Below are 57,671 nucleotides of genomic sequence, written 5' to 3'. Positions count from 1 at the left end.
CTCTGGATGCCGCCTCGCGCGGCCTGAGCGTCACCCTGGTGGAAGCCAGGGACTTCGCGGCGGGCACGTCGAGCCGCTCCAGCAAGCTCATCCACGGCGGGCTGCGGTATCTCGAACAGCTCGACTTCTGGCTGGTGCGCGAGGCTTTGAAGGAACGCGGCCTGCTGCTGAACAAGCTGGCGCCGCATCTGGTGCGCCCGGTGTCGTTCCTGCTGCCGCTGCAACACCGGGTCTGGGAGCGCGCGTACATCGGTGCGGGCGTCGCCCTGTACGACACCATCGGTGGTGCACGAGCCCTGCCGATGCACCGGCACCTGACCCGCACGCGCGCACTGGAATTGGCGCCCGCGCTGCGCGAGGACTCGATGACCGGTGCCATCCGCTACTTCGACGCACAGGTCGACGATGCGCGCCACACCATGACGATCGCCCGCACCGCGGCCCAGCACGGCGCGACCGTGCTCACCCGCACCAAGGTCACCGGGCTGCTGCGCGACGGTGAGCGGGTGATCGGCGCGCAGGTCACCGATCTGGAGACCGGGCGCGAGCACACCGTGCGGGCCCGCAGGGTGATCAGCGCGACCGGCGTCTGGACCGACGAGATGAACCGGATGACCGGCGTCGAGTTCCCGTTCCACGTGCGCACTTCCAAGGGCGTGCACATCCTGGTACCGCGCGAGCGCCTCGATCTGGACACCGGGCTGATCATGCGCACCGAGAAGAGCGTGCTGTTCGTGATCCCGTGGCACCAGCACTGGATCATCGGCACCACCGACACGGACTGGTCGCTGGACAAGGATCATCCGGCCGCGAGCAACGCCGACGTGCAGTACATCCTCGATCACGTCAACGCGGTGCTGCGGGATCCGCTGACCCGCGACGACATCGTCGGCACCTACGCCGGGTTGCGTCCGCTGGTCTCCGGCGCGTCCAGCGACACCGCGAAGCTGTCGCGCGAACACGCGGTGGCGGAACCGGTTCCGGGGCTGTTCGTGATCGCGGGCGGCAAGTACACCACCTACCGGGTGATGGCGGCCGACGTGGTGGACGCCGCGGTGCAGGGCCTCGGTCGTGCGGTCGCCCCGTCGGTGACCGAGAAGCTGCCGCTGCTCGGCGCGGTCGGCTACCAGGAGATGGCCGCCGACCTCGACAGCCTCGCGCAGCGCACCGGGCTGTCGAAGGCCACCGTGGAGCATCTGCTCGGGCGCTACGGTTCTGCCGTGCACGACCTGTTCGAGCTGATCGCCGAGGATCCGGCGCTCGGCGAGCCGCTGGCGGGCGCCGAGGAGTACCTCGCCGCCGAGGTCGTCTACGCGGTAACTCACGAGGGCGCACTGCATCTCGACGATGTGCTCACCCGGCGTACCCGGATCTCCATCGAGGCGTCGGACCGCGGTCTGCTCGCCGCGCCGGAGGTGGCCTTCCTGATCGGCGCCCGGCTCGGCTGGGATGCCGCCGACGCCGAGCGTGAGCTCAGCCGCTACCGGGACCGGGTCGAAGCCGAGTTGGCCGCCAACCAGGCGGCCGACGACGAGGCCGCGAACGCCGCGCGTTTGGTGGCCGTAGCCTGACACCGCGACGCCCGGTGAGCTCGATCCTGTTTCAGGCCTGCTGTTTCGGCTGCGGATCGAGTTCGCCGGGTGCCCTCCGGTTCTGGGCATCGAACCGTTGACCTCAACCCCTGTTCAGGATGGATCATCGAGGTATGACTCGTCCTGCCGATATCTGGAATGCCGCCTACGACAACGACATCGCCCCCTGGGTGATCGGTGAACCGCAGCCTGCGATCGTCGCGCTGGAGCGCGACGGTTGTATCTGGGGGCGGGTGCTCGACGCCGGTTGCGGGACAGGCGAACACACGATCATGCTGACGAAGCTCGGCTACGACGTGCTCGGTATCGACCTGTCCCCCAGCGCGATCGAGTTCGCCCGCGCCAACGCTGCCGCGCAGGATGTTCCGGCTGCCGAGTTCGAGGTGGCCGACGCCATCGCGCTCGGCACTGCCGAGGCCCCACCGATTTTCGACACGATCGTGGACAGCGCCCTGTTCCACATCTTCGGTACCGAGCCCGACGCACGCGCGGCCTACGTACGCAGCCTGCACGCGCTGTGCAAGCCGGGCGGACTGGTCAATATCCTCGCGCTGTCCGACACCGACCCCGGCTTCGGACCGCAGATCAGCGACACGGTGATTCGTGAATCATTCACCGACGGTTGGGAACTGGAAGACCTCCAGCCGTCGCAGTACCGCGGCCGGGTCACCCAGCCCGCACTGGAACAGCGGCCCGACCTCGGCCTGCAGGAGGGCAGCATCATCGACCTGGTGGCGTGGCAGGCTCGAATCCGTCGCGTTTAGCCATCCATCCCGGCGTGCCCGTCGGGGGTCGACTCATCGGTCTCCAACTCGGCCCCCTTCGGATGCTCCTCCGCATGCGTCGGCTTCGAATGCTCGCCGGCGAAGTCCGCGTCCTCCTGCTGCGCCTCGGCCGTCGTCCGATCCTTCTCTGCTCCACTCATGCCGGCCGGATACCCGTCATTGATCCGAGCATGCAGGTGCATGTCGTGCCAGCCATCCGCGTGCAACCCCGCGCTTCGCTTCGTGCCCTCCAGGGCATAGCCGAGCTTGGCCGCCACGCGACACGACCGTTGGTTCGCTACCGAGTGAGTCAGCTCCAAGCGATGAAAGCCGGTCTCGAAAGCCCATGCGGTGAGCGCGGATATCGCGCGCGGCGTAACAGCCCGGCCGCGGGCGGCGGGCGCCGTCCAGTAGGCGACCTCAGCCTGCCCGCCCGCCAGCTCCAAGTTCTTCAAGGAGGCTCGTCCGACGAGCCGACCGGTGCCGATATCGGCGACCGCCCAATTGGCGGCAACACAGGCGCTCCATGTCCCGACCCACGCGTCGATCCATTCGCGAACCTCGGCGAGTGAGTCGGCGCTGCGGACATGCCAGCGTTGGATCAGCGGATCGGTGAACGCCTCCAGGACTTCCTGCGCGTCATCGACCGTCCACGGCCGAAGGGCCAGACCGTCACCCGTGGTGAGCACGGGCTGCGTTGCCCGGGTGAATCTTTCGGCGTCGACCAAACTTTCCGTCAGCAGCGGCATGCCGCGAATTGTCCGCCTCGGCGGCATTCGCGGCACGTCTTGTTCCGGGGTCAGCCCAGCCGCTTGGCCAGCAGCGCCTTGCCCTGCTCGCCGCCCTTCACGCTTTCGCGCTGGGCGCGGCGGAAGAATTCGCCGAGCTCGGTGTCGCCGTCGCGTTCGGCGTCCTGCGCGTAGAGCTCCATGCGCAGGGCGTTGCTCAGGCACTGTTCGGTGAACCAGATGAGGTTGTAGTTCTTGTCTTTGGTGCCGGTGATCGCACCGGTCTCCTGATCGATGGCCATGTGCCATACCTCCTTTGTCGCCCCGCTATCGCCGTACCCGGCGAATCCGCACGGAAACCGGTGGTGACCAGATGATCTAGGGTCGAGTTATGGAGACGGATGTGGCGGAGGCCGAGCGGGTTTCCGCGCTGCTGGCGGCGGAGGCCAAGGCGGTCGCGCTGTTCGACGAGGTGGTCCGCCGGGGCATCATCGCGCCGGGGATGCGCGAATCAGCAGTGAGCGACGCGGTGCGCGATCTCGCCGATGAGATGTTCGGCACGCGACGGTACTGGCACAAGCGGATCGTGCGATCCGGGAGCAACACCCTCGAGCCGTACAGCGCGAACCCGCCGGACCGGGAGATCGGCGCGGACGACATCTGTTTCCTGGACTTCGGACCGATCTTCGCCGACTGGGAAGCCGACTTCGGGCGCACCTTCGTACTCGGTGACGATCCGGCCAAGCTGGCCTTGCGGGACGCGCTGGAACCGCTCTGGGAGCAGGGCCGCGCCTACTTCGAGGCCCATCCCGACATCACCGGCGACCAGCTCTACACCTATGTTTCCCACCAGGCCGCCGAGCAAGGGTGGGAACTGACCGCGGAAATCGCAGGCCATCTGGTAGGCGAGTTCCCGCACAAGCAGATCTCCGGCACCGAGCTCACCTCATACGTGGCGGCGGGCTCGACCGTGCCGATGCGGCGACTCGATCCGAAAGGCCGGATCTGCCACTGGATTCTGGAGATCCACCTGGTGGATCGCGCGCACAACATCGGTGGCTTCTTCGAGCAACTGCTGGATCTGCGCCCCGCGGTGAGTCAGGCGACGGCCTCGTCCTGGCCCCGGTTCGAGCCGAGGCCGTAGCCGGGCACATTGATACCCGGCACGTCGGCGCCCAACGCGATGATCTGGTTGAGCGTGTTGTGGTATTGACGCACCTCGGCGATCGCGCCGCCTTCGAAACGGACCTCGCTGAGCACCATCGCGTGATAGAGGCGTTCGCTCTCCAGCGCGGTGAATTCACCCTCGACCTCGGCGAGCCAGGCGTGCGCGGTGGCGAACGGGCGGACAGCGATGCGGGACAGGCTGCCCGGGCTCCACAGTTCGGTGCTCCACCACAGCATGCTTTCGTGTAGCTCGGCGCGCCCCTCGATCATGGTCGGCATGCCGGGCGGCTGCCAGGGCGCATGGAACCGCACATCGTCGGTGACCAGGTCCAGCACTTGTTCGTGGTCCTGCAGGAAGAGCAGTTCGTAGAAGCGTTCGAGCGCGGCGCGTTCGACAGCCGCGTCGGGGAGTCCGGCGGAGCCGGTGCTCCGGTTGCCGACACGTCTCCGGTCCCGCGGAGCGGTTGTCATGCTGATCATCACAAGCCTTCCTGTCGTGCCGGTTGATCGCTCAATGATGAGCCAGCAAATCATGAGCAAACAAGCGTCGTCAATGACGGCTTCCGTAAATATCGCGCCACGTGACCTGCCGATAAGCGCATATGGGACGACCTCGACACCCTCGCCCGACTCGGATGCGGCCAGAAGTGCGCCGCACGCGGGCCGGTAAACTTCTGAACGGGACAAAAGTCGAGAGAGGTGCGCAGCGGGAAGCGCACGGCGAACACAGGAGAAATCATGTCGAGTCGCCGCTTCCGATCCAGCGTGGCCGGGATTGTCATCCTGGTCATCGCACTGGTGGTTGCCGGTTGTTCAGGGTCGGAGTCGAAGCAGCCGGGAGCGGCCGACCCCGCGCCGCCCGCCATCTCCTTCACCCCGGCACCGGGTGCGAAGGACATCGACCCGACCGCACCGGTCCAGGTCAGCGGGGGTGAGGGCATGTTGACCTCGGTCAGCATGACCAACGAGCAGGGCAAACAGATCGAGGGCATCCTGACGCCGGACAAGACGGCGTGGAAACCCACCGAACCGCTCGGCTACGGCCACACCTACACCATCACCGCCGAGAGTCTCACGATCACCGGCCGCAGCGGCCCGCAGACCTCGACGTTCGCCACGCTGACGCCGAACAACCAGACCAAGGTCTACTTCGAGAACACCGGCGGCGGGCTGCTCGACGGTGGCACCTACGGCGTCGGCGCCGTCATCGTGGCCCACTTCGACGAGGACGTCCCGGACCGGGCGCTGGCCGAGAAACGGCTGTCGGTGACCACGACCCCGCAGCTGGAGGGCTCGTGGTACTGGCTCGACAACCGCCGCGCGCACTGGCGCCCGCGCGAGTACTACCCGCCGGGCACGAAGGTGAACGTCGCGGCCAACATCTACGCGGTGGACCTCGGCAACGGCCTGTACGGCCAGGAGGACAGCAAGGCGTCGTTCACCATCGGCGCCTCGCACGTGTCCATCGCCGACGACAACACCAAGCAGGTCCAGGTCTACGAGAACGGCAAACTCGTCCGCTCCATGCCGACCTCGATGGGCATGGGTGGCAGCGAGACCGTGGGCGGCAAGACGATCACCTTCTGGACCCAGCCCGGCGTCTACACGGTGATGAGCAAGGCCAACCCGGTGATCATGGACTCCTCCACCTTCGGGCTGCCGGTCAACTCGCGGCTCGGCTACAAGGAGACCATCAACTGGGCGACCAGGATCAGCACCGACGGCATCTACCTGCACGAACTCGCCTCGACCATGTGGGCGCAGGGCAACACCAACACCTCGCACGGCTGCCTGAACCTCAGTCCGGAGAACGCGCGCTGGTTCTACGAGTTCTCGCTCCCCGGCGATGTGGTCGAGGTGCGCAATACCGGCGGCGCGCCGCTCGAGGTCTGGCAGAACGGCGACTGGGGCGTGCCATGGGATCAGTGGTTGCAGGGCAGCGCGCTGAAGTAGCGGCAAGGCCAGCACCTTCGGACTGGCTCCCGACAAGACGGGTGCCCGGCTCGTAGCGTCGGCAGGGTGGACGAAAACCTTGCCAACGACCTGGCCGAGCTACCCGCACTGCTGGACGCGGTGCGCGCGTCGGCGACGGACCTGTTGACCGGCATCGACACCCGGCCGGTCGCGCGGGCACCGAAAGAGGTAGGGCTCGAAGAACTTCCGGAGCACGGTGTCGGCCTGCGCCGGGCGCTCGCGCTGTTCCGCGAGCGGTGGGAGCCCGGGTTCTCCGGCAGCGCGGGACCGCGCTACCTCGGCTTCGTCACCGGCGGCGCCACCCCGGCCTCGGTCGCGGGCGACTGGCTCACCGGGGTGCTCGATCAGAACGCGATGTCGGGCGAGGACTCCGCGGCCGTCGAGCTCGAACAGCAGACGGTCGATTGGATCGGGCGGCTGTTCGGCCTGGATCAGCACACCGGGGCTTTCGTCAGCGGGGCGACCATGTCGAACTTCGTCGGGTTGGCGATCGCGCGGGAGTGGCTAGGCGAGCAGCGCGGAATCTCGGTGGCACAGGCCGGACTCGGCGCGCTCGGGCCGGTGCGCGTGCTGTCGGGGACGCCGCACTCCAGCATCGTCAAATCGTTGTCGATGCTCGGGATCGGCCGCGACAGTGTGCAATTGGTGCCGACCCTGCCGGGCCGGGAAGCCGTCGACGTGGCCGAGCTCGGCTCGGCGCTCGCGGCGCTGGATGGTCAGCCGGCCATCGTGGTGGCCAATGCGGGCACGGTGAACACCGTCGACTTCGACGACCTGCGCGCGATTGCCGCACTGCGCCAGCGTTATCCGTTCTGGCTGCATGTGGATGGTGCGTTCGGTGCGTTTGCGGCGCTCTCACCAGAGCACGCCGCGCTGGTCGACGGTCTGGGCGAGGCGGATTCGGTCTGCGTCGACCTGCACAAGTGGCTCAATGTGCCGTATGACGCGGCGGTCCAGTTCACCCGGCACCGCGATCTGCAACTGCGCGTCTTCCTGAATTCCGCCGCGTATCTGACCGCGCCCACCACCGACACCCCGGATTTCGGGCACCTGGTCCCGGAGAACTCGCGGCGGCTGCGCGCGCTTACCGCCTGGTTCTCCCTGACCGCGTACGGCCGCGATGGCCACCAGGACATCGTCCGGCGCAATATCTCCTGCGCGAACAACCTCGCCGAGCAGCTCACTGCCACCGGACTACTCCGGCTCGTCGCGCCGGTCCGCCTCAATGTCGTCTGCTTCACGCTAACCGACCGGGCCACCGCCGAGCGGGTCGACGCACTGGCCGAAGCCATTGCCGAGACCGGCGAAACCTTCGTGACGCCAACCATTTACGAAGGGCAACCGGCGCTGCGTGCCGCATTCAGCAACTGGCGCACGACCGACACCGACGTGGACCGGGCGGCCAAGGCTATTACCGCAGCAACGCTGGCCCTGTCCTGATCATTCGGCCGCTGCCATGGCGCGAGCCGGTCGCCTGGGCGCATGCTGAACACTGTTCCTCGACCCGCCCGACCACACCCGGCTGCGGCGGCTGGTGTCGAAGGCCTTCACCCCGCGGGTGGTGCAGCAGCTCGCGCCCCGGATCACCGAGATCGTCGACGACATCCTCGACAAACACTCGGCGGCAGGCGCATTCGACGCCGTCACCGCGTTCGCCTATCCGCTGCAGGTGACCGTCATCTGTGAACTGCTCGGCGTGCCGCTGGAAGACGAAGCGCGGCTGAGCCATTGGTCGGCCCTGCTGGCCCGCACGTTGGACCCGACCTCGAAGCAGGCCACCGAATTCCGCGCCGATCCGGCCGAGATACAGCGCGCCGGAACCGAACTCAGCGGCTACTTCGAGCAGCTGATCGAGCGCCGTCGCGCCACCCCCGGACCGTGGTCTTCGGCACAGCGGCTGGTCAGCCGTTGTAGGACGTGTGCGGCGTCCATGCGTCGAGCGGGCGGACCGCGGCGGCGTGCAGTGCCTCGGCGACTCGGTCCCTGGTGAACGCTCCCTCGCCGAGCACACCGTTGATCTGCACCGCGACGGCCCGAATACCCTTGGGCGCCAACGTGGTATCCAAGCTGGTGACGAGGTTGCGGACCGCCGCCTTCTGCACGCCGAGCGACGCGGCCTGGTTCCACGGCTTGTCCGCCGCGGCGCTTCCGGTGACCAGCACTCGCGCGCCCTCGGCGAAGAACGGCAGCGCCGCCTGGACGGCTGGCAGCAGCGCGGCGGCACCGATGGTGAAGTCCTCGATCAGCTCCGGCACCGACAGCTGCAACGGGTCCGCCTGCCGGAACATGCTCGGGTTGAAATGCAGCACATCGATCCGGCCGTGCTGCTGCCCCACCTCCGTCACCACCCGGGTCACGTCGGCCGGATCGGACAGGTCGACGCCGACGCCCTCGGCGTCGAAGCCCTCGCCGCGTAACTGCGCGGCGAGCGGCTCGGCCTCCTCCGGCAGCCGGCAGGCCAGGAACACCGCGTGATCGTCACGGGCGAAGAGTCGGGCAACGGCCAATCCGACACCGGGACCGGCGCCGAGCACGAGAAGCACGGGAGCAGACATGGGCTCGAGCCTAGACCGCGTCACCACTACATAACCGACGATGATCTGGGTATTACGCGCGCGTGCGTACTCTCGACGGAGTCGGACAGCGATCGAGACGGCGAGGAACAATCCGTGGCACGAGTGCCGAAGAAGGCGGAGGGCACAGAGTCCACGGCGATGGACCCAGCGTCCGCGGCGATGGACCGAGCGTCCGCAGCGATGAGCGATGACGACACCGTCGAGTTCGCCAAGGTCACCGACCCGCCCGCACGCCGCGCACGGCACCGCCGCGCCGCCCCGAAAGCCCGCCGAGTAGCCGCGCCCCCGCACCGGTCCCGGAGCGTGGCGAAGAACGCGGTGCGGGTGCTCGTCTCGGTCACCGCCTTCGCGGTGCTCTCCGGTACCGGGTTCGCATGGTCGGCCAAGGTCGACTTCAACAACGGGTTCAACCGCTCCGATGCGATCGGCGCCGACGCACCGCATTCGCTGGGCGGTGACCTCAACATTCTGCTGATCGGTTTGGACACCCGAAAGGACCAGAACGGCAACGCCCTGCCGAAAGAGATCCTCGACAAGCTGCACGCGGGCGACAGCGACGACGGCGGTTACAACGCGAATTCGCTGATCCTGCTGCATGTCCCGGCGGATATGCGCAAAGTCGTCGCGTTCTCCATCCCGCGCGACAGCTACGTCTCGGTGTCCGGTATCCCGGGTTACGACAAGATCAAGATCAAGGAGGCGTACGGGCTCAAGAAGGCGGCCACGGAAGCCAAACTGATCGCGAACGGCGAAAAAGACCAGCTCACCCTGGAACGCGCAGGGCGGGAAGCGGGCCGGGCGTCCATCGTGTCCACCGTCCGCAACCTGACCGGCGTGCCGATCGACCGGTTCGCCGAGGTAGCCCTCGCCGGCTTCTATCACCTGGCCGAGGCGCTCGGCGGTGTCGACGTGTGCCTGAACAAGGCCGTCGACGACAGCTACTACTCCGGTGCTGTGTTCCCCGCCGGGCCGCAGCACCTCAACGGTTCCGAAGCGCTCGCCTTCGTCCGGCAGCGCCACAACCTGGAGAACGGCGACCTCGACCGGACGCGCAGGCAGCAGGCCTACCTCACCTCGGTCGCCAAGTCGCTCAAGGACTCCGGCACGCTGACCAATCTGGGCAAGCTCAACGAGCTGATGAAGGTGGCGCACCAGGACGTGGTGCTCTCCGACGGCTGGGACCTGCTCGACTTCGCCAGCAGCCTCGGTGCCGCGGGCTCGATAGGGGTCGAGTTCCGAACGCTGCCGGTGCTGCGCTACGACACGATCAACGGTCAGGACGTCAACATCATCGATCCGGCCGCGATCAAGAAAGAGGTGCGGTCCGCGTTCGGGGTCGAGACGCCGAGCACCACCCCGGCGCGCCCGCCGACCAGCACGGTCGACGTGCTGAACGCGGGCAGCGTGGCCGGAATGGCGGGCCAGCTGTCCACCGCGCTGACCGCCCGCGGCTATCGCGAGGGCACAGTCGGCAACCGCGGCAGTGCCACCACCACGACCACGGTGACCTATGGCACCGGCGCCGAGGCGGACGCCACCCAGTTGGCCGAAACCCTCGGCGGACTCACGGCCACCGCCGGAACGAGTGTCGCGCCGGGGCACATCCAGGTGGTCCTCGGCAGCGACTTCACCATGCCCGACGAGCTGGCCGCGAGCTCGGCCACGTCGACCGCGCCGACCACGGTCACACCCACCACCCCGAGCGAGCCCGCCCCCGACACGGGCAAGCCGATCACAACGACGATCGGCAGCACCGTCCCCTGCGTGAACTGACGGGGGTTACCCCTGTTCTACGACGGCCTTGATGCGATTCAACGTTTCCCGCATCCCGTTGACGTTCGTCTTGCGGCGCGCCCGACCGGCCAGCAGCCAATACACCCGCAAGACCGGGTTGCTGTGCAGCTGAAACGATTCGGTGACGTCGGTGCCGCCGTCGACCGGCTCGAACCGATAGCGCCACGTATTGATCGGCATATTGCCGGGGCCGAGCACCGTGAAGGCGAATTCGCGCCCCGGCTCGGCGGCGTCGATCCGGCACACCGTCCAATACTTCAGACCCCAGCCGTTGCGGTTCACGTGTCCGCGGAACTTCACCCCGACGGCGGGTCCGGTAGCGCCACCGAGCCATTCGGCGGCGAAGGTCTCCGGACTGAAGCGCCCGGTATTGGTGATATCGCTGACCAGCTCCCAGATCTTGTCGGCGGGCGCGGCCATTCGCACTGTCACACTGTCCTGCATGCTCGAACGCTAGCAGGAGTAAGCACTCGCTAGGGGTGCGTGGAAACCGGCGTCAACGCATCGAATTCGGCAATCCAGCGGTCCGGGTCGGCCAGCAGCGCGCCAGGGGGCAGCTCCCAGTAGGCGGCGAGCAGGTCGTAGCCGAGGTGAGCGGTGGCGGCGTGCGCGGGCCAGTGCTCGGCGGTCCACGCGGGTTCTTCGGTGGCCGAGTCGATTCCGCTGCGTGCGACGCCGACCAGTTCGAACTGCAACTGCTGGGTCAGCGCGACCGCAGGGGCACCGGCCGGCTCGGTGCGCGATAGTTCCAGCAGGTCGCGGGCGACGGCACCTACCCGCCGCTCGATCCAGCGGAAAGTGCGCCGGTGTGCGCGCGGGACGACGACGTGCGGCACGAGCACCGCGATCCCCACGCCGAGCACGGTCTCGATGAAGCGGTCGCGGATCAGCGGCGCGACGGCGCCGTCGGGGGTGCTGCCCACCGCGAGCAGCGCGATGGGCGTGATGAAGATCGCGGCCAGCGCGTAGTTGCGTGGCACGAACAGCTCCATGCAGAACAGCAGCGCGGCCACCAGCGCGACAAGGGCATAGCCGGTGAACGCCAGCTGATGCACCACCCCGAACAGCGCCAGGCCGACGATCGTGCCGACGAACCGGTGAATGCCACGCACCTTGCCGCGCACCCGGTCGGGGCCGATCTGCAACACCATCAGCGCGGTGAACACCGCCCAGTGCGGGCGCGGCTGGCCGAGCAGTGCGCTCAGTCCGCCGGCGGCCAGGCAGGCGACGCCGACCCGGAAGGCGCTGATGGTCGGGTGCGAATCGAACGACAGCGCGCGACGCAACCGGAACCAGACGCCCGGGCGCACGAACGAGATCAGCGGGTCGACCACCAACTCGTTGGTGTCGTCATAGGCCGGACCCGCGAGGCGGCGGCGGGCCGTCACCAGTTCGGCCAGCAGCTCCGAATCCGGTGTCCGGCTCGGCAGGCCTGCGTCGTAGACCGCGGCCCACGCCTCCGCCACCGCGCCGCCCGCCTGATGGCGCAGGTCGATGGCGGGCAGGCCCGCTGACCGGGCCGACAGATAGGCATCGACGGCGTTGATCGCCGCTTCGACGGCGACCCGTTCGGGCTTGCGCCGGTCGCGCAGCACGCCCGCCATCGACGCCAGCACCGACGCGCCGACGCCGAAGGCGGTGCAGGACAACAGCGCTGCCGTCGAGATGCCCGCCTCGGCGGCCATCATCGCGCCGCCGCAGGCGATCACGAACAGCAGTGCGCCGGGCGGGCCGAGCCGCAACGCGTCGATCGCGTAGACGGCGACCACCGCGACGATTGTCAGCAAGGACACGGTCAGCAGCGAGGCGCCGAGTCCACCGGCGAGCCCGTGTCCGAGCATGGCGCCGACACCGCAGCACGCGAGCAGTGCGAGGCCCGCGGTGAGCACCACGCCCGCCCGCATGCGGTACGCCCTGCGCTCCCCGTACATCACCGCGAAGGCGCCGAACAGCACGAACAGCGCGTGCTCCGGCTGCCCCAGCGCCACGACCACCGCGGCAGGCAGCGCGAAGGCCAGCGCGGACCGCAGGCCAGGACTCCACCGACGGCCCGCGGGCGGAAGCGCGAACAGCAGGGCGCCGATCCGCCCCTGCGGCGGCACCGGGTCGGAGACCGACGAAACCATCAACTTCCTTCCTGGTCGTCCAGCGGGGTTGCCGCTCCACCGTAGACCGCCGACCTGCGGGTGACGGCCGCCACTTGGACAGTCGACCCGGTGCCCGCGCGTGGCTAGATTCGTGGAGTGACCGCTGACGCTCAGACCACCCGCATCCATTCCTTCGCCGACGACGCGCTCGGCGAGCACGACGCGGTCGCGCTGGCCGAGCTGGTGCGCAGCGGAGAACGCAGCCCGCGCGAGCTGGCCGCCGCGGCGGCGGACCGGGCACGCGCGGTCGAGGAGCTGGCGGCCGTCGCGTACGAGAGTTACGAGCAGCCGCTGCTGCCCGCCGAACCGACCGGCAGGCTCTACGGCGTCCCGACATTCGTGAAAGACAATGCCGACATCGTCGGGATGCCGAGCAACCACGGCACCCAGGCGTTTGCGGCCAAGCCCGCGAAGGAGCACGGCGGGTATGCCCGCCAATTCCTCAGTGCAGGCATGACGGTGCTCGGCAAGAGCACGCTGCCCGAGTTCGGGTTCAACGCCACCACCGAGCCGCCGTTCGCCCCGCCGACCCGAAACCCTTGGCACACCGGTTATTCGGTGGGCGGTTCGTCGGGCGGGTCGGCCGCGCTGGTCGCCGCGGGCGTGGTGCCGATCGCGCACGGCAACGACGGCGGCGGGTCTATTCGTATTCCGGCGGCCTGCGCCGGTTTGGTCGGGCTGAAGCCGAGCCGCGGTCGGCACATCGATTCGGCGATGGCGCGCAAGCTGCCGATCAATATCGTGAGCGAGGGTGTGCTGACCAGGACGGTGCGCGACACTGCGGCGTATACCGCTGCGGTGGAAGAGTTTTGGCGCAACCCGGCGTTGCCGCCGATCGGTTATGTCGAGGGTCCGGGGTCCAAACCGCTGCGTATCGCGCTATTGCTGGAGAACGTGGGTGGCCCGGTGCCGACGGGTCCGATTCGGTCGGCGGTCGAAAAGGTCGCTGCCACGCTGGAATCCCATGGCCATCGGGTCGAGCCGGTGCCGTTGCCGTTCGATGCCGCGCTGGAGACGGCGTTTCTGCACTATTGGGGTCTGCTCGCCACGTTCGTCGCCTCGACCGGCAAGATCGCCGACCGCAGCTTCGACGCCGGCCGGCTCGACGATCTCACCCTCGGCCTGCGCCGCCACTTCCTGCGCAGCGCATGGCGTCTCCCGTTGACCCTGTACCGACTACGCGCCGCGGCCGCGACCTACGAGCGCGCCCTCGGACCGTACGACGCGGTCCTGCTGCCCACCCTCGGCCACGAAACCCCCGAGCTCGGCTATCTCAGTCCCACAGTGCCGTTCGACGAACTGCTCGACCGCCTGCGCACCTACGTCTCGTTCACCCCGATCAACAACATCACCGGCACCCCCTCGATCACCATCCCCGCCGGCCTCACCCCCTCCGGCCTGCCCATCGGCATCCAGTTCGCCGGCACCCGAGGCAACGAACGCACCCTCCTCGAACTCGCCTACCTCCTCGAAGCCGAACAGCCCTTCCCCCGCCTCGTCGGCTAGCCGGACCGAAAGCCCGCCCCCGCAGCACAATCACAAGCAGCAAGCCGGTCGACTCCGACGGAAGTGGACCGGCTTGCCCAGCGGTAGCTGCCGCTATCGGCTAGTACACGTAGAGGACACCACCGATGTAGCCTGCTTTGTTGTTCCACTGCGGCAGGTGGCTCCCGGCGTCGTTCCACAAGCAGCCTGCCGCCGATTCTCTACCTTCACCCGCAGCGACGGATCCGGCCACCCAGGCCCGGCATTCCTGCTCATTCCGGAAGACACAGGCGATGACTCGGCCGCTGTCCCACGCGTCGATACAGGTCTGCGGCGCCGTGGCCGCCGACGCCGATCCCGCACCGCCCACCGTCAGGAACGCCGCACCGAGTACCCCCGCGGCAAGTCCGGTGATGAGTCGAACACGTTGAGTAAGCAATGTAATCCCTCCCCTACTTGAATCATTCGAACCTGAATATTCGAATGTTGCTCGCCCCTTGATATTTGGAGGCTGGCACCTACAAAAGCTAGGGACCTGAACCTGTTTCCTGCTTATAAGATCCTTAACGTGCTGCTCGAGGCTGTTAACGCTTCGCTTACGCGGGGGTGCTGGGTCGTGCTGACCGATCCCGCCGTATTCCAGGCTCGGTTGAGGGTTGCGACCACGCACCACCTGCTCGCAAACAAGGCCCTCGGCACAGTCGCCGTCGTGGCCGAAAGGCTACTCGGGCACCGTAATCGGTGGACTATGCATACCTCGCGCGGCGTCGAACGTCCCGCGAGAGGTAGGCACGGTCGGCGAGCGTGGGCCTAAGGGTGGTCTAGACCGGGGCGTTCGCGGTGGATGGGGCCGTGGGAGTCGTCGCAGTGTTCCTCCAGTACCGGGAGTAGGCGGTCCGCGGTGGGGCCTGCGGCGGTGGCGACCAGTTGGGAGTGGTCGACCTGGAGGGTGGTGTGGGTGATTTCGTAGTCGTGGTCGAGGAGGCGTTCGATCTGCTGGCGCAGGCCGTGGCAGTCGGCGCCCGGTTGGACGAGAACGTGTGCGGACAGGGCGACGTTGCCGGAGGTGATCTGCCAGACATGCAGGTCGTGTACCTCGTCGACGCCGGGGATCTCGACGAGGCGCCGGCCGAGCGCATCCGGATCCACGCCCGCGGGGGCGGCTTCCAAGAAGATGCGGCCCGATTCGCGGACCAGGCCGAGGCCCGCCTTCACCATCAGCGCGACCACGACCAGCGTGGCGATCGCGTCCGCGCGGGCGAATCCGGTGAGCAGCACGACGACTCCGGCAACGGCCGTGGCGATGAAGCCGTACAGGTCGTTGAGCACATGCTGGAACGCGCCCTCCACGTTGAGACTGGAGCGGTTCGCCTTGCTGATCGCCCACGCCGCAACGACATTCACCACGATGCCGACCAGCGCGGTGACGACCACCAGCCCACCGGTCACCTCCGGCGGATCGAGCAGGCGACGGATGGCCTCGTAGGTGAGCCAGCCCGCGAGCACGAGCAGCGTGACGCCGTTCGCCTGCGCGGACAGGATCTCGGCCCGCTTGAAGCCGTAGGTATATTTGCCGCGCGCGGGCCGGGCGGCGATCCGAATCGCGGTGAGCGCGAGCACGATCGATGCCGCGTCGGTGAGCATGTGCGCCGCGTCCGAGAGCAGGGCCAGCGAATTCGCCAGCAGACCCACCACGACCTCGATCGACATGAATCCGGCGATCAGCGCCAGCGCGACCGTCAGCCAGCGGCGATCGGCGTCACCGGACACCCCGTGCGAGTGTGCGTGGCCGTTGCCATGGCCGTGTCCGTGCTCGTGTTCATGTCCCATTAGCCGCCCGCTTTCATCACCGCCACGTATGCGCATATCTGCATCGGTTTACCCACCTTAGCCCACCCTATGCCGACCGCAACCTCCTACGTGGGATGACCTGGATCACACGGCTGCGGTCGGCGGGTAGCTCAGCTGTACAGGCCCTTGGCGAGCACCGGCCACGACGCGACGAACGCGTCCTGCCAGTAGCCCCACGAGTGCGTCCCGGTCAGGGTGAAGTCGAAGGTGGCCGGAATACCCAACTGGTGCAACCGATTCTGCAGATTCACCGAGCACATCCGGATGCCCGCCTCGATCGCACCGCCGACCACCAGCTGATCGGTCCACTGCGCGACGCCGGGCTTGATCTGGAACGGTCCGTCGAGGGCGTCGTGCGGGCCGGGCAGTCCGCTGCCGCTGGAGACGAACAGGTTCACGCCGCGCAGTTTGTCCGCGTGCACGAGCGGGTCGTTGGCCGCCCAGCGCGGACTGCCGGGCGGGCCCCACATGTTGGCGACGGTCCCGCCGCCGCGTTCGACCGTCATCTGGACGAACGCCTCGCCGATCGGGTCGCTGGTCTGGGCGCAGCCGCTGTAGGAAGCGACGCTGCGATACAGCTCGGGCTCGGCGATGGACAGGGCGAGCACCGAGGTGCCCGCCATCGAGAGACCGGCGATCGCGTTCACCTTGTTGGTACCGAGCGCGGCGTCGATCAGCGGCGGCAGTTCCTCGGTGAGGTAGGTCTTCCACTTGTTCGGGCCGAGCACCGGGTCGTAGTTCATCCAGTCCGTGTAATAGCTGAACTGACCGCCGACCGGCTGCACCACGTTGACGTTCTTGTCCGACAGGAAGTCCAGCACGTTCGTGCGCAGCTGCCAGCTGGCATCATCCACGCCGCCGCCCGCACCGTTCAGCAGGTAAAGCGTCGGCCTGGGCTGGGTGGTGTCGGCGGGGCGCTGAATGTCGACCGGGAAGGTCGCGCCGTCCATCGCCGCCGACCGCACCCAAATACGAATATTGCGGCCGTCGGGTTCCTCGACCCGCGCGATCACCGAGCCGTCCGGCGCGGCGGGCGTGCCGACCCAGGCCGCGCTCGACCAGGCCGGCGCCTCGGCCTGCGCACCGGCCGCGGTGCCGACACCGAGACACAGTGCCGCCGCGAGTACTACCGCGCGAGCCCGAATCCGCCACGTGCAACTGCGATCCACGAACACACTCCCAAAACCCCGACCCACACAACTGGCGAACTCGTACCCAACTCCCAGCGTGTCGGGCAGACGTCCAGCTGCGTTACCGGGTCGCGGTGTTCGATCGCACACATCGGCCCTGCATCGACGGACCCATCACAGCCTCCCGTCGCACGGCGAACCTGCGGGACCACCTGAACGCGAGACAACCCGAGTCGCGTTCAGGCGCCCCTCCGCCGGGCGATCGTGGATCGCCCGTAGCTCAGCGCGCTCCCTCGGCGCCGCGCCGCGCGACCGAGTCGATGGCGACCGAGATCGCGAGGACAGCACCGGTGACCATGAAGCGCACCGAGGAGTCCACGTTGAGCAGCAGCATGCCGTTCGTGATGGATTGGATGACCAGAATGCCGAGCAGGGCGGCGTAGGCGCGGCCGCGCCCGCCGAACAGGCTGGTGCCGCCGATCACCGCGGCGGCGATGGCGTTGAGCAGGATGTCGCTGCCGCCGGAGCTCTGGTTGACCGCGACCAGGCGGGAGGCGGCGAGGATGCCGCCGAGGGTGGCCAGGGCGGAGCAGCCGACGAAGGCGGCGATGCGGATCCCGGTGACATTGATGCCTGCCCGGCGCGCCGCCTCGGCGTTGCCACCGACCGCGTACATGCGGCGGCCGAACACCGTCCGGCGCAGGATCAGGTCGAGAGCCAGCACGAGACCGCCGAAGATGACCAGGGTCAACGGAACGCCGCGATCGGTATTCAGCACCGCGACGGTGGCACCGAGCAGAACGGCGAGGCCACCCGAGCGCAGCACGATCCAGATCGGTGCAGGCACATCGAGTTTGGCGTGGACGCGTTGCTGCCTGGTGATCAGGCTCGCGGCGAGATGCCCGCCCGCGAGCAGCGCGACGAGCAGCCAGCCGAGCGCAGGCGCGAGCCAGGTATCGCTGATGGTGGCGATGCCGCGGTCGAAGGGCAGGTTGACGGTGCCTTCCTTGCCGAGCAGGTACAGCATCAGCCCCTGCCAGCCGATCAGCCCGGCCAGCGTCACGACGAACGACGGCATGCTCAGCATCGTGCGCATGAGTCCGTGCAGCAGGCCGATCGCGGCGCCGACGGCCACCGCGGCGATCACCGCGACGACGACGTTCCAGCCGTGGCGCACGTAGAGCAGCGTCATCACCACGGCCGTCAAACCGCTGACCGAGCCCGCGGAGAGGTCGATCTCGCCGAGCAGCAGCACCAAAACGATGCCCAGCGCGATGGTTCCGGTCGCGGCCATCTGCAAAGCCAGGTTGGTGAGGTTCTCCGCGGAGAGGAAATGAGCGTTGAGCCGGTAGAACACCGCCGCGATGATCACCAGCCCGATCGCGACCGGTACCGAGCCGACCTCGCCCCGGCGCAGACGATCCAATGCGGCATCGGCCAACCCGCGCCCCTGATTTCCTTGCCAGACAGTTTTTTTCACAACGATGTCACTCATGACCTACCTCGCCGACGCTCGGTACCGTCACGCGCGACGCATCCTGACACATGATTCGTTCGCTACGCTCTCTCATGCAGCTGCTCCCGTGATCGCTGCCACGATATCTTCTTGAGTCGCGTTGGCGGTCTCGAATTCCCCCGCATTGCGGCCCAGCCGCAGCACGACCACGCGGTCGCTGACCGACCGCACATCGACCAGGTTGTGCGAAATCAACAGCACGCCGAGGCCGCGCTCGCGCAGTCGGCCGATCAACGCGAGCACCTGCGCGGTCTGTTCGACACCGAGCGCCGCGGTCGGCTCGTCGAGGATCACCATCCGCGGCCGCCCGAGCAACGCCCGCGCGATGGCGACCGATTGCCGCTGCCCGCCCGACAGCGCCGACACCGGTGCGCGCACGTCCTTGATCCGCACGTCGAGCGAGGCCAGTAGATCGCGGGCGCTGCGCTCCATCTCGATTTCGTCCAGCACGCTGCAGATTTGGGCCTCCGCACCGAGATGCAGGTTGGCGACGACGTCGAGGTTGTCGCACAACGCGAGATCCTGGAACACCGTGGTGATACCCAACGCCTGGGCATCCTGCGGGCGGTTGATCCGCACCGTCTCCCCGCGAACACGATCTCGCCCTCGTCGGCCACGGTCACGCCCGAGATCGCCTTCACCAGTGTCGATTTACCCGCGCCGTTGTCACCGACCAGCGCCACCACTTCCCCGGCGCGCACCTCGAGGTCCGCCCCCGCCAAGGCCTGCACCGCGCCGTAGCGCTTGCTCAGCCCGCGCGCCGAGAGAACCGTTGTGGGAGCTGTCATTTGATACCTGCGGCCTGACATGCCGCCGCGACATCGGGCGTGCAGATATCGGCGACGGTGTACAGCCCGTCCTTGACGATGGTGTCCTTGATGTTGTCCTTGCCGACCGCGATCGCTTCCAGCAGGTACGACGGGATGTCGGTCACGCCGTTGTTGGTTTTCGCGGGTGCCACCGGCTTCTCGCCGTACGCCAGCGCCACCGCCAGTTCGGCGGCCTTCTCCGCCTGGGCGCGGTAGTCGAGGTAGATGGTCATGGTCTGCTCGCCGGTCAGGATGCGTTGCACGCCTGCGAGTTCCGCGTCCTGCCCGGTCAACGGTGGCAGCGTCGCATAGCCAGCCCGCTTCAGCGCCGCGATCGCGCCGCCCGCCATGCCGTCGTTGGCCGAGTACACCCCGACGATCGCGTCCTTGCCGAGCGCGGTGATGGCCTGTTCCATCTGCTGCTGCGCCTTGTCGGGTGACCAATCGGGCGTGTCGAATTCGCGTCCGATCTTCACCTTGCCGTCCAGCGCCTCGTGCGCGCCCTTCTTGTAGTCGCCCGCACTGGGGTCGGTCGGCGAGCCGTTGATCACCACGAGCTGGCCCTTGTCCAGGGTGCCGCGCTTGGTCAGCTCGGCCAGCAGCGCCTCGCCCTGCACCTTGCCGACCTTCACATTGTCGAACGACACGTAGTAGTCGTAGGTGATGCCGGAGATCAACCGGTCGTAGGCGATCACCGGGATGTTCTTCTGGTTCGCCGTGTTCACCTGCGGGGCAACGGCATCGGCGTTGACCGCGTCGAACACGATGACGTCGGCGCCCTGGGTGAGCGCGGATTCGAACTGGCCCTGCTGCTTTGCCGCGTCTTGATCGGCGTTGAAGTAGAGCACCTTGCACTTCTCGCAGAGCTGCTTGACTTTCGCCTCGAACAACGGGCGATCGAAGGCTTCGTAGCGGGTGGTCTTGGATTCCGGGAGCAGCAGCGCGATCGTCGGGTTGTCGCCGCCCGATTTCGCGTCTCTGGTGCTGTCGCCGGAGCTACAGCCTGCCGCCAGAACGAGTGCGGCCGCCGCCGCGGTGAGGAGCTGAATTCGACGCATGAGGTCACCGTGCCGAGAGGAGAGTGAGAGCGCCCGGTTGAGCGTTGGTAAGAAAGGTAGTTTACTAACACGGAGGTGTCCAGTGGTACGAGCAGGAGGATTGATGAGTAGGGTCGGCAATCCCCAGCTCCTTCGGACGATGAACGAGCGACTGCTGCTCGACTACCTGCGGGTGGACGGCCCGGCTTCGCGCGGCGAACTGGCCAAGGCCAGCGGTTTGTCGAAACCGACAGTGTCTGCGGCACTTTCGGGATTGGAGCAGGCGGGTCTGGTCCAGCTGGTCGGTTCGCTCAGCGGCAGGCCGGGACCGACCACCGCGCTCTACGACGTGAATGTACGCGCGGGCGTGGTGGCCGGAGTCGATATCGGCCGGAACTGGATTCGCCTCGCCATCGCCGATCTGCGCGGTGACTTCATCGGCCGTCGCGATGTGCGCAACACCGCGCGTTCGGCCGCCGATCTGGTGCGCCGGGTGCGATCGCTGGCCGACCAGGTCGCCGAGGAGGCCGGCATCGACTGGTCCGCGGTGCATTACGCGGTGATCGGCAGTCCCGGCGTGCTCAACCCGAAGACCGGCCGCCTCGACTACGCGCAGAACCTGCCCGGTTGGGGCCGCGCCGGGCTCGTCACCCAGTTGCGGGCCGCGCTCGAGGTCGAGTCGACCATCGAGAACGACATCAATCTCGCCGCGGTCGGCGAGCTGACCTTCGGTGCGGGCGCGGGCATCCGCAACTTCGTGCTCATCTCGATCGGCACCGGCGTCGGCATGGGCATCGTGATCAACGGCGAACTCTATGTCGGCAACAGCGGTGCGGCGGGCGAGGTTTCGTTCCTGCCCGCCAGCGAGGTCGACGCTCCCCCACTCGATGCCCGCGAGCGCGGCTTGACCGAAACCGTCGCCGCCGCGGGCGGTGTCGCCCGCGCCGCCGAACAGGCCGGACTGCCCGGCGCCTCCGCCAAGGAGATCTTCGCCGCGGCGGCCGCGGGTGACCCTCGGGCCGAGGCGGTGGTCGAGTCGGAGGGCCGCCGGATCGGCGCGCTCATCACCGCTGTCGCCGCGATCCTCGATCCGGAACTCGTGGTGCTCAGCGGTGGGATCGGCAACAACCTCGAGCTGCTCGGCGACGCCATCGAGCGCCGCATGGCCGAACTCGGGCCGCTGCACCCCCGCATCGTCGCCAGCACGCTCGGCGACGACGGGGTACTCACCGGGGCCGTCTCCCGTGCCCTCTCCGTTGCCAGGGATCGGCTCTTCGAAAGACGTTCTACCGGTGCGTGATCGAGCTCAGCGCACGCTGAGCGGTGGACCGTACTGCGGGCCCTTCGGTTCGGCGAAGACGCTCGGGCAGGCGCGGCGCATACGGTCCATCGAGGCGTTGAGGTCGGTCAGGGCGGCGGTGACCGAGTCGGCTACCGGCTGGGCCGGATGGCCGTTGTCCAGGACGGCGGCGAAATCCGACAGCGAGTCGTGCAATCGGCCGCCCGCGGTCGCCACGTCGCCATAGGCGCTGCCGATCAGCGGGGAGCCCATCCGGTCGACCACCGGATCGATGGTGTTCGAGACCTGATGGGACAGCCACATACCCTGGGTGACACGAGTTTTCACGTCGCCGAAGTCACCACGGGCCGCGGCCGGACTCAGGCCGTCGAGTTGCTCGGACAACTGCCGGAACGTATCTCGCAGACCGGCGACGGCTTGACCACCGAGGGCGCAGTCCGTCTTGTCAGCATCGGCAACCCGGTTGCGCACTGTGTCCGTCGAACCCGAGCTCGAACATCCGCTCAGCAGCACGGCCACGAACACGAACAGCGCGGCCACGGCCGGTCCGCCGAGGACGGTTATCCCTCGGCGGACCGGCCTCCCGCTGCGACGCGCGCTACGCGGCATGGGTCAGCACCGTGAGGATCGCGTTCTGCACGGCGGGCACGAAGGCGAGGGTCATGACCAAGGCCATGCCGAACCCCGCCTGTACCTGCCGGTGCCGATTCCACCAGCCGATCGGGTCGGTGCGGGACCGGGTGTTCCACTCGACCCCCGCGGCGACGGCGACCTCGTCACGTTCGTAGTAACCGAACGCGACGGGGGCCGATCCGACGTCGAGCAGACCACCGAGCGCATCGGTGCTGAGCCCACCGGAGCCGATGTTTCGCGAATCGAACATGGTGCCAACCCCTTTCGTACTCGTCGCCGGTTACGCGTCGATGGTGCTGCTCCACGGCTCCATCAGCTCGTCATAGACGGCCTGGGTGAATTCGCCCTGACCGATCAGGTCGCTCAGCACCGTCGCGGTGACGGCCTGACCGACCACAGCCACCGCGCCGATCGAGCCGAACGACTCCAGCAGTCCGCTGAGGTCGCCAGTGGTGCCGACCGCGGTCGGCGAGACGGCCTGACCGGCGATCATCCCCGCGAGCTGCACGTTGCGGGATCGCCCGAACGCTTTGGCGGTCGCGGTAGCGATATTCAGCGGATGCGCCGCCACCGATTGGGCATTCGCGCCCATGCCGAGGCCGGCCAGCAGTCCGCTGAGCCCGCCTTCGAGGCCGGAGCCGTTGGACAGGGCCGAAACCTTGTCCTGGATCAGCTTTTTCGAGGCGGCGTTCAGCTTCTCCCGTTCCTCGGCGGTCAGCTGGCCGGAGCGTTCGATGATGCGGACGGCCTGGTGCCACTGCGGGCCGTAGAGGTACTCCAGGTGCAGGGTTTCCGGTGTGTGCGTCATGTCTGATCTCCTTCGTCGGATTGCTTGGCACTGTGCATGTTTCGTCACAGCGAAACGCTGACGAGCCGCGAGGCGCGATCGTGCGCCACCGCTTCGGCAGCCCCCTTTCCGGAGTAGGGCAGGTCGGCGAACGCGACCGGCGCGGGCGCGGGTTCGCTCGGCAGTGGCGCGAGCAGCTGCTGCAACGAGGCCGCCAGTTGCTCCAGGCTCGGGTCGTCGGGGATGTCGTCGAGGAACTGCGTTCCGGTCGCCGCCGTCCCGCCACCCCAAGCACCGAGGGGCCCATTGCGATCCAGCGCGGCCCGGATGGCGGAGATGATGCCGACCCGCGCCCCCGGCGTGAGCAGCACGGCAATCGCGACGGCAAGCGCCACCGCCGCCGCAGCCCCGAGCGCGGCAAGCGGCGCACCGACCAACCCCGCGATCCCGACCAGCGGTGCGGCGATCAGCGCCGCCACACCCAGTGCGGCAAGGGGTGCCAGCGCGGCAGCAACCGCCGCAGCCAGCGCCCCACCGAGCAGCAGTTTCGGGATCTCGATCAGCGCGAACAGCCCCAGCGCCGCCAACGGCAGCCCAACCACCGCGGCCAACGCCCCGCCGACCAGCAATACCGGAAGCGCAAGCAACGCAAGCGCTCCCACTGCCGCCAGCGGCACACCGACCACCGCAGCCAACGCACCGCCGACCAGCAGCACCGGAAGGGCAAGCAGCGCAAGGGCACCGAGGGTGAGTGGCAGGCAGATCAGTAACTTCACCGCAATGAAGGCGGCGGCGAGGGCAGCTGAGCCACCACCGATCACCAGGACTGGCACGCCGACCAGAGCGGCCAGGGCGGCCAGGGCGGCGCCGGCGAGCAGGACCGGGATGCCGATTACCGCGAGCGGGATGCCAACGGCTGCCACCAGTGCGCCGCCGATCAGGAGTGCCGGAAGTGCCAGCAGCGCAACGGCTCCCACTGCGGCGAGCGGGACGCCGATCAGGGCGGCCAAGCCGATCAGGGCACCACCGATCAGCACGACCGGCAACGCGAGCAAGGCCAGCGCACCGAGCACGGCCAGTGGCACGCCGATCGCGGCGGCCAAGGCCCCGCCGATCAACAGCACCGGCAGCGCGTGCAGGGCGAGGGCGCCGACGGCGGCCAGGGCCAGCAGCGGGACGATCACCAGCAAGGCCAGCGGAGCACCGAGCGCGAGGGCGCCGAGCACCGCGACCGCGAGGGCCGTTGCCCCGGCGACCGCGCCTGCCACGAAGGTCGCCGCCAGCGCGGCCAGTCCGGCCAACGCGAGCAGCGGCACCGCCACTAGGGCGAGCAACGCCAGCACCGGCAGCGCGAGCACCGCGATCACCGGAATGGCCACGGCAGCAAGCGCACCGAGCGCAGCGAGCCCGAGCACCGGCAGCGCGACGACGGCCAGCACCGGCAGCGCGACCAGAGCCAGCGCACCCAGCGCGGCCAAGCCGAGCACCGGCACGGCAAGCAGGGCGAGTACCGGAAGCGCGAGCAACGCCAGCGCACCGAGTCCGGCGAAGGCGACCAGCGGCGCGAGCACCGCCGCGGCGACCCCGAGCGTGGCGAAGTCGAGCAGCAGACTGCCGACGAACAGCGTGACCGCCAGCGCCGTCGTGGCGGCAACCACCGCGACCCCGATCAGCGCCGCCAGTGCGGGCAACCCGACCAGTCCGAACAAGCCGATGCCAACGGCGAGCGCCGCGACCACCAGCCCCGCAACAAGCACCGGTGACCACACCGCGAGCAGGGCGAGCGCGATGATCGGCGACAGCGCCGTCGACACCACCACCGCGAACGGCCCGAAGATCAGGAAGGGCAGCGTCAGCACCGCGGCGAGCGCGAACCCGACCACCGCGACCGCTGCGGTGGCCAGCACCGCCGCCACCGCGAGCACGGCCGAAATCAGCCCGCCCGCCAACAGGATCGCGCCGAGACCGGCCCCGCCGACCGCGATGGTCGCCAGCGCCAGCACCGCCATGACCGCGATGGCCGCGGCCGCCAGCGGCACGGTGACCAACAGCAGCGGCGGGAACAGCGCCGACGCCGCCAGGAACACGCCGAGCGCCAGCACGCCGAAGAACATCCAGGCGCCCACCAGTCCGAGCCCGAGCGCCGCGACGAATCCGCCGAGCAGCGTGCTGACCGCGGCCACCGTGCCGATGGTCGCCAGCGTGCCGAGCAGCACCCCGCCGAACAGCAGCGGCAGCGCGATCAGCGCGAGCGGCGGGTTGATCACGATCAGCGCCAACGCCGCGAGGCTGAGCATCACGAACGACAGCACCGAGACCACCAGCCCACCGGCGAACACCGCGGCGACCGCGGCGAGCGCGAACGCAAGCAGTCCGAGCACGATGGCCCCACCGCCCAGCCAGGTCACCACCGTGAACGCTGCGGCAACCACGCCGATGCCAGCGCCGGTAATGATCGAGAAGGCCAGTGCGGCAACCAGAATCAGCGGGATCGCATACGGCATGGTCACCATGAACACGAGCGTCGCTGCCAAGGTGGCCGCGGCCAGCCCGGTGATCGCCAACAGAACCGTCCCGGTCAAGGCGAACACCGAGAACGCGATCAATCCGAACCCACCGAACAGCACCGCGAGTCCCAGCGCCGCCGGAATGGCGACCAGGCCGATGAACAGCAACGGAGCCAGCAGCGGCCCGAGCACCGGGACGGCGAAGACCAGCGCGAGGGTGGCGATCAACCCACCGACCACCGCGAGCGCGACACCCGCCGCACCGAGCGCGGCGAACAGAATGCCCGCCGCGGACAGCCCCGCCCAGAACACCGCCGCGGCGACGAGCTGAATCGCGGTCGCCACCACCGCAAGCGCGAGCAGCACGGTCACCGCGGCACCCCCGGCCACCGAAAGGACCAGCAACCCGGCGAGCGCCACCACGGCCAGGATCACGCCGCCCGCGAGACCGACCGCGCCGAACGCCACCAGCGCGACCGCCGCGAGTGCGATCAGGATCGGAATGGCGATGAGCCCGAACGGGGTGAGCAGCGAAAGCAGCCCGACTCCGACAAACAGTGCGGCGGTAGCGAGTCCGGCCACTCCGAGCACACCGAAGAACGCGACGGCGGTGGCGATCAGGCTGACGACAAGGAAGGCAAGCGCACCGGTGAACAACAGCGGTGCGACCACCAGTCCGAGGACCGGCACGAAAACGGTGGCCAGCAGCGCGGCCGCGGTCAGCACCACGAACCCGACGACACTCAGCGCCAGCCCGGCGGCCAAAGCGACTACGGCAAGGGCGATTCCGCCGACAATGGCCACCGCGATCGCGGCGACACCACCGACCAGAACGACCGGCGCCAACACCGCGAACGCGACGAGGGCGACCGGAATCGCGATGAGCAACACCGGAATCGCGATCACCGCAAGCACGATCAGCACCGGAACCGCCAGTACCGCAAGCACGAGCCCGCCGATGACCAGCGCACCGATCGCCAACGGAGCCAACAGGATCGCGCCGAGCACCACCGCGCCGAGGGTGAGTACGGCGGCGACCCCGATCCCGCCCGCGAACAGCAGCGGCACCACCGCGAACAGCGCGATCACCGGCAAGGCGAGCAGTGGCAGCGCCGCGGGCTGCCTGGCATCGGAGACCAGCCCGCGCACGGCGTCGCGGATCTGGGTGAACACGGCGCCGATCGCGGCGGCCGGGCTCGAGGCCAAGGCGAGCAGCGGTGCGAGGAATGCGAGCACCGGCGCGAGGTCAGCCAACTGCGGCGCGAACAGGCCGATGACCGGCGCGGCGATCGCGAGCAGACCGGGCGGCAACTGCTGAGCGGCCGGGTTCTGTTGTCCCACAGTCGGAGTGAGCAGATCACGCAGACCCTTGACCGGGTCCGGTCCGTCCTTGGGGAAGCCGAAGAGGGTGCGCGCCTGGTCGATCAGGTCGTCGATGGCCGGGGTCGCGCTGCTGCGCCGGGTGCCTGCCATTTCGGTGGCCTGCTGCACGAAGGCCAGCAGGTCGTTGACCGGGCCGCGCATCGGGCCGTCGGGGAAGGTTTTGTCCGCCCAGGTGGCCAGCTGATCGAGCTGCATGCCCGAACCGGCGATTTGCGCGACGGTAGCGGCGAGATCGGCCACCGGTGCGGGGACGCGGCCCGCCACCTCTGAAACAACCGTGCCAGGGTCGTTCTGAGCGGCCGGACCGCCACCCCACGACGGTTCGGGCGACGGGCCTCCACCGCCCCGATAGGTATCGATCGCCGAGTTCACCTGGTCGCCGAACGGAGTGTTCGCACTTGCCGCGCTCGCGGCGCCGAGTGCGTTGTTCAGCGCTTCCTGCTGCCCCGGGTCGAGCAGTTGTCCCGCAACATCACCGGCGCCGGACAGCACTCCGTTCAGATCGGAAGGTGGTGCGGGCAACTCGATATCGGCCGAGGCGTGGCCTGCGCCGATCATGGCGGTCGCCATGGAGGCGAAAGTCGCGGCGGCATACATGCCGCGCCGGGATTTCTGCACCGTCTTGCGGTGCCGTGCCGAAGCTTTGGTTTCTCTTTGACGATCCTTGGTGACTACGCGCATTACTGGAGCCTCTCCGTGAACCCGTCCGTAGGACGTGCTGGTTACGATGCGCCCATGGCCCTGTCGTAGTGCGTGTCGCGGGCTCCGGCGCGAAGGCGATATAGGGGAAACAAAGCCCCGCCCGGATCAGACCGGACCGGTTTCGGCCGGGGCACAATTGGCCCTGGACCAACCACCATCCGGTCCGATGGTGGCGCCGATATGGGTATGCGGCATGCCGAGCAGGTCGCGACAGCGGATGAAGGCGTGCTCGCCGACTCCGGAACCGGGGTCGCAGGTCACCGTCAGTTCATTGGGGACCGAGACGTCCGTGGTGCAACCGGGCTGATCCGCGGTCGCTGAGCCGGGTTCGGCGAACCACCCGCCGACCAGCACTGTGCACAACACCAACACCGCGGCCGGGAACATGCGGCTGGGCCACACCACCCTTTGCTGAAGGTTTGCTGAATGTGCCATGCGGTCCATGGTTCGCGCACGACGGAATCTCAGTCAACATAACGGAGATCACTATTCGCCATTACCCGAGGTCGAATCCGCCTTTTTGGCTCCAGGAATGTAGGGGCGCGTCAGAGAAACGTAAATGGATATGTACGGGCATTATCAATCGATCTACCATTCACTTCTCAAGCTGGACGATCGACCAGTTGATTCACCCGTCGAATTTCCCGAGCTGACAGGGGCATTGATACCTCTATTCCCGCACGGCAGTGACACCGTCGGTAGCGAGTACCTCGGCCGCCGCGCGTTCGCCGGACCGGATGGCACCTTCGATATAACCCGCCCATTCCGTCGCGGTTTCGCTCCCCGCCCAATGAATCGCACCGATCGGCTGACGCAACGCCGAACCGATGCTGGTCAGCACACCGGGCGGGAAGAACGCCCCGTACCCGCCCCGGGCGTAGGGATCGTCGGCCCAGACCTTCTCGCGCCAGTCGATCGGATCGCGGGCCGCGCGACCGAACGCGCGAACGAGCGAACCGACGATCATGGTCCGGCGTTCGTCGGCGGACAGCGCCGCCAGCCGATGCGCGGCGCGGCCGGGCACGAGGGCGCCGAGCACCCCGGGACCGCCAGGGCGGGTGGCATCGAAGGTGATCGGGACCGGATCGTGCAGATTCAACGCCTGGCCGGTGAGTCGATCATCGCGCCAGAAGGGACGCTCGTAGACGGCGAACGCCTTCAGCACCGACCCCATCGGCATCCGCTGGGTCAGGTGGTCGCGAGCGGCGGGCAACGGCGGGTCGTAGCCGATCCGCCCGGCCAGCGCGGGCGGCAGCGCGACGATCACCTGCCCGGCCCGCACCTCGCCGAACTCGCCGCGTACCGAAAGACCCTCCGGCACTCGCCGAATCGAGGTGACCGGGGCGTTCAGCCGCAGCGCGGAGCCCAACTCCGCGGCGATCGCGCGGGCCGGGCCGTCGGCGCCGTCGACGAACAAGCGGGTGACCGTCTCGGCCGTCACGCCGGCCTCGACGCCGCCCGCGGCGCGGATGGTGGTCAGCAGGGCGAGCATCGAGACGCTGCCGACGTCGACGCACAGTTCCTCGCCGACCATCACCTCGGCGATATGCCTGGCCCGTCGCTCGGGCAGGTTGCGGCGCAACCAGGTCGCCGCGGTCATCGCGTCGAGCCGGTCGGCGCCGGGGGTGGTCCACGGGCGGGCGAGGTCGATGCGCGCCGCGAGCCGCTCGATCCGCCACATGGCCTGCGCGAGGACGACAAGCACGAGCGGTGGCAGCGGCGGGCGTGCCCCGCGGAACGGTTGCCGGACGGCGCCCTCGACCAGCAGGTTCGCGCCGTCGGACGGCGCCGGGTAGGTGTCCGCGCCGTACTCCTGCGCCAGCGCGGCAAACCTGGTGTGGGCGCCGGAGATCCATTGGGCGCCGAGGTCAACCGCCCACTCGTCCGCGATCCGGTCGGTCAATGCCCGGCCGCCGGCGCGTCCGGCGGCCTCGAGCACGACCACCGCGCGGCCACCCGCCCGCACTGCCCGCGCCGCGGCCAATCCCGCATATCCGGCACCGACGACAACCACGTCCGTGTGGTCCATGCCGGCCTCCCGTCGCTCCACCGCCATTGGACACCACTGTTGATCACAGTCCGCCGATGCGCAACCGCTCGGTATCCCGATCGTCGAACCCGCTTGCCGCGCCGCCGATCCGGTCGCGGACAGCACTGGCGAACACGCCACTCGGGAGGAGGCCACTCTGCATAACTCGCTCTAGATTTGCTAGAAAACCCGTGTCAGATTTGCTCGCTAGTTGCCATTGAATGACAAACTGGCACGATGGCGGAAACCTTGGCGATTGTGGAACCAGGCGCGGCCGAACTGGGGCGGCGGGCGCGCAAGCGGGTCGGCCGACGGTCGCTGGGAGTCTGGGAACCGCCCGCCGATCGGGCGGACCCGATCAGCGTGCTCGAACGCCAGGCCGCGACCAGGGTGCCCGAGCTGGTCCCCATCCGGTACGCCCGGATGGCGGCCGGGCAGTTCCCGTTCCTGCGTGGTGCGCCCGCGATCATGGCCGCCGACCTGGCCGCCTCCCCCAATACCGGGTTGACCGTCCAACTGTGCGGCGACGCGCACCTGTCCAATTTCGGCCTGTTCGCCTCACCGGAACGTGCACTGGTCTTCGACCTCAACGACTTCGACGAGACCTTGCCCGGCCCCTTCGAGTGGGACGTCAAACGGCTGGCGGCCAGTGTCGCGGTAGCCGCACGGGCCAACGGGTTCGCCGATACCGACGCCGAAACCGCGGTCGGCGCCACGGCCCGCGCCTATCGGGAGGCGATGATCCGGCTGGCCGACCTCGACGAATTGGCCGTCTGGTACGAAAAGATCGACGCCGACCAATTGACGGCGCTGGCACGGAAACCCAAGCGCCGCAAGGGTGTCGAGCAAGCACTCGCCGAGGCGCGGACCCGCACCAATCTGCAGGCGCTGGCGAAGCTGACCGAGCCGGACGCCGACGGGGTCCCCCGAATCCGGCACCGTCCACCGCTGCTGATCCCGATCGGGCAGATGGACGCCGAAGTGATCCAGCGGGTGTTCGGCGACTACCGCCGCAGCGTGGCCGAGGAGCGCCGGGTGCTGCTCGATCGGCACGAAATGCTGGACCTGGCGGTCAAAGTGGTCGGTGTCGGCAGTGTCGGCACCCGCTGCTTCGTCGCCCTGCTGGCCGGGCGGGTGACCAAGAGCCCGCTGTTCCTGCAGGTGAAGGAGGCCGAACAGTCGGTACTCGCGCCGCACACCGCGGCGAGCAGGTTTCGCAATCAAGGGCACCGGGTCGTGCACGGGCAGCGGCTCATCCAAGCCGCCAGCGACATCTTTCTCGGCTGGGCGACCGGCGCGGACGGGCGGCACTACTACTGGCGCCAACTGCGCGACATGAAGGGCTCGGCCGACATCGAGGAGATGTCACGCTCCTATCTGCGCGACTACGCGGCACTGTGCGGGCGCACCCTCGCCCGCGCGCATGCTCGCTCCGGTGACCGCGTCGCCATCGCCGCATACCTCGGGTCCAGCGATACCTTCGACCGCGCCATGATCGAGTTCGCGGTCGCCTATGCCGACCAGACCCAGCACGACCACCGAGCGTTGCGCGGTGCCATCGAATCCGGGCGCGTCGTCGCGGCGAAGAAGGCGTACTGAGCGCTCAGGTCGATTGCCGCGAGCGATGCTCGGCCACGTGCACCCGGTTCGAGCAGCGCGTCGAGCAGAAGCGGCGACGGCCGTTGCGTGAGGTGTCGACGAAGACCTCGGCGCATCCGTCGCGGGCACAGCGGCCGATGCGACTCGGGTCGGTGCAGAACAGCGCGGCGAGGCCGACAGCGGTGTAGGCCTTGACGCGTTCGTCGACGGGGGCGGTCTCCTGCGCGAAGTGCAGGTGCGGCGGTCGGCTGTCGTGCGTCGAGATATAAGGCTGACTGGTCGTTTTAGCGAGCAATGCGTTGAGCCGCGCCACGGTGGGATCGTCGAAGACCGCGGCGAGTTCCGTGATCCACCGGCGCAGCTCGGCGGTCTGCGCGGCCGTGACAGAACTGAGTGGTTTGTAGTCCGCGGCGGCGAGCAGTTCCCGCAGATCCTCGTCACGGCCCGCATTCACCAGTCGGGCGGCGAGTTCGGCCGCCGCACCGCCGTAAGGGTTGAAGTGCACTGAGTCATTACATCAGGCTGGGTGCATGGACCTGACCTGCCCCTCCTGTTCCTGGCCCACACCGACGCTGGTGTCCGCACACGGAGACGTCCGCTACCTGCGCTGCCTCTGCGGGCAGTGGCTGATCGCCGAGCATGGTCTCGTTGTGGCAACGACGGGAAACAGCTCGTTCGGTATGCGCGATACACCACATAGAGGTGATGGACTCGAAAGACCGTGCAGTGTCCGGCATTCGAGCTAGCCTCGATGGGCAGTCTCATGTGGAGGGTATTTCGACATGACCACGGCTACCGTCATTCGGCCGTTGGCACCGAGCGAAGAGATCTTCGCCGGTAGTGAGGTCCTCGTCGGCTACTCGATGCGACTGTCCGGTCGGTTGAATTTGGCCGCACTTTCGGCCGCCTACGAGGCGGTGGTGCGCGCCTACCCGGCGTTCGGCGCCCACCTCGTGGCCAACGGACGCGGGCACGTGATCGTCGAATCACCCCGCACCACACCGGAATTCACCGTCGTCGACGGAGATCCCGAACTGTTGCTCAGCGGCGCGCGGCTGGACCAGCGCACGGCGCTGGCCGCGCTGTGCGTGGTCCGGGACGGCGACAGCACCGGGGTCACCCTGGTGACCCACCACAGCATCGCGGACGCCTGCCACTCGCTGGCCGTGCTCGCCGAGTTATGGGCCTGCTACACCGAGGCCAGCCATGGGCGCGCGCCCATGCTGGAACCGCACCGGTTTCCGGATGCGGTGGAAGACCTGCTGCTCGCCCGATGCGTCGAGAAGATGTCCGGACTGCCGGTGTCGGCTCGATCGTTGGTGGTCGCCGAAGCACCCCGCGCCGTTGCGCCCGACGCGAGCGACGATTCCTATCTACTGCCGCTGACGGCACGCTGCCGCCTGACCAGACAGGAGACCACCGCGCTCGCCGATCTCGCACACCGCGAGGGGACGACGATCAACGGACTGGCCTCGGCCGCAATCCTGCTCACCGAGGCCGAACTGCGCGAGTTGCCGCTGACCGAGCTCAGCTACACCTACTCCGTCGACCTGCGCAACCGGGTCACCCCCGCGATCGGCTACACCGAAGGAACGAACGTTCTCGGCTTCGCCGACTTCGTCCCCAGCGTCGGCGCCGGGACCACCCTGGTCGAACTGGGCCGTGCCATCAGCGACGGCCTACGCAGCGGGCTGGCGACCGGCGTCGTGCAGCAGACACCGCTGCACATCCCCGATATCGCGTCCAGCCCACCGCCGCGCGCGCCCGGCATCGTGCTGGCCACCAACTGGGGGCGTATCGACCGGCCGCAGTTGCCCGCCGGGTTGCGGATCGACGATTTTCGTACGGTCATGATCGCGAAGCCGGACAAGGCCGGGCATCGACTACAGCAGCCCAGCGGCACCATCATCATCAGCACATTCGATGACCAGCTGAGCATCGAGATCCACCATCCGGTGGAGACGACTGCGCAGCAGAAGCGGCGGGTGCGGCTGCTGGCCGCGCATCTGGACGCGGCCAGCGAAGTCGGCGCCGCTTAGGGGTTTTCCGCACCGCGAGGTCGGCGCGCTCAGGCTCTCCCGCACGGCGACATCGACACCGCCTACACTCGTCCCGCACCAACCGCGATACCGCACTGAGCCCCCGGTGAACCGGGTCTCGATCCGGTGAGCGGACCGCTATTTGCTCCGGCCTGCCAGCACGGGTTTTGATCGTCCCTCGGTACGAGTCCACTCGCTTCAGGTGAAGGGGAGCTCTATGACCACGTCAACTGCTATCCGCCCGCTGGCTCCGAGCGAGCAGATTTTCGCGGGCGCGCAAGTGTATGTCGGGTACGCCGTTCAGGTCTCGGGCCGGTTGGATCCGGCGGCCTTGTCGTCGGCTTACGACGCCGTAGTGCGGGCCTATCCGGTGCTGGGGGCCGGGCTGGAACCGACCGAGAGCGGTAACCACGTCCTGGTGGCCGGGACGGGCGCCGCACCCGAGATCTCGGTGGTCGACAGCGATCCGGAGCGGCTGCTGGTCGCTCCGGCATTCGATCAACGCGTCGCACTCAGCGCGCTGCGCGTGGTCCGCGACGGTGAGACCGCGAGCGTGACTCTGCTGACCCACCATAGTGTGGCGGACGCCTACCACTCGTTGGCGGTGCTCGCCGAATTGTGGTCCTGCTACACCGATGTAGTCGATGGGCATTCCGTCGAACGCGAAGTGCAGCCGTATCCGCAGTCCGTGGAGGAATTGCTGGCCGCGCGGGGGATCGAGAAGACCGCGGAGCCCGATGCTGCCGAGCAGCCGACGCCAGGCGGCTCCGTGCTGTCCGACTCCGCCGCAGCGTCCATACCCGTCGCGCACTCCGGATCCGCTGCATCGCCGGGCCGCGCCACGACGAATGCGGCAGCCACTTCGAATGCGGCGCGCGTGCCCGAACCCGCTATGCCCGAGGCTGTTTCGGAAGACACCGGTTTCGTTTCGCTGCGCACCACCCGTTGCCACCTCTCGTCGGCAGAGACCGCTGAGTTGGTCGAGTTGGGGCACCGGGAGGGAGTAACGATCAATGGGTTGGTGTCGGCGGCAATCATGCTCGGCGAGGCCGAGGTGCTCGGACTTGCGCTGACCGACATCCTGCTCACCTATCCGGTCGACCTGCGCAGCCGTCTCATACCTCCGGTCGGCCTGACCGAGGGCACCAATGTGCTCGGGTTCGCCAACCATCTTTCGACGGCGAACATCGGACTGCTCGACCTTGCTCGCGGTATCTGCGAGTCGCTGCGGGCGGGCCTGGCCTCGGGCACTGTGCAGCGGACTCCGCTGCACATCCCCGAGATGGCCGGCGAGCTGGAGCTGATGCCGGGCATGGTCCTCGTCACGAATTGGGGCAGAGTACCTGACCTCCGCGCACCAGATGGATTGCACATCAACGACTTCCGCTCCACCTTGACCGCACGAGCGGACCGTACCGGCGGACACGACCCCGAGGTACCCGGCGGCAGCGCCTGCATCGTCAGCACCTTCGGCGGGCGTTTGAGCATCGAGATCCACCACCCGGAATCGACCACCGCGCAACAGCAACGCCGCATCGACGCCCTCACCGCGAAGCTGCGCGGCGCTCTCGCAGCACGGGCCGACTCGGCCCAGTCCGGTTGATCAGGAGGAACCTGCGGTGGCACCGGATACGAGCATCGACATCGCCCAGGCGAAGGCCTGACCGAGTACCGTCATCCAGTCGCCTGCATTGAACGAACCCATGGCGGATTCCCTTCTCGTTGTGCGGGTTTCAGCGCACACCCGCATCCGGGCGCACCTCGTCGCCGGTGGCGGTCAGGTCACAGGAGTGGTCGTTGCTGAGGTTGGCGCCGGTGGACAGGATGACAGCGAAAACCTTCTTGCAGTTCTGTTCGCCTAGTCCCGCGGTGTTCTGCGCGATGGTCGAGCCGCGCAGGATCAGCTTGCCCATACCGGGATTGACGACATCGGTGAACTGGTACGGCAGGCTGTCGAGGTAGGCGGGGGCGATATTGATGCCGCCGCCACCCTCGTCGGCGCTGTTGCGCAAGACGAGAGAGTCGATGAGCAGCACCTCGCCGACGCCCCGGATGTCGAGTCCGCCACCACGGCCCGCGAATCCGCCGAAGCGGTACCACTTGGTGCGCGGGTTGACGACATGGTTGTCGGTGATCTCGGTGCGGGTGAACGTGCAGGTGTTGTCGCAGCGGACACCGCCCGCCTCGCCCGCCGCATTGGCGGTGATGATGCTGTCGGTGACCTTCAGGTCGGCGACGGGAATATTGAAGATGCCTCCGCCGTAATCGGCGGCGTTTCCGGTCACCGTCACGTGATCGAGAATCAGCTTGCCGGAGTTGGCGATTCCGCCGCCACCGGTCTCGAACAGCGGAATCTCGTGCTCGGCGGCACTACCGCCGGTGATGGTCAGCCCGGAGAGGGCGACCCGCGCGGTGGTCAGCATGACGCGATCGCGGTGACCGGCATCGACGACGGTGCGGTCCTGGCCCGCGCCCTCGATGGTGGTGTCGGCGGTCACGTCGAGGTCGCCGGTGGCCGGATCGATGAAGGGGCCGTTGGTATTCCAGAAATTAGGCGGGATGGTCAGCACATACCGGCCTTCGGGCACCCGAATGATGCTGCCGGGCCGGACATTCGCGGCCTGCACGGCGGCGCGCAACGTGCACTCGCCCGCGTCGGTGCGGCACCGTCCCTCGAACGGATTCGCCGCCGCACCGTCGGCGGTGGTCGTCACGGTGAACACCGCGGGCGACGGCCCCGCCGAGCCGGTCTGCGCCGCCGCGCGATCCGGTATTCCGCACAGCGTGCCGAGGAATACGACACCGATCATCGATATCGACGAGATCTTCATCCGACCAACCACTCTCGGCACGACTACTCCGGGTCGACAGTGCGTTCGGGGCACTGTCTCAGTCATTTCGGTTCTAACAGAACCGAAACCCGCACCGTGGTGGGTCCGCCAGTTCCTTCGCTATTGCACAATCGCACTGGGCAGGTCGACGAGGCCGACCGGTCAGCGCAGCATCGAGCGGGCCGTCGGTGCCAGACGCAGCTGCTCGGGCGGGCCGGACAGGCGCTCGGCCAGCTCCGGCTGCACCTGCGTGTGCCACACCTCGGTGGCGGCCAGCTGGTCGAGATGGGCGGCGCGGCGGTCGGCGTTGTCGAACAGCGCAAACCAGGCGAAGACGTTCTCTTCCCGAATAGGCAGCGGGGCAAAGGTATTGGGCGTCGGGTCGGTCAGATAGCAGGCGATCGGCGGCGCACCGGTTGCCGCAAGCACCGGTCGCACACTGGTGTCGAAGAATTCGGCGAACTCTTCTTTCGGCGTATCGAGGTAGTAGACGGTGGCCAGCACCCGCGACTCCGGCAGGTCGGTCGCGTGCACCCCGGGACGACTCCCCGACACTACGAAACCGGAAGTCGCCGAGGCGGGGTGCAGCAACAGCGCATCGGTGGTGTCGACCATCGTCGCTCGCGCCGCGGGGGCGTGCGTCCGCCACGCTGCCCCCTCTATATAGAAGGCAGTCAGCGCCGCGCCGCGGGCAGCCATATCGGGGAAGGCCCGCATCCAGACGAACCGATCGGGGTCGTCCTCGTCACGGAACTGCGCCACGATGCGCATGCCGACGGCTTCCTGGGTCTCCACGAGTTCCCGGTCGAACAAATCGATCAGCACGTCTCGCGTCCCCGGGCGCAGGGTGTACTGCCTGAGTTCGACCACCGGCCAGATATTTTCGGTCATCGGATCACCGTGCCACCGAGCACTGACAACCACTACCCACCACTTCCGGTGGATCGACCGCTGAACTACTTCCGCTGCCGGAACCGCGACTCGCGCATGGTCTGCGCGGCCTTGTTGCGGTACATCGCGGTATCGGCCGCGTGCATGAGCTGGTCCGGGGCGGTGGGCACGTCGTCGAGGAAGACGGTGCCGATGCTGGCGGCGACGGTCACCAGATGACCCTCCACCTCCATCGGCTCCACGAGCGCCTGCGACAACCAGCCGGATATCTCGGTCAATTTGTCTGCACCCGTACACTTTTCGATCAGCACGATGAACTCGTCGCCGCCGAGCCTGGCGACGAGTCCGTCGACCGGGCCGACGGCCGCGCGTAATCGCTCGCCGACCACCCGAAGCACCTTGTCCCCCACCGTGTGTCCCCACACGTCGTTGATCTCTTTGAACCCGTCGAGATCGAGATAGCACACGCCGATCGGCGGGCTCGCGTTCGCCAGCCGGTCGAAGAACAAGGTGCGGTTGGGCAGACCGGTGAGGCTGTCATGGTTGGCGTCGTGCCACAGCCGGTCGGCCAGCTGCTTGCGTTCGGTGATGTCGACCGCGACCCCGATCAGGAATCGCACCTGCCCGGCGCTGTCGCGCACCGCCGACATCGAAAGGTCGATGGTGGTGATCGCGCCGTCCGGGCGCAGATGCTCGGTCTCCAGCCGGAACCGGTCGGACGCCCCGCTGAGCAGCCGTTGCAGCTCCGCGAAGGCGTAGCCGATGTTCGCCGGGCCGAGCAGCTCGTCCACCGCCCGGCCGGGCATGAGTTCCACTGGCAGACCGAGCATTTCGGCCATCGCCAGGTTGGCGTCGAGCACCTTGCCGGTGACATCGATGGTGCCGATGCCGACCGAGGCGCCCGCGAAGACGGCTGCGAATCTGGCCTCGGAGAGCTGTCGTTTGGCCTCGGCCTCCTGCGCCGCCGCCAAGGTCGCCACCAGGGTGGCTTCCTGTTCGGCGAGCGCCGCCGTCCGCAGGGCCGCGGTGAAGCCCGCGGCGAACTCGGCGGCGGTGAGCACCGCCCGGTCGCGGATCCGCTCGTAGTTCGGCCCGACGGTGGTCGGGCAGATGTCGGCCACCAGGTCGTGGCAGATGACCACCACCGAACGACTGACCGCCACCGCGTCGCGGTAGTTCGCCGCGACCAGCACGGAGGCGGCATCGCGGGCGACGGTGAGTTCGGCGGTGCCGAGCACCACCGCTTCGAGCGCCTCGCTCAATCCGGCGAGCATGGCCTCGATCTGGGTCCGCGTGAGAGTGGGGGCCACCGCGCCGTCCAGCGCCTCGGCCCACCGCATCGCTAGCTCATGCGACCCCACTCAGGGACCCCCTGCTGGTTCGTCTTCGCGCTTCAGGCCTTTCGACCGACGCCGGCCAGACCGAGCGAACGGCCCGGTGCCTCGTGCAGATCTCGCTCGGACTCCGGGCGCCAGACCGGCAACTCGACCACGCCGGGCTCGATCAGGTCCCATCCTTCGAACATAGCGACGATTCCCGCGCGATTACGGAAATGGATACCAATTCGATTCTTATCGGAGGCATTGGCGCCAAGCTTGCCCGCGTCCTCGGGCCGCATTTCAGAGGTGAGATGGGAGATGGCGACGTAGCTGCCCGGCTGGACGGCGGCGCGCAGCTCGGCCACCTTGGCGATGGGCTCGTCGCTGTCCGCGAGCAGGTGCAGCACCGCGACCAGCAGCAGGCCGACCGGCTGGTCGAAGTCGATCAGGCCGGTCTCGGCCGCCTTGTCGAGCAGCTCGGCCGGCTTGCGCAGGTCGGCCTCGATGGCACCGGCCCGGCTGTTACCGCGCAGAATCGCGCGCGAATGGGCGACGGCCACCGGATCGATATCCGCGTAGAGCACCCGGATATCGGGATCGATAGCGTGCACCACCTCGTGCACATTTCCGGCTGTCGGGATTCCCGACCCGATATCGAGGAATTGGCGGATCCCGGAATCGGCCAGGAATCGCACCGCGCGGCGCAGGAACGCCCGGTTGCTCAGCGCCAGCCTGGGCAGGTCCGGCACGAGCGACTTGCCCATCTCGGCGGCCTTGCGGTCGATCTCGAAATTGTGCGAACCACCCAGCAGCGCGTCATACATCCGTGCCGGGCTTGCCTGCTGCATATCCACGCCTTCGGGCGCCCACGCCGGCCTATCCATCGAAAACCCCTTTGTTGCTCACGCTCGAACACCGCCATCGGATCGGCCGGCCCACTCGGGCACGGTGCGCTTGATCACCCGAACGGTGGTCTGCGCATAGTAGTCGGGTTTGGTGACCAGCGGGAAGTTCGCCGCCGACGACGGTCGGCCCGCTCGGAGCGCTTGCGAGCGCGAATGCGCGAGGCCGCACCCGGTTTCAGGCGCGGGCCGCGGCGATTCTGGCCAGCGTCTGCACCGGGTCGGTGAGTACCTCGGTGAAGGCCAGCTCCGCGGCACCGATCAGCGTCGCGTCGCCGCCGAGCGCGGAGGTGCGCAGCCGCACCCGCTCGCGGACCGCGAGCAAAGCGTCGACCGCTACCCGGCTGCGCACCTGGGCCGCCGAGGCGAGATAGATCTCGCGCAGCACGCCGCCGAAGACCACCATCGACGGGTTGAAGATATTGACCAGGTTGGCCACGCCGTAACCGAGCCAATCGCCCACCTGGTGCAGCGCGTCCCTGGCCGTCGAGTCACCGCGCGCCGCGGCCTCCACGATGGCCTCGACCGCGGCCCGGCCCGCCGGGTCGGCGCGGCCCGCGGCGGCGATCAAGCCGAGCTCGCCCGCCTCGACCTCGAGACAGCCGTGCGACCCACACGCGCAGGGCCTTCCGTTCCGGTTGACGATCATGTGGCCGACCTCGCCCGCGTAGCCGCCCTCCCCGCCTAGCAATTGGCCGCCCATGATGATGCCCGCCCCGATGCCGACGTCACCGTGCAGATAGATCAGGTCCGACAGTCCTGCGGCGACGCCGCGCTCCCGCTCGGCCAGTGCACCGAGGTTGGCGTTGTTGCCGACGACGACCCGCAGCCCGAGGTCCAGTTCCCGAGTCAGGCTCGCGCCGAACGGGACATCGACCCAGCCGATGTTCGGCCCGTACCGGACGACGCCGTCCTCCTCGCGCACCATCCCGCAAAAGGCCACGCCCACACCGACACACACGGCGTCGCGAGCGGCGTTGCCGATCATGTCGCGGGCCATGCCCGCCAGCGTGGCGATCACATCCTCCGGATCGAAAGTGCCACGCGGGCGGGTGGTTTCGACCTGATCGAGGACCAGCCCACCCAAACCGACTCGCGCAGCGGCCAGTCGGTCGGCGCCGACGTCGAGCGCGATGACGTATACGCGCTCCGACTCCGGCCGAACCACCAGCGACGGACGGCCCGCCTTTCCGGTCTGCCCCGGCAGTTCCTCGCGCACCAGCCCTACCGCGGCGAGGTCGGCGGTCAACGCCAGAATGGTGCTGCGGTTCAGCCCCATTCGCTCCGCGAGCGTGGCCCGCGAGACCGGACCGTCGCGATGAACGTGCCGGAGCAATACAGCCAAGTTGCTCTTGCGGATCTCATCGGGAGATGGGGCTGCCCTCATTCACCGTCCTTCGCCGCGGAGTGGGTTATCTACGAAGTAGCGTGCGTTTGCGCGACAAGGCGTCTACTCCGGCCGCCAAGAGCAGCACGAATCCTGTCACAACGAATTTCGTGCCCGCGCTGTAGCCCATCAGGCCCATGCCGTTGTCGATCACCGCGACCACGGCGGCGCCGAGGACCGCGTCCAGCATTCGACCTCGGCCACCGAACAGGCTGGTGCCGCCGATGACCGCCGCGCCGACCGCGAGCAGCAGCACGCTGCTGCCGCCGGTGTTGGGGTCGACCGAGTTGGCGCGGGAGGCCGCGATCAGGCCGCCGACCGCCGCCATGGTCGAACACAGCACGAAGGCAGTGATCTTCACGCGATCCACGGTGATGCCCGCGCGCCGAGCCGCCTCGGCGTTGCCGCCGACCGCGTAGATGTGCCTGCCGAACGACGTGCGATTGAGCACGAAGGTCCACACCAGCAACAGGATCGCGATCAGCGGGACCACGATCGGCATGCCCTTGAGCGAGTGCAGTTCCGGGTTGCGGCTGCGTTCCCCGTTGAGCACGAGCACCGCGATGCCGAGCACCACCGCGACCGCCACGATCCGCGCCACGATCACCGGGGCGGTCTCACCGGTGAGGCCGAGTTTGGTGCGCGCCCGCAGCTTTCGGTATTGCACGAACGCGAACCCCGCGACCAGCACGGCGTACAGCAGCCAGCCGAGCAACGGCGGGACGTTCTTGTTCGCGACGGCGAGGATGGTGTCGTCGCGGATGGAGATGTTGCGGCCGTTGTCCATGATCTTCAGCGCGACGCCTTGCAGCGCAAGGAAAGCCGCGAGCGTCACCACGAACGAGGGAATACCGACCTTCACCACGATGGTGCCGATCGTCAGCCCGATCAGCACCCCCGTGAGCAGCGACACCACGACCGCCGCGTACCAGGGCCAGCCGCGGTCGGTGAGCAGCACCGCGAGCACCGCCGCGCAGACGCCGCTGGTGAAACCGGCCGACAGGTCGATCTCGCCGAGCAGCAGCACGAAGATCAGGCCCATCGCGATCACCGCGATCGCCGCGCCCTGGGTGAACAGGTTCGCGAAATTGGCCTCGGACATGAAGACCGGGCGCGCGGCCCAGAAGACACAGGACAGGATGATCAGCGCCAGCACGGAGGGCAGCGCACCCATGTCACCACTGCGCACCCGTCCGACGTAGGTGTTCACCAAGTCGGAAACCGGTGCAGTAGCTGGCTTTTCAGTCAAGGTGACGCTCATGCCTTCGCTCCATTCGCGTCCAGGCCCAGTGCGCCGCTGCGGCCTGCCGTAATCAGTTCGACGACCTGCCCGTGGGTCACGTCGGAGGTGCGGACCTGGGCGGCCATCCGGCCGAGGTACAGCGCCGCGATGCGATCCGAGACCGCGAACACGTCGTTCATGTTGTGCGAGATCAGCACCACCGCGAGCCCGCGATCGGCCAGCCTGCGCACCAGCTCGAGCACCTGCTGGGTCTGGGCGACGCCGAGCGCGGCGGTCGGTTCGTCCAGGATCACCACCTTGCTGTTCCACAGCACGGCCTTGGCGATCGCCACCGTCTGCCGCTGCCCGCCGGACAGGCTCGACACCTGCTGCCGGACGCTCTTCACCGTCCGAACGGACAGGCTCGCCAAGGTCTTTCCGGCCAGCTCCTCCATCGCGTACTCGTCGAGCACGATCCCGGTCTTCTTCTCCCTGCCGAGAAACATGTTCTGGACGATGTCGAGGTTGTCGCAGAGCGCCAGATCCTGGTACACGATCTCGATGCCGAGCGCGGCCGCGTCGCGCGGGCTGTGCACCTGAACGGGCTTGCCCTCGAACAAGAACTCGCCCGCATCGATCGGGTGGGTGCCGCCGATGCACTTGACGAGGGTGGACTTTCCGGCCCCGTTGTCACCGACCAGTGCCGTCACCTCGCCCGGGTAGGCGGCGAAGGCGACGTTGTGCAAGACGTGGACCGGCCCGAAACTCTTTTCCAGGCCGCGTAATTCGACTACGGGCGTTCGCCCACCCGTCTCTCGGCCACCGCCCCCCACCGAATCGCTGCGCGATGCTTCATTCATGGTGCTGCTCCTAGAAGGTGCCCCCTCCGCCATCCCCTCATCGAGAAGGCGGAAGGGGCTGGATGCGATCAGATGCCGTTGTCCGCGCAGAGTTTCGCGATCTCGCCGGTGCACAGCTCGGCCTTGGTCACATAGCCGTCCGCGACAACGTCTTTCACCTGCTGCGCGTAGATCGGCTTGGGCTCCAACAGCACCGACGGCACGTCGGTCTTGGCCTCGGGGTCCTGCACTTTTCCGTTCGCATGACCCGGCTGGCCCTTGGTCAGCGCGATGGCCAGCTCCGCCGCCGCCTCGGCTTCCTTCTTGATCGCCTTGTACACGGTCATGCACTGGTCGCCCTTGAGGACGTTCTGCAAGCCCTGCACCGTGGCGTCCTGGCCGCTCACCGGAACCTGACCGTTGAGCTTCTGCTTCTTCAGCACCGCGATCGCGGCATTGGCGAGACCGTCGTTGGCCGCCACCACGCCGCCGATGTTCGGCTGGCTGGTGAGCATCTGCTCGAAGATGGTGCCCGCCTGGGTGTTATCCCATTCCGGTACCGCCTGATCCGGGCCCTTCGTGTACTGGCCGGCGTCGAACTTCGGCTTCAGCACCGCGTCGTAGCCGGTCTTCAGCAGGGTCGCGTTGTTGTCCGTCGGCCCGCCGTTCAGGTAGGCGACCACCGGATTGGCGGCGTTCTTGTCGGTCAGGCACTTCGCGACGCCCTCGCCGAGCAGGCTGCCGACCTTCACGTTGTCGAAGGACACGTAGAACTGGGCGCCGCCGCCCAGCGTGAGCCGGTCGTAGTCGATGACCGTGACGCCCTGCGCCTTCGCCTTCTGGATGACCGCCTTGCCGGTGCCGCTGTCCAGGTTCGTCATCAGCAGCACCGACGCGCCGTTGGTCATCATCTGATCGGCGATCGTCTGGAAGGCGTTCTTGTCGCCCTGCGCGTTCTGGATGTCGGCCTTTACGCCCGCGGCGTCGAAGGCCTGCTGCAGGTACTTCCGGTCCGCCGTCTCCCACCGGGCCGAGGTCTTGCTGTCCGGCAGGATCACCCCGATCTTGGCTCCGCCACCTCCCGAACCCGTCGAGTCGTCACCACAAGCAGTCAAAGTCAAGGAAGTGAGCGCGGCGACCGAGACGGCCGCAACGCCGAGAATGCCCTTACGCATGAGGGGGCCTTTCGTGGAACCACCGCCCCGGAGTGCCCGGGCGGTCGAGGTCGAGCGAATGTTGTTCGCTGCAACATATTCGACTGTGACCCACAGCACAACCTGTTCAAGCGACCAATTTGTTGTTCGAGATAACAATCAGGACACGTGATGATCGGCGCACTGCCCGACCACAGGTCGTCTAGGCGTCCGTCACCAGGGCGGCGGCCAGCTCGCGGGCTTCGCGCAGCCAGGCGGCGCGCGTCTCGTCGGCGGAGTCGGTGACCATCCGGAAAACCGTGCGCCGGACATCGTGCACGCCGACGTAGGGCAGCACGCAGGCCGCCCAGATCTGCTGCAACGGGTCGCCGAAGACGTCGCGCTCCCGCTCGACGGTGGTGTCGGAGGTGTTGAGCACCAAGGCGCGCTGCAGCCGTAGCAACCCGATCGGCCAGCCGGACGCGTCGTCCAGGTTGTAGGCCACGGCAGGGGTGAGCACCCGCTGCACCCAGCCCGTCAGGATGGCCGGCGGCATGCCCCACCAGTTCGGGTGCACGAAGATCACGGCGTCGAGGTCCGCCAGTTCGTTCTGGTGTTGCCGGACCAGCTCGTCACCCGACCGCGTGCCGTGCACGGTGTCGGTCTCCGCCGCCGCCGACATCGGGTCGAAGCCCTCCGCGTACAGGTCGTGCGGCACGACCTCGACCGCCCGGGTTCGCAGTTCGTCTACGACCGCATCGAAGAGGGCCCTGTTGAAACTGTCGGCCCGGGGATGGGCGAGGTATACCGCTATACGCATGGCGAACACTGTGCCGGAGGTGGTCAAGGCCCGACGGGCGGGGTGCGCTCCGGCCGAGATGCCCTGACCGGCAAGACCATTCGGCAACAGCTGTGCGGCAGTGAGATTTCCCCAATTTGCGAACAACACTATTCGTAGAGTGTCCGGATGCTCTAGATTCACCCTCGGGGATCGATGCGCTCGAAGCCGATCCTCGAAGGAAAGGATCATCCGTTGCCACGACTCAGCAGAATCATTCTGGCAATCGCCACCGTAATCGCCAGCCTCGCTGCACCTTTCGCCGTCGACGCACCGGCCTCCGCTGCGGCAGGCACGGTGCGCTGGGAGGCCAGGGTCAGCGACCGCATCCTCGATATCGGTATCTCCTCCCCCAATCTCGAAGGTCCCGACTGGTCGGTGAAGGTGGTCCGCCTGCTGCTGCCGCCCGGTTGGACCAAGGAATCCGCGCGGAGCTGGCCCACCGTCTGGGTGCTGCACGGCGGCTTCGACGACCACAAATCCTGGACCGACAAAGGCAACCTCGAGGCGCTCACCGCGGGCAAGGACGCCATCTTCGTGCTGCCCGAAACCAGCTGGTGCAGCGCCTATTCCGACTGGTACAACGACGGACGTGGCGGTCCGCCCGCCTGGGAGCGGTACCTCCTCGACGACGTGCGCACCATCCTCGAATCCACCTACCACGCCAACACCACCCGGGCCATCGCGGGCAATTCCATGGGCGGTCTCGGCGCCATGAAATTCGCTGCCGCTCACCAGGGTTGGTTCGCCTCCGCCGCGACCTTCAGCGGAAACGTCGACCCACTGCACGACTCCGGCGCACCCGGCGACCCCGACAAGCCCGGCCAGGGCTGTGCCGCCGACTGGAAACGAGTCTGGGGCGACTACCGCGACCATCGCGACATCTGGGTCGCCAACAACCCATACAGCCAGGCAGCCAAACTCACCAACATCCCGCTGTTCGTCTCCTACGGCAAGGGCGACGCCGTCGAATCCCTTGCCTACGAACAGAACTACCGCTTCGTCGACCGCCTCCAAGAACTGGGCGCCCGAGTAGAAGAACGCTACGTCCCCACCCAGGGCCACAACTGGGAGGCATGGAAAGTCCAGATGCGCAACGCCCTACCGATGCTCCTCAGCTCGATCGGCGTCGCCTGATCGACCCCGCAACCCCGGCGGAGCTGACAAGGGCCAGTCTCGCGCCGGGGCAGCCTATCGAGGGCTCAGTTGAAGTGCAGGGTGTTGATGGGGATCCGGCCGCCTTGCATCGTGGCGTTCATGCAGGCGTTGACCAGGGGCTGGCTGTCCACCGGCGCCTGGTCGACGTGCAGCTTGCCGCCGGCTCCCGGTCCGTCCACGATGTTCAGCGTGTTCGTGACGGCGGCGGCGGGGTTACCGCCCGGCACGTGCCATTGGCCGGAAACACGGCTGGTTTCGCCGTTCGCCCATTCGAGGGTGCCCTCCAGGAAGCCGAGGGCATCGTTGCAGCTCGCGTTGCCGTTGAACTCGCTGCGGAAGGCGACGTCGGCCGCGGGCGTGCCCGTGCAACCGTCGAGGTCGGCCTGGAAACCCGCGCGAACCGGCACGGTATTCATCCCGATCGGGCTGGTGTTGAATCGCATCTCACCGCCGGGGCACCAGCCGCCGATCGGATCGGCCACCGCAGGTTGGGCGGCAACCAGCGGCGCGGCAAGCGCGGCCGCGACGGCCGAAATAACGCCGATTTTCCTGGGTGTTGCCATGTGAATCCTCTCCTTTCGATCAACAGTGATCTCGTGGGAGTGGTGCACCGCGGTCAATTCCACGGCGAGTGGCTGATACCCGAGGGCATCGATACAAAACACGGGACACCAGGATTATTCGTGCGGGAATTTTGCACTGCTGGTCGGCGAGCCTCGACAATGTGCTACCGAAATGAGATCGGCGATTGCCGCGCAGCGGCTCGCCGGCGAAGACTCCGCAACGTCAGGGCGGTGGCGGGCCGACGAGCGCTGCCAGTTGGTCTACCACTTCGGTAATGGACCTCTGGGTGTCGATTTCCCTGGTCATGGTAGAGCGGTCACCGGGCCGCAGCGGGAACTGGCTCGCGCACAGCTGATTTGGGAGTGGCGGTGAGGGTTTTGTTCAGGTCGGTGCGCAGGGTGGTCGCCGAGTCGATCAGGTAGTTCTGGCGAACCTTCCAGGGGTGGCGGTCACCTTGGCGCGGAAAGTCGTCGATCGAGCGTTGGATATAGCCTGCGGCCAATTCGAGTAGCGGTTGTTCGGTGAGTTTGCCGTCGGGCTCGGGGACGACGGCGGCGTAACCGCGGCGGTCCATGTGGTTGAGGATCTTGCAGACCAGGCGGGAGCTGAGGTCGGCGCGCAGAGTCCAGGAGGCGTTGGTGTAGCCGACGCAGACGGCGAAGTTGGGCAGTCCGGTCAGCATGGCGCCCTGCCAGATGAACTGGTCGGCCAGGGCGACCGGCCGGCCGTCGACGCGCGGCACGATGCCGCCGAACGGCAGCATCTGCAGGCCGGTGGCGGTGACGACGATGTCTGCCTCCAGGATTCGGCCGGACTCGAGCCGAATGCCTTCCGGCACAAAGGTATCGATGTGGTCGGTGACGACCTCGGCCTTGCCCTTCTTCATCGCCCTGAAGAAGTCGGCGTCAGGAACGGCGCACAGGCGCTGGTCCCACGGGTTGTAGGTAGGCGTGAAGTGCTCGGCTACCAGCTTCTTGTCCTTGAGGATTCGTGTGGTCAACGCGGTGAGAAGTTTGCGAGCGGCCGCCGGGCGGCGGCGGCAGTACTGGTAGAAGCCGATGGTGAACAGGATGTTCTTGGTGCGAATCACCCGGTGCGCCAGCTTCGGCGGCAGCAGCTCACGAATCTTGTCCGCGCGCTTGTCGCGGCCGGGGACCGCGCTGATCCAGGTCGGGCTGCGCTGCAACATGGTCACCCGCTCGGCCTGCCCGGCCATCGAGGGCACCAGGGTGACCGCGGTGGCGCCGCTGCCGATCACGACAACGCGCTTACCGGTGTAATCGAGGTCTTCGGGCCAGAACTGCGGATGCACCACTTGACCGGAGAACGAAGCGCGGCCAGGGAATTCGGGGGTGTAGCCGCGGTCATAGTCGTAGTAGCCCGCGCATGCGTACAAGAAACTGCACGTCAGCTCGCGCTGCGATACCGCGCCTGTCGCGTCGCGCTCCGCCAAAGTCAGTGTCCAGCGGGCGGTTTCGCTCGACCAGTCGGCTGCGACCACCTTGGTCCGGTAGCGGATGTGCCGGTCGATGCCGAACTCGGTGGCGGTCTCGTTGATGTACCGGAGAATCGACGGCCCGTCGGCGATCGATTTCGCCTCGCGCCACGGCTTGAACGGGTAGCCGAGGGTGAACATGTCGGAGTCCGACCGGATGCCGGGATAACGGAACAGATCCCAGGTGCCGCCCATCGCGTCGCGCGCCTCGAGGATGGCGTAGGTCTTGCCGGGGCACTCGGTCTGCAACCGGTAGGCGGCGCCGATGCCGGACAGTCCGGCGCCGACGATCACGACATCGAGGTGTTCGGTGGCTACGGCGGTCTCGTTCATAGCTCCAGTGTGAGACCGCACGGACCCGCATTCTTGACTTTGCGCGACAACTATTTGATTCTGGGCGACATGACGGTGATCCGGTCGGCCGGCCTGCGCGGCTTCCGCGCGACCGTGGCGGAACTGGGCGGCGATGCCGAGCAGTTCGCCACCGCCTGCGGGCTGCCGATCGCCGCGCTCGACACCGACGACCTGCTCATCCCCGACCAAGCACTGGCCGCGGCGCTGGACCTGGCCGCGCAGCGCCTGGACTGCCCCGACCTCGGCTTACGTATCTCGCGCAGGCAAGACCTCGACATGCTCGGCCCGCTGGCCCTGGCCATCCGGAACTCGCCGTCGCTGACCCACGTGCTGGAATGCTCGGCGCGCTACCTGTTCCTGCACGCCCGCTCGCTCACCCTGACCACGGAGCCGGACCCGTACGGGGATCGCGGCGTCATCGCGCTGCGATACGGCGTCGAGCCGGGGTTGCCCTCCCCCATTCAGGCCACCGATCTCGGACTTGCCTTCGTACACCACACCATTCAGCGACTGGTCGACGACAGTTATGGACTGCTCTCGGTCGAGCTGCCCTACCGTCCGACGGTGCCGATCGCGCGCTACGAAGAATTCTTCGACGCACCCGTACGGACGAACCGCCCGTACGCCGCGCTGCGCGTACCGCGAAATCTACCGAACCTCCCCCTGAGCGGGGGCGATCATAATCTGCACCGCTTGGCGATGGCGTTCCTGGCGGAACAGGCGGGCGGCATCGACGCCTCGATCGTGCCCAAGGTGCGCGCCACCGTGCGGCAGCTGCTCGGCACCCTCGCGCCCGAAATCGGTGCCGTAGCACGACTATTGACCGTGCACCCGCGCACTCTGCAGCGCAGGCTCGCCGCGGAGGGCACCTCGTTCGCCGCCATCCTCGACGACGTGCGCCGCGACGAAGCCCTGCGCTACCTCGCCACCACCGACATGCCGATGAGCCAGGTCGCCTCCGTCCTCGGACTGTCCGAGCAGTCGACCTTCACCCGTTGCTGCCGGCGATGGTGGGGCACCACACCGACCGCAGTGCGCCGCGACGGTGCGCGCCACCGCACGTGACCACGGCGCTACACTCCCAGCGTTCGGGAGGTCGGTTGTTGCAATTTGTAGTATTAGGCGAGGTCAGGGCGTGGCGCGGGGTGGCGTCGCTGCCGCTGGGCCCGCCCCAGCGTCGCGCCGTGCTCGCCGCCCTGCTCCTGCGGGCAGGCAGCGCGGTGACGGCTGCCGAATTGGTGGAGGGGATCTGGGGCGAGCGACCGGTGCCGCGCGCGATCGCCGCGCTGCGCACCCACGTCGCGCAGTTGCGCCGGACACTGGAACCCGAGCGGACGGCCCGCGGCCCGTCGACGGTGCTGGTGACCATCGGGGACGGTTATGCGCTGCGCGTGCCACCGGAGGCGACCGATGTGGGGGAAGTCGAGCGGCTCGTCGCAGCCGCCGGGCAGCTCCGCGACCACGATCCTGCTGCGGCGCGGGCGAATCTGGTTGCCGCACTTGGCAAGTGGCATGGGCCCGCGCTCAGTGGGCTACCCGGGCCGTTCGCCGAACGGCAACGCTCCCGGCTGGAGCAGTGGCGGCTGGCCATCCTGGAGGACCGCCTCGCGCTCGACATCGAGACCGGTCACAGCGCAGTCGCCGTCGCCGACCTCGGCTCGTTGATCGAGGAACATCCACTGCGGGAACGGTTCCGGGCGCTGCTGATGACCGCGCTGTATCACTCCGGCCGCCAGTCCGACGCACTCGACGCCTACGCCCAGGCCCGCCGGGCGCTGGTGGACGGCGTCGGCGTCGAGCCGGGGCCGGAGCTGACCGTGCTGCACGAGCGGATCCTGCGCGGCACCATGCCCGAGCTCCGCAGCACGGCTCAGCCGCGCGCGATGACCGAGCCGCACGCCCTGCCTGTGCCGCACACCGCGTCTGAGCCGCGTGCCATACCTGAGCCCCGCGTCATGACCCAGCCGCACGCCACGAGCGAACCGAGCACGGCGACCGGACCCCACGCCATCAGCGAGCCCCACTCGGCGACCGAGCCCTACGCCCCGCCTGCGCCCCACGCCACAACCGGGTCCCGAGCCATGAGCGAGTCCCGCGCCTTGCCTGCGTCGGACGCCGCGTCTGAGTCCCGCGCTATCCGTGCACTCCGCGCAGCGACCGAGCCGCACCCGACGACCGAGGGCCGCGCCATCGCTGCGCCCCATGCCATGGCTGGACCGCACGCGACGGCCGAACCCCGCGCGACGACCGAACGCGGCCCCGAACCGGTGCCTGCCCAATTACCGCCGGACATTGCCGATTTCACCGGTCGTGCCCGACTGGTCGACGAACTGGCGGCGCAGCTGACCGGGGCGGGGAGCGCGGTGGCGATCTCCGCGGTCGGGGGTATGGGCGGGGTGGGTAAGACGACGCTCGCGCTGCATGTCGCGCATCGAGTGCGGGTTCGGTTCCCGGATGGGCAGTTGTACGCGAATCTGCACGGTGTCGACCCGGTGCCCACGCCGCCGGGCGCCGTACTCGGTGGCTTTCTGCGCGCGCTCGGCGTGGCCGAGGGTGACATCCCGTCCACCGTCGACGATCGTGCGGCGGAACTGCGAACGCGACTGTCGGGCAAGCGGATACTGATGGTGCTCGACAATGTTCGGGACTATGCCCAGGTGGCGCCGCTACTTGCCGGGTCGGCGGTGCTGATCACCAGCCGATCGGCGCTGACCGAGCTGCCCGCGGTGACCCGCACCCGGCTCGACGTGCTCGAGACTGCGGAGGCGATGGACTTACTCGTCCGTATTCTCGGCACGGATCGTGTGGCAGCCGAGGAGGAGTCGGCCCGCGAGGTGGTCGCGCACTGTGGCCTGCTGCCGCTCGCGGTGCGGATCGTCGGCGCCCGGCTCGCGGTGCGGCCGCAGTGGACGATCGCGTCGTTCGCGGATCGGCTGGCCGATGAGAAGAGCAGACTGAGCGTGCTCAAGACCGGCGAACTGGCGGTCGAGGCGGCGTTCCGGCTCGGCTACGGGCAGCTGAATGCCGAGCAGGCCAGGACTTTTCGCACGCTGGCGCTGGCGGAGGTGCCCGACCTGTCGATCGGTGCTATCGCGGCGGTACTCGGCATCTCCGAGCTCGACGCGGAGGACGTCTGCGAGTCCCTGGTCGACCTCAGCCTGTTGGAGACCACCGCGCCCGGCCGCTACCGATTCCATGATCTACTGCGACTTTTCGCGCGCGGCGTCGCCGACGAGGACGAATCCGCCGTCCTGGTGCGGGTGCTCGACTATCACCTGGCCAGCGCGAAGAATCTGCTCAGCGCGATCGACTACAGCAATACGACGCGGCTGCTCGTCGCGACCGAGGTCCCGGGCCGCGCGTTCGCCAGCGGCTCGGATGGCCAGGCGTGGAACGACATCGAGCGGCCGGTCGTCATCGCGCTGCACCAGCAGGCGGCGCGGGTCGGCGGCCGCGCGCTCGACGTGGCGGCCGACCTCGCGTGGGTGATGGCCGAGTTGATGGACGCGGGCACCGGCGCCCGTGAGCTCTCCCGCGCACTGGAGTCGCTGCTGGAGGCCGCCATCGCGGCCGACAATCCGGCCGCCGAGCGGCGGATCAGGACCGCCCTCGGTGCGCTGCTCCAGGTCGGGCTCGGCGAGGTCGAGGCCAGTCTGCCGCATCTGCGCGCGGTATCCGGGCCGCCGGCGACCGATGTCGACCGCAGGCTGTCGGTACTCGCGTCGGTGTTGCTCGGCATCGCGGCGCGACGGCTGGGTGACGCGGACGCCTCGCATCGGCATTTCGAGCACGCCACCCAGCTCACCCGCGCTCTCGGTGATCGCTCGATGGAGGCGTGGTGCCTGGCACTGGTCACCCGAACCTACTGCGAGGCAGGACAATACGACCAGGCCGTGGCGATGGCGGAGCGCGCCATCGCGCTCGCGCGGGAATCGTCCAACCCGGTGGCGCTCGGCTGGGCCACACACGAGTTGGCCGCCACCTTGTCGATGCGCGGTGAGCACCCGCGCGCGATCGAGCTCGGCACCGAGGCGGTGCGCGCGGCGCGACGCAACGGCGTGCGCCTGTGGGAAGGCTGGGCACGCACCCGGCTGGCGCAGATTCATCTGCAGGCAGGCAATGTGACCGAGGCGGAGACGCAGGCGGCCGGCGCTCTCCAGCTGCTCACGAAGGCGGCGGATCCGATCGATCGGGCGCGGGCAATGGCGTTGCATGCGGCCGCGCTGGCAGCCCGGGGGCACCGGGACCGCGCCGAGCGGGAGCTACGGGAGGCCGCCGAGATTTTCACGCGCGCCGGGCTCGCGCCGCCGACCATCGACCGCCTGTACGGCGCCGCAGGCGCCGAATAACGAACGTTCATTCATCATTTATCCGACACTGAGCCGTAGCTGGCATCCTGCTGTGTCGACGCGACCACCACCGCCAGTGGTGGGCAGGAAATGAGTCGTGCGGACTCGCGACCGCCCGGAACTGGGACCGAGCGACCGGTCGGGTCCGCGCCGACTCGCGCTCGCGGGGTGCGCGAGGCGTAGCGCGGACCCATTCCGGACGTCGGTATCCCCGTCGACACCTTCCAGCCGAGCAGAGTTCGTCACCGGCAGGCGGTCCCGCGCTCCGGCACGACACCCTCCCGCAGATACGCGTGCACCACCCGGTCGACGCACTTGTTCACGCCGCCGTACGCCCCATGCCCCGCACCGTGATACGTGACCAGGACACCCGAGGCCAGCGCCTGCGCGAGTTCGGACACCCAATCGATCGGCGCCTCCGGATCACCCGTGTTGCCGATCAGCACGATCGGCGCGGCACCCGCGCCACTGATCGGCGCGCGGCCGACCCCGTGGACCGGCCAGTATGCGCACTCGGCCAGGCGCAGCCCGGTCAGCTCGCCGAAACGCGGTGAGGCCGCGGCGAATTCGGGCATGAATCCACGAATCTGTTCGATGCTGTAGAAGTCCGGATAGTCGGCGCAGTTCGCGGCGGTGTTGATCGAGGCGAAGTTCGAGCGTGAGCCGTCGGGACGGCGTCCCGCGAAAAGGTCGGCGTAACCGATGAGTTCGTTGCCGTTACCCGAAAAAGCCTGGGCGAGTGCGTTGATCAGGTGCGGCCAGATCTCCGGGGCGGCCGCGCCGAGACCGAGACCCGCCGTCGCGACCGAGCGGGTGAGCGGCGTACCACGATCGGTGACCAACGGGGTCGCCTCGACCCGGGCGAGAAACGCGTCTATCTGCGCCAACGCCTCCTGCTCCGACCGTCCGAGCGGGCAATTCCCCTCGGCCACACAGAAACTCAGAAACTGACGCAACGCCGCCTCGCTGCCGGCGGACTGGTCGAGCAGACTTTGCCGGAAGGTGCGCAGTGGCGTGCCGGGCGAGTCCAGCAGCATCCGGCCGACGCGCTCCGGAAAGAGCGTGGCGTAGGCGGCGCCGAGCTGACCGCCGTAGGAGACGCCGAGGTAGTTGAGTTTGTCGTCGCCGACCGCCGCACGGACCAGGTCGATGTCGCGCGCGGAATCGAACAACCCGATGTGCGCAAGCATCGGGCCCGACGCCGCGACGCACGAGTCCGTGAACTCCCTGCTGCTGGCGTCGATGGCCGCCCACTCGGCGTCGGTGCGCGGAACACGTTCCGGCAGTGCACCATCCGAGCAGACGACCGCAGAGCTGCGGCCGACACCACGCGGATCCCAGGACACCAGGTCGTAGTGCTCGAGCAGGGGCGCGAACCGAGTAGCCACGCCGACAACCGTTTCCAGCCCGGACCCACCGGGACCGCCAGGGTTGTAGACCAGCGATCCGAGCCGCTTCGCGGGATCGGCGCTGCGGGTGCGGATCAGCGCCAGCTCGACGGTGCCCACCGCCGGGTCTCGGTGGTCACGGGGCGCGGTGATCGTCGCGCATTCCCACGGTCGCCCGTCGGCCGCCATGCCCTGACACGGCGACCAGATCGACTCGGCCTCCCGTGACGGATCGCCGGCGCAGGCCCCCGCCAGCAGGACGGTCGCCGCGAGCAGCACGCCTAACCACCGCATCCTTGCCCCCTCTTTCTCAGCACGACTGTACTACCAATGAAAACTAACACAGTCGTGCTACAAATGGGAGGTGGCACGAACCGTTGACCAACAGGCCCATCAGCAGCGGCGCCAGACGATCGCCGAGGCAGTATGGCGGGTCATCCAGCGCGACGGGTTGGAGCACGCGTCGGTCCGCAAGGTGGCCACCGAGGCGGGCGTCTCGATGGGCAGCCTGCGGCACTACTTCGCCACCCAGTCCGAGCTGCTGGCCTTCTCCCTCGGCATGGTCGGCGAGGGGATGATGGACCGGATCCGGCGGCTGGACCTGGCCGAGGACCCGTGCGAGCGCGCGGCACAGATCCTGCTCACCGGACTGCTGCCGACCGACCCGCACCAGCGCGCGGTGACCACGGTATGGCTGGCGTTCCTCGGCCGCGTGCTCACCGAACCGGCGCTGCGGCAGCGCAGCAACGAACTTTATGACGGCACTGCCGAACTCATCACCTGGGTGCTGGGCGAACTGGCCGCCAGCGGCCGACTGCGCGACGATCTCGATCTGGAGTGGGAGACCGAACGCCTCTACATCTTCGTCGACGGGCTCACCGTGCAGTCGCTGATCCGCCCGGAAAAGATTCCGCCCGAACGTGTTCGAGAGCTTTTGCAGCACCATCTCGACCAGCTGTGTCGCTGATCTCGGGGGGGAAGCCGAACATGGTGACCAGTCCCGGATCACAGAATGCCGCGATCCGGGTGACGGCGTCAGCCGTGGTGGTCAGCACAGCGACGCCGAAAGCCCGGTAGGGACCGGGGGTTTCGCGCAGATACGCGACGGCGGCGGGCTGTCCGTTGGCGCGCGTCGGATACAGCATCCAGTCCCCCGGCGCGCCGAGCACCTGTGCCGCAAGGTAAGCCACACAGGTGCGCTTGCCCACGAACCAGGTCTGGAAGGGCGGCATCTCGATCACAGCGTCGCGGTGCAGCAGCCGTTCGAGGGCGGCCGCGTCGGAGTTCTGGAAGGCGGCCATGTACTCCGCGAGCAACGCCCGCTGGCCCGGCTCGGTCGGTGCGGCGGCCTGCTCTGCGGCCGTGGCGATTTCGTCCAACCGCGCCCGAGCCCGCTGCAACGTGCTCTTGACCGCCGCGGTGCTGGTGTCCAGGATCGTCGCGACCTCCGCGGCAGGCAGGCCGAGTACGTCACGCAACAGCAGTACCGCGCGCTGCCTGCCGTTCAGGTATTGCAGGCAGGCGATGAGGGCGAGCCGCAAACTGTCGCGGGCCACCGCCACACTGGCCGGATCAGCCGCTTCGGCGGTCACCAGCGCATCCGGCATCGGTTGCAGCCATCGGGTTCCCGGCGGCGCCATGGCCGGTTCCGCGGCGGGATCGTGGCCTGCGGCGCCGAGCCCGGAGGGCAGCACCCGGCGACCACGGTGCCGCAACGCGGTGAGACAGGCATTGGTGGCGATCTGATACAGCCAGGTACGCACCGAGGATCGCCCCTGGAAGCTGTCGAAGGAGCGCCAAGCACGCAGATAGGTCTCCTGGACCAGGTCCTCGGCGTCGTGCACCGAGCCGAGCATCCGATAGCAGTGCGCGAGCAGTTCCCGCCGGTAGGGCTGGGTGCGGCGGGTGAAGTCGGCGTCCGGTGCTGCGGTCATCCGCGAGGTCCTCTCCGGGGGACGGCCCGCATTTAGCGAGCCTCTCGCAGATAAGACCAGGCGCGAGCGGAAAAAGAATCGGCGGCACCCGATTCCTGCGCACCCGGCGCGCGGTCTGCATAACCGGATTCACCACGAAAAGGAGACCGATGATGACCGTGCCTCTCGACGACACCGTGCGCGCCCTGATCGACGGCCGGCACGCCGCGATACTGGCCACCTCGAACGCCGACGGACGCCCGCAATCCTCGGTGATCTTCGTCGACTACGACGGCGAGACGCTGCTGTTCAGCACGATCAAGGGTCGGCTGAAGACCCGCAACATGCAGCGCGACCCGCGCGTCAGCCTGCTGGTGCTCAGCAAGACCACCGGCCGATACGTGGAGGTGCGCGGCCGGGTTGAGATCACCGAGGATCCGGAAAAGACGCTGTCGCACCATATGTACGCGAAGTACATGGGCGGTGCGACACCGCCGCCTGAGCCCGGCGCCGAGCGACTGATCGTGCGGATCGCGCCGGAGAAGCTGTACGTCTTTCCGCCCGGGTAAGGCAGGTGCCGGCATTTCGGTATCGTCGGGTTGGTGCCCGGCCTGCGACGAGCTGGAGTCTTCTGCGGAGCCCTGCTCACCCTGGTCCTGCTGATCGGGCTCGCGGGTCTGCCGGTGTATGTGCATCCGCAGACCGATCCATTACGCAAGGCCGATGCCATCGTGGTGCTCGGCGGTACCGCCTACGAACGCTTCGATGTCGGGCTCGACCTCGCGCGCCGGGGATACGCTCCGACACTGCTGATTTCGCGGTCCACCGGCCTCGACGACCACGAGATGGACCGGTACTGCGCGGGCCGATTCGACTTCACCGTCAGCTGTTTCGTCCCCGACCCGTGGACCACCGAGGGCGAGGCGCACGAAATAAGGCGGCGCGCAGAGCAATTCGGCTGGCGGCACCTCATCGTGGTGACCTACACCCCGCATGTGTCGCGGGCGCGCTACATCGTGGCGAAATGCTTCGACGGCGAATTGACCATGGTGGCCAGCCCGAGCGCGTCCGGCCTGCGCTTCTGGACCTGGATGTATCTCAGGCAGTCGGCGGGCTACCTGAGAGCGTTTCTGTCGCCGGACTGTTGAGCGGGCTACCGGTCGGCAGGCCGAGCATCGCTTAGTCTTCGACTCATGGACGAAACGACCAGCGAACCCGCAGGCGCGCATCCGCACGAGCCCCACGCCGAGGGGCTGGCGTCCAAGCTGAACTGGTTGCGCGCGGGCGTGCTCGGCGCGAACGACGGCATCGTCTCGACCGCCGGTTTGGTCGTCGGTGTCGCCGCGGCGACGACCAATACGGGCACCATCTTCACCGCGGGCATCGCGGGGCTGTCCGCGGGCGCTATCTCGATGGCGGTCGGCGAATACGTGTCGGTCAGCACGCAGCGCGATTCCGAACGAGCCCTGCTCGCCAAGGAACAACGCGAGCTGCGCGAAGAACCGGACTTCGAGTTGGCCGAGCTGGCCGGCATTTACG

Annotated in this window: 50 protein-coding genes and 1 pseudogene (2 of these 51 only partly in view); 19 read left to right on the top strand and 32 right to left on the bottom strand. The window is 68.1% G+C overall.

The window, feature by feature from the left end:
• Positions 1–1,571, top strand: partial view of a glycerol-3-phosphate dehydrogenase gene (glpD, locus tag DMB37_RS27830; RefSeq protein ID WP_135235194.1) — the 3' portion only. Its footprint begins 109 nt before the window's first position; 1,571 of the gene's 1,680 nt are visible here — the last part of the coding sequence; the start codon falls outside the window, past its left edge; the stop codon is at positions 1,569–1,571.
• 134 nt (positions 1,572–1,705) lie between these two features.
• A complete protein-coding gene (locus DMB37_RS27825) occupies positions 1,706–2,356 on the top strand; it encodes a class I SAM-dependent methyltransferase (RefSeq protein WP_135235193.1) in 651 nt (216 codons plus the stop codon).
• Here DMB37_RS27825 and DMB37_RS27820 read toward each other — a convergent pair.
• Both DMB37_RS27820 and DMB37_RS27815 read right to left on the bottom strand, forming a co-directional pair.
• Complete coding sequence (locus tag DMB37_RS27820) at positions 2,353–3,105, bottom strand: GNAT family N-acetyltransferase (protein WP_135235192.1); 753 nt, start codon at positions 3,103–3,105, stop codon at positions 2,353–2,355. The two genes, DMB37_RS27825 and DMB37_RS27820, sit on opposite strands and share 4 nt — an antisense overlap.
• 50 nt (positions 3,106–3,155) lie before the next feature.
• Entirely contained in the window at positions 3,156–3,386 is a 231-nt protein-coding gene (locus DMB37_RS27815) for a hypothetical protein (protein ID WP_135235191.1), read from the bottom strand.
• A gap of 89 nt (positions 3,387–3,475) precedes the next feature.
• Between DMB37_RS27815 and DMB37_RS27810 the strand changes: the two genes are divergently transcribed.
• Positions 3,476–4,228 carry a M24 family metallopeptidase gene (locus DMB37_RS27810; protein ID WP_135235190.1) on the top strand — a complete coding sequence of 251 codons (753 nt, stop codon included), beginning with the start codon at positions 3,476–3,478 and terminating at the stop codon, positions 4,226–4,228.
• Here DMB37_RS27810 and DMB37_RS27805 read toward each other — a convergent pair.
• Positions 4,183–4,722, bottom strand: a complete 540-nt coding sequence (locus tag DMB37_RS27805) for a nuclear transport factor 2 family protein (protein WP_167768954.1) — start codon at positions 4,720–4,722, stop codon at positions 4,183–4,185. The genes DMB37_RS27810 and DMB37_RS27805 overlap by 46 nt on opposite strands.
• 267 nt (positions 4,723–4,989) lie before the next feature.
• Here DMB37_RS27805 and DMB37_RS27800 point away from each other — a divergent pair, with 267 nt between their 5' ends.
• The 3 genes from DMB37_RS27800 (at position 4,990) to DMB37_RS27790 (ending at position 8,215) form a co-directional block, all read left to right on the top strand.
• Positions 4,990–6,204 carry an Ig-like domain-containing protein gene (locus tag DMB37_RS27800; RefSeq protein ID WP_135235188.1) on the top strand — a complete coding sequence of 405 codons (1,215 nt, stop codon included), beginning with the start codon at positions 4,990–4,992 and terminating at the stop codon, positions 6,202–6,204.
• 66 nt (positions 6,205–6,270) lie between these two features.
• Positions 6,271–7,665: a pyridoxal-dependent decarboxylase gene (locus DMB37_RS27795; protein WP_135235187.1), complete on the top strand. Its 1,395-nt coding sequence runs from the start codon at positions 6,271–6,273 to the stop codon at positions 7,663–7,665.
• A gap of 94 nt (positions 7,666–7,759) precedes the next feature.
• Positions 7,760–8,215 carry a cytochrome P450 gene (locus tag DMB37_RS27790; RefSeq protein ID WP_135235186.1) on the top strand — a complete coding sequence of 152 codons (456 nt, stop codon included), beginning with the start codon at positions 7,760–7,762 and terminating at the stop codon, positions 8,213–8,215.
• Here the strand turns inward: DMB37_RS27790 and DMB37_RS27785 are convergent.
• Positions 8,127–8,780 carry an SDR family oxidoreductase gene (locus DMB37_RS27785; RefSeq protein WP_135235185.1) on the bottom strand — a complete coding sequence of 218 codons (654 nt, stop codon included), beginning with the start codon at positions 8,778–8,780 and terminating at the stop codon, positions 8,127–8,129. The two genes, DMB37_RS27790 and DMB37_RS27785, sit on opposite strands and share 89 nt — an antisense overlap.
• Before the next feature lie 201 nt (positions 8,781–8,981).
• Between DMB37_RS27785 and DMB37_RS27780 the strand changes: the two genes are divergently transcribed.
• Complete coding sequence (locus tag DMB37_RS27780; protein WP_135237857.1) at positions 8,982–10,574, top strand: LCP family protein; 1,593 nt, start codon at positions 8,982–8,984, stop codon at positions 10,572–10,574.
• Between the two features lie 6 nt (positions 10,575–10,580).
• Here the strand turns inward: DMB37_RS27780 and DMB37_RS27775 are convergent, their stop codons facing one another.
• Positions 10,581–11,039, bottom strand: coding sequence for an SRPBCC family protein (locus tag DMB37_RS27775; protein WP_135235184.1), 459 nt, complete (start codon positions 11,037–11,039; stop codon positions 10,581–10,583).
• 29 nt (positions 11,040–11,068) lie between these two features.
• Positions 11,069–12,721: an FUSC family protein gene (locus DMB37_RS27770; RefSeq protein WP_135235183.1), complete on the bottom strand. Its 1,653-nt coding sequence runs from the start codon at positions 12,719–12,721 to the stop codon at positions 11,069–11,071.
• Positions 12,722–12,838: 117 nt separating this feature from the next.
• On the opposite strand from DMB37_RS27770, the gene DMB37_RS27765 reads away from it, so the two are divergent.
• Positions 12,839–14,248, top strand: a complete 1,410-nt coding sequence (locus DMB37_RS27765) for an amidase (RefSeq protein WP_135235182.1) — start codon at positions 12,839–12,841, stop codon at positions 14,246–14,248.
• 100 nt (positions 14,249–14,348) lie between these two features.
• On the opposite strand, the gene DMB37_RS27760 is transcribed toward DMB37_RS27765, so the two are convergent.
• The 6 genes and pseudogenes from DMB37_RS27760 to DMB37_RS27735 form a co-directional block, all read right to left on the bottom strand.
• On the bottom strand, positions 14,349–14,666 hold the full coding sequence (locus DMB37_RS27760; protein ID WP_135235181.1) for a hypothetical protein: 318 nt from the start codon (positions 14,664–14,666) through the stop codon (positions 14,349–14,351).
• A gap of 371 nt (positions 14,667–15,037) precedes the next feature.
• Positions 15,038–16,057 (bottom strand): cation diffusion facilitator family transporter, encoded by a 1,020-nt coding sequence (locus DMB37_RS27755; protein ID WP_135235180.1) that lies wholly within the window; start codon positions 16,055–16,057, stop codon positions 15,038–15,040.
• Between the two features lie 131 nt (positions 16,058–16,188).
• Positions 16,189–17,247 (bottom strand): alpha/beta hydrolase, encoded by a 1,059-nt coding sequence (locus DMB37_RS27750; RefSeq protein ID WP_370465220.1) that lies wholly within the window; start codon positions 17,245–17,247, stop codon positions 16,189–16,191.
• A gap of 241 nt (positions 17,248–17,488) precedes the next feature.
• A complete protein-coding gene (locus DMB37_RS27745) occupies positions 17,489–18,703 on the bottom strand; it encodes a sugar ABC transporter permease (protein WP_135235179.1) in 1,215 nt (404 codons plus the stop codon).
• A gap of 72 nt (positions 18,704–18,775) precedes the next feature.
• A pseudogene (locus DMB37_RS27740) lies at positions 18,776–19,512 on the bottom strand (ATP-binding cassette domain-containing protein).
• A complete protein-coding gene (locus DMB37_RS27735; RefSeq protein ID WP_135235178.1) occupies positions 19,509–20,591 on the bottom strand; it encodes a sugar ABC transporter substrate-binding protein in 1,083 nt (360 codons plus the stop codon). The pseudogene DMB37_RS27740 and the gene DMB37_RS27735 overlap by 4 nt, the downstream one beginning before the upstream one ends.
• 103 nt (positions 20,592–20,694) lie before the next feature.
• Here DMB37_RS27735 and DMB37_RS27730 point away from each other — a divergent pair, with 103 nt between their 5' ends.
• Complete coding sequence (locus tag DMB37_RS27730; RefSeq protein ID WP_135235177.1) at positions 20,695–21,870, top strand: ROK family transcriptional regulator; 1,176 nt, start codon at positions 20,695–20,697, stop codon at positions 21,868–21,870.
• Between the two features lie 6 nt (positions 21,871–21,876).
• On the opposite strand, the gene DMB37_RS27725 is transcribed toward DMB37_RS27730, so the two are convergent.
• The 6 genes from DMB37_RS27725 to DMB37_RS27700 all read right to left on the bottom strand — a co-directional run bounded on the left by DMB37_RS27725 (position 21,877) and on the right by DMB37_RS27700 (position 29,911).
• Positions 21,877–22,479, bottom strand: coding sequence for a hypothetical protein (locus DMB37_RS27725; RefSeq protein ID WP_135235176.1), 603 nt, complete (start codon positions 22,477–22,479; stop codon positions 21,877–21,879).
• Positions 22,469–22,753 carry a hypothetical protein gene (locus DMB37_RS27720; protein WP_135235175.1) on the bottom strand — a complete coding sequence of 95 codons (285 nt, stop codon included), beginning with the start codon at positions 22,751–22,753 and terminating at the stop codon, positions 22,469–22,471. Before DMB37_RS27720 ends, DMB37_RS27725 begins: the two co-directional genes overlap by 11 nt.
• Before the next feature lie 30 nt (positions 22,754–22,783).
• Positions 22,784–23,311, bottom strand: a complete 528-nt coding sequence (locus tag DMB37_RS27715; RefSeq protein ID WP_135235174.1) for a hypothetical protein — start codon at positions 23,309–23,311, stop codon at positions 22,784–22,786.
• Between the two features lie 44 nt (positions 23,312–23,355).
• Complete coding sequence (locus DMB37_RS27710) at positions 23,356–27,861, bottom strand: hypothetical protein (RefSeq protein WP_135235173.1); 4,506 nt, start codon at positions 27,859–27,861, stop codon at positions 23,356–23,358.
• Positions 27,862–27,987: 126 nt separating this feature from the next.
• Positions 27,988–28,317, bottom strand: coding sequence for a hypothetical protein (locus DMB37_RS27705; RefSeq protein ID WP_240771677.1), 330 nt, complete (start codon positions 28,315–28,317; stop codon positions 27,988–27,990).
• 235 nt (positions 28,318–28,552) lie between these two features.
• The gene (locus tag DMB37_RS27700; protein WP_167768953.1) at positions 28,553–29,911 is read right to left on the bottom strand and encodes an FAD-dependent oxidoreductase; all 1,359 of its coding nucleotides are present in this window, start codon (positions 29,909–29,911) and stop codon (positions 28,553–28,555) included.
• A 237-nt stretch (positions 29,912–30,148) separates the two neighbouring features.
• Between DMB37_RS27700 and DMB37_RS27695 the strand changes: the two genes are divergently transcribed.
• Entirely contained in the window at positions 30,149–31,510 is a 1,362-nt protein-coding gene (locus tag DMB37_RS27695; RefSeq protein WP_135235171.1) for a DUF2252 domain-containing protein, read from the top strand.
• Positions 31,511–31,514: 4 nt separating this feature from the next.
• On the opposite strand, the gene DMB37_RS27690 is transcribed toward DMB37_RS27695, so the two are convergent.
• Positions 31,515–32,015 (bottom strand): CGNR zinc finger domain-containing protein, encoded by a 501-nt coding sequence (locus DMB37_RS27690; protein ID WP_135235170.1) that lies wholly within the window; start codon positions 32,013–32,015, stop codon positions 31,515–31,517.
• A gap of 277 nt (positions 32,016–32,292) precedes the next feature.
• Here DMB37_RS27690 and DMB37_RS27680 point away from each other — a divergent pair, with 277 nt between their 5' ends.
• Positions 32,293–33,549, top strand: a complete 1,257-nt coding sequence (locus DMB37_RS27680) for an acyltransferase (RefSeq protein WP_135235168.1) — start codon at positions 32,293–32,295, stop codon at positions 33,547–33,549.
• A 217-nt stretch (positions 33,550–33,766) separates the two neighbouring features.
• Positions 33,767–35,152 (top strand): acyltransferase, encoded by a 1,386-nt coding sequence (locus DMB37_RS27675; RefSeq protein ID WP_135235167.1) that lies wholly within the window; start codon positions 33,767–33,769, stop codon positions 35,150–35,152.
• Positions 35,153–35,282: 130 nt separating this feature from the next.
• On the opposite strand, the gene DMB37_RS27670 is transcribed toward DMB37_RS27675, so the two are convergent.
• The 9 genes from DMB37_RS27670 to DMB37_RS27630 form a co-directional block, all read right to left on the bottom strand.
• The gene (locus tag DMB37_RS27670) at positions 35,283–36,380 is read right to left on the bottom strand and encodes a CSLREA domain-containing protein (RefSeq protein ID WP_167768952.1); all 1,098 of its coding nucleotides are present in this window, start codon (positions 36,378–36,380) and stop codon (positions 35,283–35,285) included.
• 162 nt (positions 36,381–36,542) lie between these two features.
• Entirely contained in the window at positions 36,543–37,271 is a 729-nt protein-coding gene (locus DMB37_RS27665) for an NIPSNAP family protein (RefSeq protein ID WP_135235165.1), read from the bottom strand.
• 65 nt (positions 37,272–37,336) lie between these two features.
• Complete coding sequence (locus DMB37_RS27660) at positions 37,337–38,611, bottom strand: diguanylate cyclase domain-containing protein (protein WP_135235164.1); 1,275 nt, start codon at positions 38,609–38,611, stop codon at positions 37,337–37,339.
• Between the two features lie 53 nt (positions 38,612–38,664).
• Positions 38,665–39,474 carry an SAM-dependent methyltransferase gene (locus tag DMB37_RS27655; protein ID WP_135235163.1) on the bottom strand — a complete coding sequence of 270 codons (810 nt, stop codon included), beginning with the start codon at positions 39,472–39,474 and terminating at the stop codon, positions 38,665–38,667.
• Between the two features lie 196 nt (positions 39,475–39,670).
• The gene (locus DMB37_RS27650; protein WP_135235162.1) at positions 39,671–40,879 is read right to left on the bottom strand and encodes an ROK family transcriptional regulator; all 1,209 of its coding nucleotides are present in this window, start codon (positions 40,877–40,879) and stop codon (positions 39,671–39,673) included.
• Positions 40,880–40,904: 25 nt separating this feature from the next.
• Positions 40,905–42,140, bottom strand: coding sequence for a sugar ABC transporter permease (locus DMB37_RS27645; RefSeq protein WP_135235161.1), 1,236 nt, complete (start codon positions 42,138–42,140; stop codon positions 40,905–40,907).
• The gene (locus DMB37_RS27640) at positions 42,137–42,961 is read right to left on the bottom strand and encodes an ATP-binding cassette domain-containing protein (protein ID WP_135235160.1); all 825 of its coding nucleotides are present in this window, start codon (positions 42,959–42,961) and stop codon (positions 42,137–42,139) included. The genes DMB37_RS27645 and DMB37_RS27640 overlap by 4 nt, the downstream gene beginning before the upstream one ends.
• A 68-nt stretch (positions 42,962–43,029) precedes the next feature.
• Positions 43,030–44,115 (bottom strand): sugar ABC transporter substrate-binding protein, encoded by a 1,086-nt coding sequence (locus tag DMB37_RS27635; RefSeq protein ID WP_135235159.1) that lies wholly within the window; start codon positions 44,113–44,115, stop codon positions 43,030–43,032.
• 181 nt (positions 44,116–44,296) lie between these two features.
• Positions 44,297–44,893 (bottom strand): NAD(P)H-dependent oxidoreductase, encoded by a 597-nt coding sequence (locus tag DMB37_RS27630; RefSeq protein ID WP_135235158.1) that lies wholly within the window; start codon positions 44,891–44,893, stop codon positions 44,297–44,299.
• A gap of 213 nt (positions 44,894–45,106) precedes the next feature.
• On the opposite strand from DMB37_RS27630, the gene DMB37_RS27625 reads away from it, so the two are divergent.
• Positions 45,107–46,048, top strand: a complete 942-nt coding sequence (locus DMB37_RS27625) for an alpha/beta hydrolase family protein (RefSeq protein ID WP_240771676.1) — start codon at positions 45,107–45,109, stop codon at positions 46,046–46,048.
• A 65-nt stretch (positions 46,049–46,113) separates the two neighbouring features.
• On the opposite strand, the gene DMB37_RS27620 is transcribed toward DMB37_RS27625, so the two are convergent.
• Both DMB37_RS27620 and DMB37_RS27615 read right to left on the bottom strand, forming a co-directional pair.
• A complete protein-coding gene (locus DMB37_RS27620) occupies positions 46,114–46,695 on the bottom strand; it encodes a hypothetical protein (protein ID WP_135235157.1) in 582 nt (193 codons plus the stop codon).
• Between the two features lie 254 nt (positions 46,696–46,949).
• Positions 46,950–48,461, bottom strand: coding sequence for an NAD(P)/FAD-dependent oxidoreductase (locus tag DMB37_RS27615; RefSeq protein ID WP_135235156.1), 1,512 nt, complete (start codon positions 48,459–48,461; stop codon positions 46,950–46,952).
• Between the two features lie 33 nt (positions 48,462–48,494).
• Here DMB37_RS27615 and DMB37_RS27610 point away from each other — a divergent pair, with 33 nt between their 5' ends.
• Positions 48,495–49,547, top strand: a complete 1,053-nt coding sequence (locus DMB37_RS27610) for an AraC family transcriptional regulator (protein ID WP_240771675.1) — start codon at positions 48,495–48,497, stop codon at positions 49,545–49,547.
• A 35-nt stretch (positions 49,548–49,582) separates the two neighbouring features.
• On the top strand, positions 49,583–52,831 hold the full coding sequence (locus DMB37_RS27605) for an AfsR/SARP family transcriptional regulator (RefSeq protein ID WP_167768951.1): 3,249 nt from the start codon (positions 49,583–49,585) through the stop codon (positions 52,829–52,831).
• 242 nt (positions 52,832–53,073) lie between these two features.
• Here the strand turns inward: DMB37_RS27605 and DMB37_RS27600 are convergent, their stop codons facing one another.
• Positions 53,074–54,513, bottom strand: a complete 1,440-nt coding sequence (locus DMB37_RS27600) for an alpha/beta hydrolase (protein ID WP_135235154.1) — start codon at positions 54,511–54,513, stop codon at positions 53,074–53,076.
• Positions 54,514–54,583: 70 nt separating this feature from the next.
• Between DMB37_RS27600 and DMB37_RS27595 the strand changes: the two genes are divergently transcribed.
• Positions 54,584–55,186 carry a TetR/AcrR family transcriptional regulator gene (locus tag DMB37_RS27595; protein ID WP_135235153.1) on the top strand — a complete coding sequence of 201 codons (603 nt, stop codon included), beginning with the start codon at positions 54,584–54,586 and terminating at the stop codon, positions 55,184–55,186.
• Here DMB37_RS27595 and DMB37_RS27590 read toward each other — a convergent pair.
• A complete protein-coding gene (locus DMB37_RS27590) occupies positions 55,095–56,153 on the bottom strand; it encodes a sigma-70 family RNA polymerase sigma factor (protein ID WP_135235152.1) in 1,059 nt (352 codons plus the stop codon). The two genes, DMB37_RS27595 and DMB37_RS27590, sit on opposite strands and share 92 nt — an antisense overlap.
• Before the next feature lie 149 nt (positions 56,154–56,302).
• On the opposite strand from DMB37_RS27590, the gene DMB37_RS27585 reads away from it, so the two are divergent.
• The 3 genes in view from DMB37_RS27585 to DMB37_RS27575 are tightly spaced (at most 45 nt apart) and all read left to right on the top strand, a layout consistent with a single transcriptional unit that may run on beyond the window.
• Entirely contained in the window at positions 56,303–56,701 is a 399-nt protein-coding gene (locus DMB37_RS27585) for a PPOX class F420-dependent oxidoreductase (protein ID WP_240771674.1), read from the top strand.
• Positions 56,702–56,734: 33 nt separating this feature from the next.
• Entirely contained in the window at positions 56,735–57,280 is a 546-nt protein-coding gene (locus DMB37_RS27580; RefSeq protein WP_135235151.1) for a YdcF family protein, read from the top strand.
• A 45-nt stretch (positions 57,281–57,325) separates the two neighbouring features.
• Positions 57,326–57,671, top strand: the start of a protein-coding gene (locus DMB37_RS27575) for a VIT family protein (protein WP_135235150.1). Its footprint extends 386 nt past the window's final position; the window shows 346 of its 732 coding nt (coding positions 1–346); the start codon lies at positions 57,326–57,328; the stop codon falls past the right edge of the window.

The organism is Nocardia sp. CS682 (genome assembly GCF_004634405.1).
Classification (GTDB): domain Bacteria; phylum Actinomycetota; class Actinomycetes; order Mycobacteriales; family Mycobacteriaceae; genus Nocardia; species Nocardia ninae.
The sequence above is the reverse complement of the archived record's forward strand: the minus strand, read 5'-3'. Positions and strand labels throughout refer to the sequence as shown.

Coding starts and splice junctions, on each gene's coding strand:
- DMB37_RS27825 (WP_135235193.1), top strand. CDS start 1,706: ATGACTCGTCCTGCCGATATCTGGAATGCCGCCTACGACAACGACATC.
- DMB37_RS27820 (WP_135235192.1), bottom strand. CDS start 3,105: ATGCCGCTGCTGACGGAAAGTTTGGTCGACGCCGAAAGATTCACCCGG.
- DMB37_RS27815 (WP_135235191.1), bottom strand. CDS start 3,386: ATGGCCATCGATCAGGAGACCGGTGCGATCACCGGCACCAAAGACAAG.
- DMB37_RS27810 (WP_135235190.1), top strand. CDS start 3,476: ATGGAGACGGATGTGGCGGAGGCCGAGCGGGTTTCCGCGCTGCTGGCG.
- DMB37_RS27805 (WP_167768954.1), bottom strand. CDS start 4,722: ATGACAACCGCTCCGCGGGACCGGAGACGTGTCGGCAACCGGAGCACC.
- DMB37_RS27800 (WP_135235188.1), top strand. CDS start 4,990: ATGTCGAGTCGCCGCTTCCGATCCAGCGTGGCCGGGATTGTCATCCTG.
- DMB37_RS27785 (WP_135235185.1), bottom strand. CDS start 8,780: ATGTCTGCTCCCGTGCTTCTCGTGCTCGGCGCCGGTCCCGGTGTCGGA.
- DMB37_RS27780 (WP_135237857.1), top strand. CDS start 8,982: ATGAGCGATGACGACACCGTCGAGTTCGCCAAGGTCACCGACCCGCCC.
- DMB37_RS27775 (WP_135235184.1), bottom strand. CDS start 11,039: ATGCAGGACAGTGTGACAGTGCGAATGGCCGCGCCCGCCGACAAGATC.
- DMB37_RS27770 (WP_135235183.1), bottom strand. CDS start 12,721: ATGGTTTCGTCGGTCTCCGACCCGGTGCCGCCGCAGGGGCGGATCGGC.
- DMB37_RS27755 (WP_135235180.1), bottom strand. CDS start 16,057: ATGGGACATGAACACGAGCACGGACACGGCCATGGCAACGGCCACGCA.
- DMB37_RS27745 (WP_135235179.1), bottom strand. CDS start 18,703: ATGAGTGACATCGTTGTGAAAAAAACTGTCTGGCAAGGAAATCAGGGG.
- DMB37_RS27735 (WP_135235178.1), bottom strand. CDS start 20,591: ATGCGTCGAATTCAGCTCCTCACCGCGGCGGCGGCCGCACTCGTTCTG.
- DMB37_RS27730 (WP_135235177.1), top strand. CDS start 20,695: ATGAGTAGGGTCGGCAATCCCCAGCTCCTTCGGACGATGAACGAGCGA.
- DMB37_RS27725 (WP_135235176.1), bottom strand. CDS start 22,479: ATGCCGCGTAGCGCGCGTCGCAGCGGGAGGCCGGTCCGCCGAGGGATA.
- DMB37_RS27720 (WP_135235175.1), bottom strand. CDS start 22,753: ATGTTCGATTCGCGAAACATCGGCTCCGGTGGGCTCAGCACCGATGCG.
- DMB37_RS27715 (WP_135235174.1), bottom strand. CDS start 23,311: ATGACGCACACACCGGAAACCCTGCACCTGGAGTACCTCTACGGCCCG.
- DMB37_RS27710 (WP_135235173.1), bottom strand. CDS start 27,861: ATGCGCGTAGTCACCAAGGATCGTCAAAGAGAAACCAAAGCTTCGGCA.
- DMB37_RS27705 (WP_240771677.1), bottom strand. CDS start 28,317: ATGGCACATTCAGCAAACCTTCAGCAAAGGGTGGTGTGGCCCAGCCGC.
- DMB37_RS27700 (WP_167768953.1), bottom strand. CDS start 29,911: ATGGACCACACGGACGTGGTTGTCGTCGGTGCCGGATATGCGGGATTG.
- DMB37_RS27695 (WP_135235171.1), top strand. CDS start 30,149: ATGGCGGAAACCTTGGCGATTGTGGAACCAGGCGCGGCCGAACTGGGG.
- DMB37_RS27680 (WP_135235168.1), top strand. CDS start 32,293: ATGACCACGGCTACCGTCATTCGGCCGTTGGCACCGAGCGAAGAGATC.
- DMB37_RS27675 (WP_135235167.1), top strand. CDS start 33,767: ATGACCACGTCAACTGCTATCCGCCCGCTGGCTCCGAGCGAGCAGATT.
- DMB37_RS27670 (WP_167768952.1), bottom strand. CDS start 36,380: ATGAAGATCTCGTCGATATCGATGATCGGTGTCGTATTCCTCGGCACG.
- DMB37_RS27665 (WP_135235165.1), bottom strand. CDS start 37,271: ATGACCGAAAATATCTGGCCGGTGGTCGAACTCAGGCAGTACACCCTG.
- DMB37_RS27660 (WP_135235164.1), bottom strand. CDS start 38,611: ATGCGGTGGGCCGAGGCGCTGGACGGCGCGGTGGCCCCCACTCTCACG.
- DMB37_RS27655 (WP_135235163.1), bottom strand. CDS start 39,474: ATGGATAGGCCGGCGTGGGCGCCCGAAGGCGTGGATATGCAGCAGGCA.
- DMB37_RS27650 (WP_135235162.1), bottom strand. CDS start 40,879: ATGAGGGCAGCCCCATCTCCCGATGAGATCCGCAAGAGCAACTTGGCT.
- DMB37_RS27645 (WP_135235161.1), bottom strand. CDS start 42,140: ATGAGCGTCACCTTGACTGAAAAGCCAGCTACTGCACCGGTTTCCGAC.
- DMB37_RS27640 (WP_135235160.1), bottom strand. CDS start 42,961: ATGAATGAAGCATCGCGCAGCGATTCGGTGGGGGGCGGTGGCCGAGAG.
- DMB37_RS27635 (WP_135235159.1), bottom strand. CDS start 44,115: ATGCGTAAGGGCATTCTCGGCGTTGCGGCCGTCTCGGTCGCCGCGCTC.
- DMB37_RS27630 (WP_135235158.1), bottom strand. CDS start 44,893: ATGCGTATAGCGGTATACCTCGCCCATCCCCGGGCCGACAGTTTCAAC.
- DMB37_RS27615 (WP_135235156.1), bottom strand. CDS start 48,461: ATGAACGAGACCGCCGTAGCCACCGAACACCTCGATGTCGTGATCGTC.
- DMB37_RS27600 (WP_135235154.1), bottom strand. CDS start 54,513: ATGCGGTGGTTAGGCGTGCTGCTCGCGGCGACCGTCCTGCTGGCGGGG.
- DMB37_RS27590 (WP_135235152.1), bottom strand. CDS start 56,153: ATGACCGCAGCACCGGACGCCGACTTCACCCGCCGCACCCAGCCCTAC.
- DMB37_RS27585 (WP_240771674.1), top strand. CDS start 56,303: ATGATGACCGTGCCTCTCGACGACACCGTGCGCGCCCTGATCGACGGC.